We start from the raw sequence: 57671 nt of genomic DNA, 5'->3' as shown, positions 1-57671 counted from the left end.
TAAAACTGTTTTAAAACTCAAAATTATGCCCTTAAAAAGTTTTTTATCCGTAAATGTACGGTATAAAAGTTTAAGTGAGAGCTTGATTGCTGGGTAAAAATAGATAAAAACCGATGATGACAATTGAAGCGGCACAATGTGGGCGATAACTCAGGACAAAATCTTGGATCGTATTCGGTGCGTCGATTCTCGCTTTCGGATTCAGCAACAAGCGCTATTTAGACTTATATGTTGCACCATTACCAAGAACTGGCTCAGGGGCGCGTTCCACAAAGAATGAGTTTTCTTGGGGGGAGTAGGGGTTGGGCAGGAGCTCCCGCCCAAAACAGGTTTATTGATGAGGGTGCAACATTTCAGTTTGGAGAGGAATGGTTTCGGTGCTCGTTCTTATCTGTGACGCCGGAACTTTACCCGACTAAAGGGACGACTCGACTTTCTGGGACCTAGTTTTGGGAACAGGTCTACCGTCAGGGCTGTTTCATTCTCAGAAAAAGGAGCCTTTTGTACGGGTCGTGCCAAGAATGCCGACCCGACCCATCCACGATTTGTTAGGCGTTTCATGGATTGGGGCAGCCACGGGGGGACGCCCCTGCAAGAGAATGAAACAGCCCTGCGTCTACCGTAGAAGGGGCGGTGGTCGTTATCTAAAAATGTTGGGACTAATAATTCTATTTCTGGGTCTGCTTTCGCTAAAAATTTGTTAATATTATTTGGCCGAAAAAGCTCTATTCCAAGATTTAACGGGTGATAAGCAAGTAGAAATAGTTGATACAGTAAAGGTTTGAGTAGCTTGCGATCAAAAAAAGGTGTAGGTGCGATCGCTACTTTTGAGACTTTCTACACGATCTAATGAGGATCGTTGGCGATCGCTACCATCAAAATTGTCAATAGACTTCTGATAATTGCTACTCTCTTGAGGGAGGTTCAAGAGCCTAAACTCTATAAATATCAAGGTTTCAGTGGCGTTGTCACCCTGTCAATTCCCAAATGCAATTTGGCACTGTTTGAGGGAAGCAGAAGGAACCGCCGCAGTCAGCAAAAATTTTCCCAGCCGTTGATTGAAGGTTCTCCGAGACGATAGACTCATTTGACATCTAAATTATCAGTGATCATCTGAAAACAGGATTATCAGCAACAACTCAGCTAAAACATCTCGCGCTAAGCTGCTAGAGAACTGACAAGCTTACCCAGAAAAAGTTCAAGTGGATTTGATTATGGTCAACCGTTTTGCTCAATCCCAAAGCCTTTTTCTGCGAAAACACCCTGAAAATCCGATCGACTGGTGGGCCTGGTGCGACGAAGCCTGAGAAAGGGCCTGGAGGGAAAATAAACCGATTTTTCTGTCAATTCGCTACTCTAGCTGCCACTGGTGTAGGGTGATGGAAGGTGAAGCATTTTGCGATCGGGCGATCGCAAGCTGTAAAATACCTTAAGCATCCTCTGAACCGTAAACTTGACTTATTTGAGTTTCATGAGGTGCCATAACGAGTTTCCGATAATTTCCGAAATTATTTCTCTCATACATATAACCGCAGTTAAACCGCAGGTAGGAATAGGTCGCGGATTTCAACACCCTTTTAAGAACAGGCAAGATGCCTGTTCCACAACAGAGTCTACTTATTGTGGAACAGGCATCTTGCCTGTTCCCGATCCAGGTACAAAATACCAATAACTAACCCAAAGTATACATCCAGCCATCCCTCGCGCAAATCCTCACAATTCCGTCCCAAACTACAGGCGTCGCCTCAAATGACAAACCCGGCTTAAATCTCCCCGATTCTATTACTTTCAGACGGTAAAACTCCCCTTTAGCATTTTTCAAAGCATTCTGATCCCCCGACTTCGCTCGTTCCCAATTCAAATTGAACAAATAAACACCGTTGTATCCCGCACTGATCAGTTTATTGCCATCGGTAAAAATCGGAGTTGAAATTGAAGAACCAATCGCTTTTTTAAAGACTATTACCGGAGTATCGTAAGACTGGTTACGCCAAGGAACAGCAATTTTTTTACCTGTAATCATATCTTGGGAACCGATGTACAAATTGCCGTCGAGCGCATTTGTGGCAAACAGCGCCGGAAACTCCCCTGAATTGTACTCGTCATTCAACGCCACAGAGCCAATTATCCCGCCTTCCCAGCTAGAAACTCGGCGATTTCCGGTAGGCAAAAACCATTCGACGCTGGCATTCGGTTCCTTGTTGGGATTCAGCTTCAGCACTCCGCCGTTGCCCTGAATGTATTGTTTTTCAATCGCACAGAACAGTTTACCTGATTTAGAAATTACAGCACTTCCATCCAAATCTGAACCAGTATAAAAATCCCAAACTATCTTTTTAGTTTCAATGCTAATACCGTAAATATGACCGGAACCAGCAGCTATAAAAATTCTATCTTTGAGCCTAGATGGCGATGACTCCGCTACCAAGTTTCCGCCGTGTTTGCTGATATCTCCGGCTGCATAAAGCTGTACTTCCGACAAGATACTTGGCTGCTTGATGCCTTGTTTGATTTTTGCATTGCTTGTGGAACTATCGAGAAAATAGCCGATCGCATTTTCCCCCGCATTGAACAAAACTCCACCGCCGATGTCCAAGGCGCTGCTGTCATTATCCCGGCTGTAGCTGGGCGTTTTCCTGATGTCCAATTTCCAGAGTTCCTTGCCAGTTCTAAAAGATATTGCCCTAAAACTCGGCACTACTTTTTTGCCACCCCCGCCACTGCGGCTACCTTGCAAAATCACAATTCTGTTTTCAGCGCTCGCTTTTGCATCGATATAAATCGTTGACGATCCTTTGATCACATCATCAAATTTATAGCGCCAAACTTCTTTATTGGTAGCAATATCTATTTTTCGCAAATTGTGGTCATAAGCACCTATAATTAAATAAGTTTTTTCCCCGTCTCTAGTAATTGTCGGCTGTCCTGTCCAACCGGCACCGCTCCAAACTACAGACCGCCTTCCCAGAAAAGTCCTGCCGCCGCCTAGTTGAAATTTGTCGATTAAATTCAAGCTTTTCGGAACACCTCTGCCGTAAAAGCGGCGCTTGTCATTACCTAAAAATGTTGGGACTAATAATTCTATTTCTGGGTCTGCTTTAGCCAGAAAATTGTTAAGATTAGTTTCTAATAAAGCTTGCTCCGAGGATTCAGTTTGGATCAGTTTGATAACAGCAGGAGGAACAGCAGCACTCAGCAAAAATTGTCCGAGCTGTTGATTGAAGGTTCTCCGAGATGATAAGCTCATATTAGATCGAGATAATCAGCCTTAATATTAAAACATAATTATCAGCGACAACTCAACTAAAACATCTCGCGCTAAACTGCTAGAGAACTGACAAGCTTACTCAGCACGAGTTAAAGTGGATTTGATTATGGTCAACCGTCTTGCTCAATCCCAAAGCCTTTACCTGCGGAAACACGCCGAAAATCCGATCGACTGGTGGCCTTGGTGCGACGAAGCCCTAGAAACAGCCCGAAGCGAAAATAAACCGATTTTCCTGTCAATTGGCTACTCTAGCTGCCACTGGTGTACGGTGATGGAAGGAGAAGCATTTTCCGATGGCGCGATCGCCGAATACATGAATTCGCATTTTATACCGATAAAAGTCGATCGTGAAGAACGCCCGGATATCGACAGCATTTATATGCAAACCTTGCAAATGATGACCGGTCAAGGCGGTTGGCCGCTCAACGTTTTTCTCACTCCAGACGAGCGAGTTCCCTTCTACGGAGGCACTTATTTCCCTGTAGAACCGCGCTATGGACGGCCGGGATTTTTAGAAGTTTTGCAAGCAATTCGCCGCTTTTACGACACAGAAAAAGGCAAAGTAGAAGCCTTCAAAGCAGAGATTTTAGGCAACCTCCAACAGTCAGCAGCGCTGTCAGGAGTAACCGCCGAATTAAATCGCGAACTCTTCCAAAAAGGCTTAGAACTCAACACCGGAATTATTGCGGGCAGCAACCCCGGCCCCAGTTTTCCGATGATACCTTATGCTGAGCTAGCACTGCGGGGAACGCGATTTAATTTTGAATCAAAATACGACAGCAAACAAGTCTGCACTCAGCGCGGATTAGACTTAACGTTGGGCGGCATTTACGACCACGTAGGAGGCGGATTTCACCGCTACACGGTTGATGCGACTTGGACTGTGCCGCACTTTGAAAAAATGCTCTACGACAACGGCCAAATTGTTGAGTATTTAGCAAATTTGTGGAGCGCGGGAATACAAGAACCGGCTTTTGAAACTGCGATCGCGGGCACAGTAGAATGGTTGAAGCGAGAAATGACCGCGCCAACAGGTTATTTTTATGCCGCACAGGATGCTGACAGCTTTAACACTTCTGAAGAACTTGAACCGGAAGAAGGAGCATTTTATGTCTGGACTTATGCCGAACTGGAACAACTGTTAACTGCTGAGGAATTAACAGAAATTAAAGCACAGTTTACTGTTAGTCGCAGCGGCAATTTTGAAGGTCAAAATGTATTGCAGCGCCGCCATCCAGGAAAACTGAGCGATACGGTAGAATCGGCTTTGGCTAAACTCTTTGCTGTTCGCTACGGTGGCAATCCCGATACTGTAAAAACCTTTCCGCCAGCCCGCAACAATCAAGAAGCTAAAAACGACAGTTGGCCGGGTAGAATTCCCGCCGTTACTGACACGAAAATGATTGCTGCTTGGAATAGCTTAATGATTTCGGGTTTAGCCCGCGCTGCAGCGGTTTTTGGAAATTGGGAATATCTAGAATTAGCTGTGACAACTGCTAATTTTATTTTAGATAATCAGTGGACGGATGGGCGGTTTCAGCGGTTGAATTATGACGGACAATCTGCTGTAACCGCGCAGTCGGAAGATTATGCTTTGTTTGTGAAAGCTTTGTTAGATTTGCACCAAGCGAGTTTGACTTTAGGCAACGGGGAAGAGGCAAAACAGTTGCCGAATTCTCAGTTTTGGTGGGAGAAAGCTGTGCAGGTGCAAGAAGAGTTTGATGAGTTTTTGTGGAGCGTGGAATTGGGAGGATATTACAATACTGCTAAGGATGCTAGCGGAGATTTGTTGGTGCGGGAACGCAGCTATATAGACAATGCAACTCCGGCGGCGAATGGAATTGCGATCGCCTCTTTGGTTCGCCTCGCGCTGTTGGGCCCGAATTTAGAATATCTCGATCGCGCGGAGCAAGGTTTGCAAGCTTTCAGCAGTATTGTGCAAGATGCTCCGCAAGCTTGTCCGAGTCTACTTTCGGCGATCGATTGGTATCAGCATTCTACCCTGATTCGCACGACTCCCGATCGAATTTCTAGCTTAATTTCGCAATATTATCCGACTGCTGTCTGTCAGATTGAGGCTGATTTGCCTGAAGGTGTTATCGGGTTAGTTTGCGAGTGTTTGACTTGCAAGGAACCGGCGAAAAGTCAAGAGAGGCTGTTGGAGGAAATTTTGCAAAGTCAAACGCGGGTTTAGTACCAATACTGTCTATATTATTGAACCGCGAAGACGCGAAGGACGCGAAGGAAGAAGGAGGAAGCTGGAGGAAGAAGTAGATTATCTTCTAGCAGGAAGGAAGTACATCTTCAATCGGCTCCTCAATCTTCTAAAATCTCAACTAAGTTTTCCATTGTTACGTCGCTTGGACTTAGCTTTACTGGTTAGACGGCGCTTGACGACGGTAGCGATAGTTAGATGTCAAAAAATGCAAATACTTTCCGGCGGCACGGCAACTCGAACGCTGTCGCCGACTTGATATCGCTGCAAGTCATCTCTGTGCAAGTTTTGTCGGCGAAGGGCGATCGAACTTTTAGCAGTCAACCGCACCGTATAGCGCGTGTCAGTGCCAATATAAATAGCCTCTTCTACTATTCCCGGCCAGCTATTTTCAGCGTCATAATTAGCCGGATAAATAGCAGCTTTTTCCGGCCGCAGCACCAGGGTAACAACTTTCCCAGCGGGCATATCTTCTGCTGTCGCCACTAACACGGGCAACTGCTGGTCAACCAAGACAATTATTTGATTGTTTTGCTTTTCTACTACTTGCCCGCTTAAAAAATTGCTGTCGCCAATAAAATCAGCAACAAACCGCGTTTTAGGATATTCATAAATATCCACAGGTGTCCCTACTTGTTGCAGTTTTCCTCCATCCATCACTGCAATTCTGTCCGACATTGTTAGTGCTTCTTCCTGATCGTGAGTCACATAAATAAACGTAATTCCCAATTTGCGCTGCATTTTTTTTAATTCTAACTGCATCTCTTTACGCAATTTTAAATCCAGCGCTCCTAGGGGTTCATCCAACAGCAAAACAGACGGCTGTTTGACTAATGCTCTGGCTAGTGCTACTCGCTGCTGCTGTCCCCCGGACAGTTGGCGGGGATAGCGTTTTCCTACCTCGGTTAACTGTACTAATGCTAAGGCTTCAGCAACGCGATCGCGAATTGTTTTCTGAGGCAAATTCTCCATTTCCAACCCAAAAGCGACATTTTGTGCTAGTGTCATGTGCGGAAATAAAGCATAATTTTGAAATACCGTATTTACTGGGCGGTGAAACGGTGGGCGATTTTGCATCGGTTGGCCGTGAATGTAAATTTCGCCCGCTGTGGGAATTTCAAAACCGGCAATCATTCGCAAAGTTGTAGTTTTGCCGCAGCCCGAAGGGCCGAGTAAAGAAAAGAATTCTCGGTCGTAAATTTGCAGGTTGATGTTATCTACAGCTAAGAAATCTTGACTGCGGACACTTTTAAACACTTTGGAAACTTCTAAAACTTCGACAGCGTGCATTGTGTTAGTATGTCTTAGTTATGACTAATAAAAATTTGAACTCAATTCCGGTTAAATAAACATAAATTATCTAGGGGCTGGTTCATCCAAATCTCTAATACAAACTAAAAATTTAAGTAAACCCGCCCCGGCGGAAACCTGTGTGATAGCGTTTCTCAAGCGTGGTGAGATATGCCCTATGCCCTATGCCCTATGCCTTATGCGAGATAGTACCTCATGTTACTGAGAAAGGTTATATATCTACTTTCCAGCCCCGGCTTTAACTTCCGTCCAAGCTCGATCGTACAATGCAGTTGCTTTCCCGACATCCTGCAATAATTTCATTTTGCCAAATACCTCAGCCGGCGGGTAAATTTGAGGGTTTTTCAAATCTTTCGGGTCGATTAAACCTTGATCGATTGCTGCTTTGTTGGGCGATCCGAAGTGGGTAAAATTGGAAATTTTGGCGCCTACTTCTGGCTGCAAAATAAAGTTAATAAATTTCTCCGCTAACTCTTTCTGGGGCGCACCTTTGGGAATGGCCATGTTGTCAGAAAAAATGATGGTTCCTTCTTTGGGAATAGCGTAACGGAGATTAGGATTTTCTGTCATCACTTGGAAAATATCACCGCTCCATTCCATTGCCAAATTTACTTCTCCTTGATCTAGCATATTTTGCCCGGTGTCGGGGACAAAAGCTGCAATGATATTTTTACTTTTAATCAGCAAATCGCGGGCTTTGTTAATCTCTTCGGGATTTGTTGTATTTGGGTCAAATCCTAAATACATTAAAACTCCTGCTAATGTGTATCTGGCATCGTCTTGCCACGCAACTTTTCCGGTATATTTCGGGTCGAACATCACCCCCCAACTGTTAATTTCTCCCTGGATTGTTTTCACGTTGTAGCCAATCCCCATGGTTCCCCACTGGTAGGGCAGCGAATATTTATTTCCTGGGTCAAAAGCTTGATTTATAAACTTAGGTTCTAGGTTCTTTTGGTTGGGAATATTGTTTAAGTTCAGCGGCTCAATTATATTTTCTGCGATCATGATTTTCACCATGTAATCGGCGGGAAATATTAAGTCGTAACCGGGGTTACCCTGTTTGAGTTTGGCATAGAGTGCGTCGCTGTTCTCGAAAGTGTCGTATTGAATTTTAACATTGTTCTCTTTCTCGAATTGGGCGATCGCTTCTGGGGCGATATAACTTGCATAATTGTAAATGCTGAGCACTTGCTGTTGGTTGCCACCTGTGGGGCTACAGCCGAAAGCCACCGTTGCACTCATCACGAACAAAAGTAGGAAAGTCAGGAGGCGTTTCATAGGTTTTGTTAGTTGCAGACAAAAATAATTATGACACAGAAAGCAATTCTTTTAACTTTTCTGAACTTTTAACGATGATACAACCAACAACAAGGAAGCCAACAACATCAAAGTTGAAATGGCATTAATCGCTGGCGTCACTGAGAATTTTATCATGCCGTAAACAAATAATGGTAGCGTCATGGAACCGACGCCAGTGGTAAAAAATGTCACCACAAAATCGTCCAGCGACAGAGTAAAAGCCAGGAGTACTGCGCTGAAAATAGCGGGCCAAATTAGAGGGAGAGTGATGTGCCAAAAAGCCCGCCATTCGTTAGCGCCTAAGTCAAAGGCTGCTTGTTCTAATTGAGGATCGAGTTCCGCCAAACGCGCCCTGACAGTAATAGTCACAAAGGAAATATTAAAGACAACATGACCGATAATTACAGTAGATAAGCCGAGATTGAGGCGAATTCCCGTAAGATTCTCTACGATCCGAAATACTAGGGTAAAGAAAACTAGCAACGAAATGCCGATCGTAATTTCGGGCATAATAATCGGCAAAAACAGTAAAGCTTCTACAGCTTTGCGCCCCGGAAAATGAAAGCGTTCCAGTGCTAGGGCGAGCATTGTACCAAAAACGGTTGCTAGCACAGTCGAAATAGCTGCAATTAGCAAGCTGTTGTTGAGTGCTGTCCAGATTCCGGCACTGCTACTCGTAGCAATCGTCGCGCCTGCATTGCTAAACAAACTGCGATACCAATCGAGGGTAAAGCCGCGCCAAACGGCATTGAATCTGGAGGCGTTAAAGGAGTAAATAATTAAGATGAGAATTGGCAAGTAAAGAAAGGCAAATGCTAGTGCAGCTTGTACCCAAAGCCACTTTTTGCCGATCGCCCGCACGAGCAAGTCTAGTTTTGTTTTAGTCATTAGTCATTAGTCAATAGTCAGTAGTCATTAGTGATTAATCATTAGCGCATCTTAACCTAAACGCAGGGTACAACGATTCGTGTATACCTTACCTTATTGAGTTTCGTCAGAGACGCGGAAGTAAATTAACACAGGAATCAATATGATTACCGTCAACAGCATAGAAAGCGCCGAGCCAAAAGGCCAATCGCGGGCTTTCATAAATTGATTTTGAATCACATTTCCCACCATAACTGTTTTAGAACCGCCCAATATATCCGGTGTAATGAAAGCGCCAACAGCGGGAACAAAAACTAAAATAGAGCCTGCAACAATACCGCGAGTTGTTAATGGTAAAAATACGCGCCAGAAAGTGCGAATATCATTTGCCCCTAAATCGTGAGCTGCTTCTACCAGTGAAAAATTGAATCGTTCTATGCTAGAATATAAAGGCAAAACCATGAAAGGTAAATAGCCGTAAATAAGACCGATCGCCACAGCGAAAGGCGTAAAAAGCAAGTTTAACGGTTCGCTAATAATTTGCAGGCTTTGCAAGGCTGTGTTAACTACTCCTTCGCTACGCAGCAGTATGATCCAGGCGTAGGTTCTCACTAAAAAATTAGTCCAGAATGGAATAATTACCAGCAAAAGCAAAGCATTTCGCCAGCGAGGAGAACGGGTGGCGATGAAGAATGCTAGGGGATAGCCAACTAACAAGCAAGTGGCTGTTGTTAGAAAAGCCAGCCAGAGCGATCGCCCAATTACTCCTAAGAAAAGTCCACTGAACAAACGCTGGTAGTTGCTGAGAGTAAATATCCAAGTAACGCCCCCGTAAGTACCGCGTTCTAAAAAACTATACAACAGTACAATTAGCACGGGCAAAATGAAGAAAATCATCAGCCATGCCGTAGCGGGAAATAATAGCAGCAACAGGTTAGTTTGCTGGCGGTTTTTGACACTCATTATTCACTCAAGCGAAATTTAGCACATAATTCAACACATTTTATATCAAATCCGGATTTTATGAATTATGTCATCATTAATAAATTATCAAGAGGTACGCAATGTCAGCAGAATCGTCAACCCCAAAAATAGTCGTCGTCGGTGCAGGATGGGCCGGTTTAGGCGCTACCTATCACCTAGCCCAGCAAGGCTATGATGTCACCCTGCTAGAAGCAGGCCCTTATCCGGGTGGGTTAGTTGCGGGGTGGAAAACCGCCGGCGGCCGTTCCGTAGAAGCAGGTATTCATGGCTTCTGGTATCCCTACAAAAATATCTTTTCCTTAGTCAAAGAATTAGGACTCGATCCCTTCACGCCTTGGACTCGTTCTTGTCAGTATTCACCCGCCGGATTGGAAGTAGAATCGCCGATTTTTCAGGACGAACCGCGGCTTCCCACACCGTTAGGAACCTTTCTTTACACGCGATTTAAAAGGCTGCCATTAGTCGATCGGCTTTCAGCCTTACCCTTACTCTACGCCGTCCTAGATTTCGACAATTCCGACGAAGCTTGGCGCAGGTACGATCGCGTCACAGCCCGCGAATTGTTCAAACAGTTTGGTGTTTCTGCAAGGCTGTACCGCGATGCTTTTGAACCGATGTTATTAGTAGGTTTATTTGCACCAGGAGAACAGTGTTCGGCTGCCGCCGCTTTGGGAATGCTCTATTATTTCATATTAGCACACCAACCAGATTTTGATGTAGTTTGGTGTCGCGGAACTGTCGGAGAAAAAATCTTTCGTCCCTGGGTCGAACGCTTGGAAAAACTAGGCGCTAAAGTATTGACACAGCAGCGAGTTACTGACTTAATAGTTGACAGCCACAACCGAGCAACAGGCGTTGTTTGCGGCGAACAAACCTTCGATGCAGATGCAGTTATTTTTGCAGTTGGCGTCACGGGAATGCAAAAAATTATCAGCAGCAGCCCAGCTTTGCAAAGTCGCCCAGAGTTTCGGGATGCGATGAATTTGGGTGCAGTGGACGTGTTAGCTGTTCGCTTGTGGTTTGACCGAAAAATTGACATTCCACTGCCTTCTAATGCCTGTTTTGGATTTAGTTCAACTACAGGTTGGACGTTTTTTGATTTGAATGCTTTGCATGACGAATTCCGATCCGAACCGGGAACAGTTATCGAAGCAGATTTTTATCACGCAAATCAATTAATTCCCCTGAAAGATGAGGAAATTGTTTCCCTAGTTCAGCGGGATTTAGCGACTTGCATTCCGGCTTTTCGGGAGGCAAAAGTAATTGACAGCAGCGCGATTCGGCTGTCGCGGGCGGTGACGCATTTTGCCCCTGGCAGCTATCAGTATTTGTTGCCTGCGGTAACAAGTTATGATAATGTATTGATGAGCGGCGATTGGGTTGTGACCCGTCACGGTTCTTGGTCGCAGGAAAAAGCTTATGTTACTGGTTTGGAAGCGGCAAATTTGGTAATTTCGCGTTTCGGCATCGGAAACAAAGCTGCCATTATTCCTGTGGAAGCTGACGAACCGCACATTCAAATCGGGAGAAAGATTAATCAGTTTACTCGCAGTTTGACTAAAACATTCATTCCCGATTTTTGGCTGCCATAAGAATAAGCAAGTTCAGCAAAGGATTCGGTAACGGATTTAACGGATGTCAGAAAGAAGGAAGAAGGAATTTCTTGCTTGAAGCGGTAAGGTGCGCACTGCGCACCCTACATATAGACTAATAACCAATGACCGCTGACTGATGATACTATTTTCAAAAAAGAATACAACTGTAGACAAGCTCAAAACCACGAGCTTCGTCAGTCATAGCCAATCTAAAATCTAAAATCTAAAATCTAAAATGGCATGACTATCGCCAATAAGGTCGGCCCTTCCAAAAAACTCCCACCGTAATTCCTATTAGTGCAGTTTCTGATAAACTTGCTAAAGAAGCAGGTATGGGTAGGAATGATTTTAAAACCAAACCCAAGAGCAGGCACAAAACTAAAACCCACAAACTAATTCGGTTGAGCAAAAATTGTTGTTGCCAATACTCTAAAAAGTACACTGCTAAAGCTCCCATTCCCACTGCTGCTGCAAAAGGTATCAATATACCGAGGGAGGAACCGTAGAGAAGCGTCAACCCGTTGCGGATTGCCCGCGATTGCGTGAAACCCCAGGCTAAAAATAGCTCTAGTCCAATCACGATTGAGTTGACGAGGGCGGCAATTTGCAGCATTTCTCGCCAAGGTAAAAGTTTTAAGCGCCACAGAAAATTACTCACGATCGGCAGATTACGTAGGTTGCTTTGATTTTATAACAGTTTTGCTCTGGCGATCGACCTTTGATGACAATTTGTGAAGTAAAATAAAGATATAGAGCGGTCTCTTGACAAATTCACCCAGAGTACGTGCCTATTAGTTGTTGGAAGCGTGAAAGGAAAAAAGTTATGGTGGAGAACACTGTCGATTGTGCTGTAGCTTGCGTCAATGGCTGCGTTCTGGGCGACAAGTGCCCGAAGCGGGAATACGCACAAGCAACGTCCAACTTTATTGAAAATACTTCTCTGGATAAAATGCTAGAAATAGCAGAGGAAGCAGTGAGAAGGAAACGGACGGAACCCCCCAAATGGGTAATTCCTGACTTTCCCGAATAGAATTAGCCTCCCTATTAAAAAGCGATCGCCCTTTTCAAACGGGCGATCGCTTTTTGTATTCCCAATGAAATAGCTGAGCCGAATCAATATATTTCCTGGGATAGAAGCTACAAGCTTAAATAGCAACTACGATACCGAGTAATTATAGCCATCGACAATTACTAAAAACAATTCAGTTAAAGCCAAATTCGGACATTTTAAATTTAATTGAATAAAAAAAATAGGAGCAAGTATCGTGGCACAACCAAAGAAAAGCAACGCAAAAAAAACAAAAGAACGCAATAATTTGGGCGACTTACCTCAAGAAATTACCGAATCTTACGGTACCGGCGTCATCGATCAACCGGGGGTGAGCCAAGACGACATAACAACCCTGCAGGACAGCAGTTCGGACTACTCTTCCACCAGTTCCCAAATCGGCGGCGAGGATGGCGATCCGGCTGCGGAACAAGAAAGTGCCACTGGCGAGCAATCGGTGGGCGGAACCGCGCCTACTCCCGACCTGGATATTGTTGACGAACTCGGAGCCTCTGCGGGCATAGAGATGGCCGATGGCGCTATTTTGAACACAACAAATATGCTTGAACATCGAGATGAAAGTCGCTGGGAATTAGACCCTAGTTCTGCAGAAGATTATCAGGAACGACCGGATTTCTAGGTCTATTTGGTACAAAAAAATAGGGACTATAATAGGAGCGGGTTCACCAGTATTTATACTTCATACGCCAAGTATTTGTAAATTCGCTCCTCATCACTTTTGCTCTTGCCACACATATCCAAATCCCCGAACAGTATGCAGTAGGCGTTTTGAGTTACTTACTTATAAATTAATTTGTAAATAACGAATATCTAGTTAAATAATGTTTGGCTCGCCATAAAATCGTAAACCTAGACTTTTTATACAATCCAGTCGCGGGTAAGGAATTGAGGGCAATTTGGCAGCATAAATTATAAGAAATCAAACTCTTTTGCAGTGTATTCAATTAGTTAATCACCTCGCTAAATTTTAGTGGTTAAAACCTTCAAGATTATATATTCAAATTATAACTTATCCGGGTTGTTTGTTTGAGTTAGGCGCAGATGTGCTTTCACACTCGCTAGGAGTTTTTCAATACTGAAAAACTAGTAACATATAGGCTCAAAGTGATGCAGGGAATTAGTGGCTAAGCGGCACTGACATTACCGCCAGCAGTTTTCATTTCCCTGAGAACAAGGTAATTGTAATTCTTCCATTGCGTAATTGAGAAAGTTGTACCTCGCGCAATAGACAACTGCTATAGCAATCCTTGCAGGAGCCGTAATTTTTTGACCCCACCCCAACCCTCCCCTTATCAAGGGGAGGGAGTAAGAAATTCACAAATGATGCGAGGATGGCTATATATCTTCTGTTTATCAACATTTCTGGTGAGTTACCCTTCATAAAGCGTGTTTGTAGTTAGGGCTTCTATCCTCTCTATAGGGACGAATAATCGCTATTAGTCCTGGCTACAAACTTACTGTGCTTAGATCGCCGGGTATGATATTATGTATCGCAAAAACCGGGTTGATGAAGCCAACCCTCTTCAACAAAAAGGTGCTGTATGGAATTTAAAGATTTTCTGGCTTTGCTGCATCCTATTTTAGCTGTAGCGATTGTTTTTCCTATGCTTGGTATTGTTATCAATATGGGGTGGCAAACCATGCAGCGTCGGAAGCAAATAGCGATCGACACCAAGAGCAAAATTCCACCTGTAGTCGGTTCAGAGCACGTCAAAGCAGGTCGAATTCTGTCAGGTTCAGTGGTAGGAGTGACTTTGTTGGGTCTAGCCTACCCGATTTTTGAGCATATTTTGAGCAAGGATGTTTGGAGCAAAAACTCGTTTCAGGTCATTTTCATTGTGCTGATGTTTGTTGCAACTATTGCCTCTTTGGTGATGCTATATCGAGCAACACCCGCTTTATGGCGCGGCATATTTGCAACGCTAACAGGTACTGGTTTGGTGATTCTTGGCACTCAAGATGGCGTTTATCGGCGAACCAATGAATGGTATTGGTCTCACTACTACATTGGGATCGCCGCTGCGCTAATTATGGTTTTCTCCCTTGCCATCATTCAAGACATTTACAAAGACCGCTCAAATCGCTGGCGCACTATCCATGTGATCTTGAACTCGATCGCCGTGCTGCTCTTTCTGGGACAGGGAATGACCGGAACCAGGGATTTATTAGAAATTCCTCTGAACTGGCAGAAACCCTATATTTATAGCTGTGATTTCGCCAATAAGACCTGCCCAAAGCCGTGAGCGATTGCATTACTTCGAGATTCAAGTCTAAAATTAGTCTAAATTAGAGCAGTAAACCTGGTTTCTGAATGTAACAAAGCCCTGGTAATCACAGGAATGAGAACGAGAAACCTAGTTTATGATGCCCGGATTGCGTCAGCCCTAATCAGCCACCAATCTTAATCATTGCGAGTCAAACCCTGAAGGCTAACTTGCAAAATCGACAAACCCAAAATTAGCAAAAACAAAACCAGCCCGATCGTACAAGCATAGCCAATTTCCAAGTCCTTAAAAGCCCGTTCGTAAAGATAATAAACAACCGTCTTAGAACTATTGCGGGGCCCGCCCTGAGTCATAATATAAACTTCTTCAAAAACCTTAGTAGCAGAAATCGCCGAAATTACCGCTACCAAAACTAGATACGGCTTCATCAGCGGCACAGTAATATCCCAGTGCTTTCCCAAACCATCAGAACCATCAATAGCAGCCGCCTCATAAAGTTCTGCCGGAATAGCTTGCAGCCCTGCCAAATAAATCACCATGTAATAGCCCAATCCTTTCCAGATAGTAACCGCCATGACGCTAAAGATTGCTAACTTCGGATTAGCCAGCCAAGAAACAGGAGGCAAACCCAACAATTCCCCCAACTGATTCAGCAGTCCAGTCTCAGCAAACAGCCACTTCCAAGCAATCCCGGCGACAACCATGGAAATCACCGCCGGCGTGTAGTATGCTGCTCGAAACCAGTTCATCCCCTTAAGTTTTTGGTTGCACAAAATCGCCATTCCCAACGGCACAACAACCAATACAGGCACAACGCAGGTGAGATACAGCAGCGTATTCGTCAAAGTTTGCCAGAATGTGCGATCGCCCCACAACCTGTTAAAATTCTTCAAACCCACCCACTGCGGCATTTGAGTTAAATCATATTCGTAATTAGTAAAACTCAAATAAAAAGCTTGCACCGCCGGCCACAAAACAGTCAAACTCAAAATAAATAAAGCCGGAAGCAAAAACAAATAAGGCGTCAAGGAGCGTCGGGAAAAAGTCACAGACATAGTAATTGGTAATTGGTAACTTTACTCGTTAACAGGCTCTGCCTGGTAACGCATATCCGGAGGCTCTGCCTCCAATTTTCCTACTAACAAGCGAGGCAGAGCCTCTGGACATTAATTCCCAGGCTATGCCTGGGAACCACTTATAAAACTCGCATTTGTAGGGTACTATTCGGCGCACCGGCACTGAGTCCTTGAAACGATTTCTTGTCCCCCCCTTATTAAGGGGGGTTAGGGGGGATCTAGACTTCGACCCTACAAATAATAATTATTTAACTCCCGCAAACAAAGCCTGCCAGTCTCCGGGAGAACTACCATTTTCCCCCTCTTTCACCTCAAAAGTAACGTTGCAAGCTTGCGGTTGTTCCAAAGCCTGCACACACAATTCTGCAATATCTTCCCGACTGACTTTGCCCCTAATATTGTCTCCTTGCTCAAATATTAAAGCTTTGCCTCCCGGTTCTTCAGTCAAAGCGCAAGGTCTGACAATAGTATAAGGTATGCCGCTCGATCGCACACAATCTTCCCCTTTCAACTTCCAAGTCAAAATCCCCCCCAACATATCATTCATCCTGACTGCAGGCGGTTCTTCTTCCAAGTTAATTCCCGGGCGACCGGGGCGGGTAACTCCTGCCGAACTCACCATCACAAATCGCGGCAAAGTCTGTCCCCCATAAGCTTTAATAGATTCTAACTCGATTTGAAAAATACCCGGTGTAAATTTCGGGTTTAACGCGCCATCATATTCAAATTTGCTCAACATTAACTGAAAAGAAAAAATACTGCTGGCATCAAATTTGGAGCCATCTTTGACAGTTTTGGCGCGAAATACTGGAATTAACTCATCAAAGGGAATGGTGATAGTAATCCAGATATTGTAAACAGTATCAAACGAATAGCAATAGCCAATTCCATCCCATTTAGATTCGCTGCGAACAATTAATTTGTAGCGCTTACCGTCCCCTTTGACGCGCAGGTAGAGGCCACTAAATCCTGCGAGATTAAGCGGAGGATCAAAGTTGCGGGTACGCACCGAAGCAAAGCCGCCCGAGTTGGCAGTAGAAACATTGCCTGTGAATATAGCAGTATTGTCTGTCAGCCGGATCGAACTTTCGCTAGTTCCACCCATCACGATGTCGTCCAAGGCACCCCAAGTTTCTTTTAAATCTTGGCTGGGTTTTGTGAAGTCAAAAATTATTTTTTCGCCTGCTTGAATTAGCTGGCGGCGAACAGCTTGGACTAAATTATTGATGCCTTTGTATTCGACTATTTCGGGAACATCCACCACTTCCGGCATATAAAATTTGATGCCTTGATAGTATTTTTCCCTGGTTGGGGTGTCTCCTTCTATAGGTTGAACTTTAGTGCCGGTACAGCAGATAACTGCTTCCACGCCCTCGGTTACTAACGGTGTTAGCGTCTCTGGCAGAGTAATATCTCCTTCAACTAATTCGAGATTATTGCCGAGAATTTCTGTTGCTCTTTTAGCATCTCTGACGAGGCAGCGTACTTTATATCCCCGCTGTTGCAGCCGCTTGACAACTCGCTTCCCGACGCCGCCGGTGGCACCGGCTACCAGTATCAGTTTGGGTTGGTCTTTTTTACTGTTGCTGCTGCTTCCAAAGAATTGTTGTAGCCAGCTAATGCTGCCAATGAAGGGAATGACGCCGAAATAAGCCAAGGTTTTGAGAAACCGGCCGGCATCCCATTGGGCGGTTTTTTTTTCAGTCATATTAGCTTCCTCTGAATTGGCTCAAATCTACTTAGCTGCTTTTGTATTTTAATCGAATTTTCGATTTGTGAATTGGGTCGATTTCCTAATTTCGGGATAGCTTCGCTAGCGCGGACTTTTTTTCACTTGACAATGGGTGTGGGATGAGTTTGGCTCAAGGGAATCTCAATAATCAACTCCGTTCCCTCTCCGGGGGCTGAAATGCAAGTCAATTTGCCGCCGTGTTGTTCTACCACAATTTCATGGCTAATCGCCAAACCTATCCCCGCACCTTTGCCCACAGGTTTTGTGGTAAAAAACGGCTCAAAAATTTTCTGGCGAACTTTTTCTTCCATGCCCCAACCGTTGTCCTCGATCCGAACTGCTACGGCTTTTTCTCCGGGACAAAGTTCAGTCACAATCCGAATTTGTCCGCACTTAACTGGCTCTTCGCCGCCGCCCTGCGGCGATAAATTATTGTTGACAAAGGCTTCTTCGAGAGCATCAATTGCATTTGCCAGTACATTCATAAATACTTGGTTGATTTGAACTGCGTAACACTCAACCAAAGGCAGAGAGCCATATTTTTTGATGAGATGAATTGCTGGGCGATCGGGCTTCGGTTTGAGTCTGTTGCTCAAAATCAGCAAAGCACTGTCTAATCCGTCGTGAATGTCAACTGGTTTAATCTCTGCTTCGTCAATTCTAGAGAAATTTCGCAGCGACTGAACTATCTCGCGGATGCGGTTAGCTCCTACTTTCATTGAACCCAGCAACTTGGGTAAGTCTTCAACTATAAACTCTAATTCTACTGCTTCTATTTGTGCTTGAATTTCTGGCGAAGGCGAAGGATAGTGGTGCTCGTAAAGCTGCAATAAATTCAGCATTTTGTGACTGTATTCGTTGGCATAACTAAGATTTCCGTAGATAAAGTTAATCGGGTTAGTGACTTCATAAGCTACCGCCGCCACTAACTGTCCCAAACTTGACATTCTTTCACTTTGCACCAATTGAGTTTGCGCCCGCTTAAGCTCGGACATTGCTGTTTTTAAATGAGCTGTTTTTTCGCGTTCTCTGGCGACTGATTCTTCTAATGCTGTATTTAATTTTTCGAGTTTGGCTACTTGGCGTAGCACTATATTAATCATTGCTTTTTTCAGTTCCAATGCAGCCTCAATTTCGCATTGTTTCCAAGGCAACGATTTGTACCTCACATTTTCTTTCCACAGCTCGAAGGATTTCCGAGGAGACAGTCGAGGGTTGCCATCTTCATCGGTTTCAACTGGTTTGTTAGGGTTGCCCGCCCAATTTACGGTCTTAATTACTTCGGGGCGAAACCACAAAATGTATATTTTCTGAGTCGGCGATATTGCTATAGCCAAACACCCGCTAGCCGTGTCTTTAAATTCCTCAGCTTCAGGATAGCATTTGGTCAGCGAGTCTGTATAAAAAATTTCTTTATTTAAATGCTTTTGCACCCACTGAGTTAAGTATTTGAGGGATTCTCCTTGAGGTGTTTGCCCGACTCGATAGCAATTGTCCCCAAATACTATTGCTGCTCCTTGGGCGTTGACTGCTTCTAGCAAATTATGCTGACATTTAACTAACACTTGTGACAAGTTTTCGGACGTGGATATGTCTTCAAAAATCTTGGTCTGAATCGATTTCAAATGTAATTTGTAGTCGTAGTCTTCGTTTCCTTCTTTTGATTGCAGTTCTAAGGACATTACTTGCCCGATAAATTCGCAAGCTGCGCGCAATTCATAGTTGAGGTGTCTTGGTGTATAGTTGTGGCAAGCAATCAATCCCCACAGTTTTTTGTCTTTGATTAATGAGATTGACATCGAAGCTGCAACGCCCATATTTTGCAGGTATTCTATGTGAATGGGAGAAACGCTTCTCAACACGCTGAAACTGAGGTCCCGAGACTGGGTGGTAACAGCATTGTTTCCTGAAACAAGGGGGACGGGTTGATAATTGACATCGGGGATCAACCTCAGCCAATTTAACGTATACAGTTGTCGGGCTTGTTTGGGAATATCTGAGCTGGGGTAGTTTAATCCCAAGAAAGGACTTAGGTTTTCTGCTTTAGCTTCAGCGATCACAGCGCCGTTGCCTTCGCAGTCAAATTGATAGAGCATAACTCGATCAAAACCCGAAATTTTTCTGACTTCTTCTACAGTTACTTGAGATAATTCTTTGAGATTTGGGGCGCTTTGAATTTTACTGACAGTGGCTCTCACGGAATGATAAAAACTAAAAACAGAAATATTTTCTGGGTTTCTGGCTAATTCCAACTCGACAATCAATACTTCTTGTACTCGGTGGAGAATGCAATCAAATTCTAAATATTTACCTTTGTTTGTGACAGAGAGTTTAATGGGATTAACGGTTTTTAAGTTTTCATTACGCAAACAAAGATTGAGTTTTTTTAGTTGAACTCGATTGAATAATACGCTCAAATTTTTACCGATCGCACTTTGTGCATCAATTCCCAACAAATCTTGCGTATTTTCGCTGACTTGCAGTATTTCTAGTTCAGGTTCTTGTACCACAAGTAGCACCCCGTGTGGCTGAATGTGCCCCGATATATGAATGGGTTCTCTGTCGCAGTTTGTCAAGTCAACTTCTTCGAGTGCGGGAATTGTGATTTGTTGATCCATTTGCTTTGTCTTCCGCTGTGAAATTTGGAGAGGGTTCTATTGATTTGAGATTTGAGAGCAAATTGGCTTTTCCATAATAATCTCATATTGTTCGATCGCATAACGGCTCGATCCCTTGACGGACACGGAGAATCAATCACCCGATACTCAGCGAATCAAAAATGATTTAGTCGAAAACCAGCCTGCAGTATGTGTTGCTGTTATACCAGCCTCAGCCTTCTAGAAATTTTACCGACTTGGCTCTTCTATACTATCGCTTCCCGATGTTAATTATCATAGCAATTGTTGCCATTCTTCAAGTATGTTTAATAATTTCCCCAAACTTTAATATTTGTGGTAAAATTTTGCCTGCTGGAAAAGGGGGAGAGAAATGCGTCTCCAGAGCGGCCTATTTACTGAAATATTAAGTTAAGGTAAGGGTGACAAGATCTGAAAGTCAAGTCACGCTAAGCTCTTTAAGTATACCCAACAGGCCCGACAATTAGACTGATGATCGACTTCAATACAGTTAATGAATTTTCTCATACCTACTGCATAGCTATCTGTGCCTTTTTAGTTCCGGCAAACTTGCTGACTACTTTGCATACAGCGATTTTGATAGGACTAAACCGACCTCGAATGCAAATTTGGGCGTCTGTGGTTGTGGCCAGCGTTTGGGCTACAGCAATGATATTTCACGTTTTCACCTGGTTCGCGATCGGGGTAGTCATGCCTCCGACATACATCTTGCTAGTTATGGGAATCACTTGTCTGACAATCAATGTCTGGGCGATCGCTCATCCTGCAAGCATGATGCAATTAATTCGAGTTGGGGTATCAGCGGTTAGGGGAGGTTTCAGAAGGAAGAAGGATTTAGTTATCTAAAAGAGCAAGCTCTAATTATTTAGGAACTCAAAAAGAATTGGGCACGGGGGTATTCTGAAATGTTCCAGGGGAAATATTGGTTTCAGAAGAAAGTTTTTCGGGTGGCAAATCGTGCTTCCGAGGGCTGAGTTTTCAGCCGTTATTCCGGTTCGCGATCGCGACAATCTTCTGTTTCCGGGCCGCGGGGATGGATCGTGCAGTTGAGCAGGTAGCCGCCGTCGCTTCTGCCGTAATAGTAGCGGCATCCGATGCAAATTGCGGGAGGTTCGATCGCACTTTGGTAAACCGGATAATCCGCAGTCGCCAGCAGCGAAAAGTCGCGCTGCGTCTGGACATTCCCGATAATAGCGCCGGAGAGTTCGACAGCTTCGCGGATGTTTTCGATCCTGGTGTAAGGCGGCAGGTAAATGTCAATACAAAGGCGTATGCCCTGGCTATCCTGATCGTGGCGGGTAAAAGTGCCTCCGAGCAAACCGACGCGCGAAGCAATAGCCGAGGAAAATTCGCTCAGGGAGGTGCAGTAACCGGAGAAAACATGAATATGTTCGTCCGTAGTAGCTCTCACAGTCAGCCGAGTGGGAATTCGCAATCTCAGGTAAGCGTCGAGTTCGTCAAAAACCGGTTCGGCGAGGGAGAGCATTTGGTTTGCGTCTTCGTGGTTGAGCCCAAAACCCTTAGAAACCTTTGACACGAGGGCTACTAAAATATCAAAAACTTCGGTTAAGAGCGATTGTAGCCTGCTATCAATGGCGATCGGACATTCTCTGAGCAGTTTTAAATAATCCTCCAACCTATGAGCAATGCGCTGAATGCTGCTAAATCCGAGCATAGCTGCTCCCCCTTTAATCGAGTGCGAGGCTCGGATGAGCTGGTGTATTCTTTGGGGAGCTGGCACGGTATTTTGCAGATCTTGCAAGCCTTGTTCGATAATTTGGATCTGTTCTGTGGCTTCTTCGATAAAGTAGCCGATGATGCGCTGTAGTTGTTCTGGCAACATAATTTTATTCTCCTAAAGGCAGCCGAGTATCATTAGTCCATTAGTCATTAGTGATTAGTCTGAAATTTGATAGTTTGGAACCAATATTTAAGCGACGAGTTATTTTTGTTTTTAAGCCCTAATCTGTTTTATTCTGACTCACGGCAACGGTAGTGGCAATGTTGAAAAATGTTAACTCTTAACTGTTGACAGTGATTTTTTTTGCTCCGACGGTAGCGGTTGCTACCCCCAACAGCAGCACCGCAGCACCTGCGAGTACCGCCGGCGCGGGTACTTCCCCAAACAGCAAATAACCCAACCAACTCGCCCCAACCGGTTCAAACAAGATGGCAAGAGTTACCAGAGTTGGGGAAATCTGCACTACGGCCCAGTTCAAAATGGTGTGGCCGACTAACTGAGGCAAAGCGGCCGTTAGCAAAATATAAAAATATACAATGTCGGGGTAGTTAGTATAAGTAGTGCCAAAGGCGAAGGGGAGAGGCAGCAGGACGATCGCAGCTACAGTATAAGCGATCGCGATATAGCCACCAATTCCCAGTCCCCGCCGCTGAGCTTCCCGGCCCAGCAGCAAATACAAGCTGACAGCCCAGGAACCGGCCAGAGCCAGGAAATCGCCAAGCAGTTGGCTGCTGCCAGCAGGGGCTGCGCCCGTGCTTCCGAGGGCGATCGCCATTCCCCCAGTCAGGGCTATAGTAATGCCAGCGATCGACATTTTGCTGAGTTTTTCCCCGAACCAGAAGCGCGACAAAAGCGCTACCCAGACAGGATTAGTGGTGACAAGGGCCGTCGAGGCGGCGATCGAAGTATAAGAAAGTGAGGTAATCCACAGCGCAAAGTGCAGGGCGAGACACAAACCCGCAGCAGCAGCATAGCGCCGAGCTCCCGGTTGCAAGGCGTTCCACTGAATTTTCCGCCAAGCAGGAAGCAGAATTACAGCAGATAAAGTCAGACGAGAAGCCGCAAGTACCATACTGAAACCAAAGCCGCCCGCCCCTGCTTTCAAGTTAGCCAGCCGAATTAAGATTGAGGAAGTTGAGACGGCTAAAACGCCGATAATTAACACTAGGGCGATCGACCAATTAGGTGCTTGTTTCGGAAGATTCATTTTTTAGCCATTGGGCATTGGGGATTGGGCATTGGGAAAATTTACAAAGCAATTTTCGCACAAATTATGGATAATTTCTATTCTCTTCCTTCGTGACAAGAGCCATAACTCGGCGTTTTGCTAACGGGCATTCGCGGTTTGTAAAAAAAAACAGACCGCTCATCATGAAAACTTACGACACTCAAAAAAACTCAATGTAGAGCGTACCTAAAATTACCTGACCTCTGTTATAGTTTCAATATCGCAAAAAACAAATTACCCACTTACAATTTATAACTATCTATGGCTCCTACAGTTTTGATTACAGGCGCTTCTCAAGGAAGCGGCAAAGCAACAGCAATTTTATTTGCAAGTAAAGGTTACGATGTAGTTATGGTAGCTCGCCAGCCAGAGAGATTGGCAGCAGCAGCGGCTCAAGTGCAGCGAGAAGGCACTGCGGCTGTAGCTATTCCAGGGGATGTTGGCGACATTCAACAAGTGCGCGCGATCGTCCAAAAAGCCCTAGATGCCTGTGGCAACATCGATGTTGTGGTTAACAATGCTGGCATTTGTCTGACGGGGGCGATCGAGCACACTACCTCCGAAGACTGGCAGCAATTAATGAATACCAATTTTTGGGGCTGCGTTAACACAATTCAAGAAATTTTGCCACATTTTCTGCAACGAAAAACAGGGACAATAGTCAATGTTGGTTCTATTGGTGGCAAAATGCCTTTGCCTCAAATGACTGCTTATTGTGCCAGCAAATATGCAGTAACCGGTTTAACAGAAAGTTTGCGATTGGAATTAGCGCCTCAAGGTATTCACGTTTGCGCCGTGCATCCGGGCCTGATTAATAGCGATTTTTTAGAAAGAGCTCAATTTCGCGATCGAGACGAACCCGCAGTCGAATTGCGCCGCCAGCAAATGAGCAAAATGCTGAAATCTGAGTGGGCAACTCAGCCAGAAGATATTGCTAAAGCTATCTGGGATGCTGTGAAAAATCAGCGTGCAGAAGTTACCGTCGGTCCTGCTTTTTTGGCATCGGAAGCTTATCGCTTGTTCCCAGGTTTGATGCAGTGGGCAATGGAAAAGGGCAAGTTGTGAGACTAATTGGTAATGGATAATTGGTAATTGGTAAGGTACCCAGGGCGCACCCGACAAATTATTAGTAACGCGCCTGAGTCCTAGTGGCAGATTCCCTTGAATATATACAACTAAAGAAAGAGACTGCTAAACCCGCCCCGAACACTATAATGGCAAACAAACCAGGAAACACCACCATGCAAATCAAAGCACTGGCAGTTCAAAAAACCGGGGGATTGCTTGAAGAATACAAATTCGATGTCGAACCTCCCAAAGTACATGAATGTCTGATAAAAGTGTTAACTTGCGGCATTTGTCACTCTGACTTGCACATGATTGACAACGATTGGGGTCAATCAAAATATCCCCTCGTTCCCGGCCACGAAGTTATCGGAGAAGTGGCAGAAATAGGGCCGCAAGTGACTCATTTAAAAGTCGGCGATCGCGTTGGTGTCGGCTGGCAAAGGTCGTCTTGTTTGCAGTGCCGCGACTGCTTGCGCGGTAACGAAAATCTCTGCGATGAAAACCAGGGATTAATTGTTACAGGCCCGGGCGGTTTTGCCGATTATTTGATGGTAGATTCCCGCTTTGCTTTTCCTATTCCCAAAGGCATCGATTCCAAAATAGCTGGGCCGCTGTTGTGCGGCGGAATTACGGTTTACGCCGGTTTGCGGAATGCGGGGATGAGTTCCGGGCAAGAAATTGGCATTCTCGGCATCGGCGGTTTGGGACACATGGCGGTGCAATTTGCGAAAAAATTAGGCAACCGCGTTACAGTTTTTACTACTTCCCAAGATAAGGCAGAATTTGCACAGAAAATGGGGGCGGACGAAGCTATTGTAGTAGGAAAAGGCGAAATTCCTCAAGCACCCAGCAGCAAATTAGATATTTTGTTGAGCACTGTTCCTGCTGCTTTAGATTGGGTTCCTTACATTGATTTTCTCGATTCTGATGGGGCGCTTGCTTTTGTGGGAGTTCCCGACGCACCGTTGAGCATTCCCTTGTTTCCGTTGCTGACAAAGCGGCGCCGAATTATGGCTTCGCCGATCGGCGGTCGCGCTATGATTAATGAAATGCTGTCAATTGCAGAGAAGTTTGGGATTGAGCCGATTATCGAAGTTTTTGCGATCGCACAAGCGAATGAAGCAATGCAGAAGGTCCGGGACAATCAAGTGCGCTATCGAGCAGTTTTGACGGTGAGTTAGATAATGCGTAATGGGTAAGGTGCGCCTAGCGCACCCTACTAAAAATATATAAGCAACGAATTAAAGCAAAGCATTAGCATTAATCAAACGACCGTTTAAATCGGCTGGGGTCACATTCAAAACAGTACCCAACAAAGCATTAGTAAAACCGAATCTAATATTAGTAGCTTCCACACGGCCGTTGCCATCGGGATCGAGACTTTGCCGCGAGATGCCACCCTTGGCTAACAAACTCGTTCCCCCCGTTATAGTTGCAGGATCGATCAGCAGCAGTCTCGGATCGTTCAAGCTATAACTTACCTCTTCCAAGGAGATATTGCTGCTGGTAAATTCCACACTAATTCCAATCGAATCGCTAGACTTATCAAAATCCACAATTACCGCGTCAGCAACTTCAATTCCAGCTACTCTGCTTCCCGCTTGATCGACTCTCAAAATAAATACATCGCTACCTGCACCACCTTGGTAAATATCCACCTCTCTGTCGCCAATTAAAGTATCATTACCGTCTCCGCCCACTAACAAATCAACACCTTGTCCTCCACGCAGGAAATCATTTCCCGCACCCCCATCAAGGAAATCGCTATTTCTATCTCCTGTCAAGAAATCCTCGCCAATTTCTCCCAAAACATCGTCATCATCTTTGCCACCGTAAATAGAATCACTGCCGACACCACCTAACAGACTGTCTTTACCATCGTTACCGAAAATCCGTTCTGCATCTGACGAGCCCCTGACAGTATCATTCCCGCCCACCATCCAAAGTCCCCCAGGAAAACTAGCAAGTTGTCCTGGTGCAAGTGTAATATTTTCAGGAGAATTGTCTCCTACCAAACGAGGGATGTCTGAATTATCTGGGGTGAGTACCATAATTGTAAACTTTGTGCGATGTGAGGATAGATATTGTGCAATATTCTACAGCTTATTAGGGTGCGCCAGAACACAGTTATTTCCTGACTCGCGATCGAGCAATCGCTGGCGCACCCTACTAGACAGCTCGATCGCTCCATCTTGGCACAAGCCTGATGGAAATACCCTAGATTAAAATAAAAGTTAAAATTTGAACCGATGCCAATTATCTTAGTTGAAGACTTGAGCAAAGTTTATCCGGTAGCGATTAAAGAACCGGGGCTTAAAGGAACAGTGCGACACTTTTTTAGTCGCACTTACCGCAATATCAAAGCAGTTGAGGGCGTTTCTTTCAGTATTGAACCGGGGGAAGTGGTGGGGTTTCTCGGTGCTAACGGTGCGGGCAAAACTACTACGCTGAAAATGCTGACTGGTTTGATTTATCCCTCGGCTGGTACTGTGAGAGTGTGCGATCGTACTCCTTTCCGTCGCGAAGCAGATTTTCTGCAAAGAATTACCTTAGTCATGGGACAGAAACAGCAGTTAATTTGGGATTTACCTGTGCTTGACTCTCTGCGAATCAATGCCGCTGTCTACGGCATTCCCGATACAGATTATCGGCGGCGAGTCGGAGAATTGACAGAAATGCTGTCATTAGAAGGCAAGTTAAATCAGGCAGTACGAAAGCTTTCTTTAGGCGAACGCATGAAAGCTGAATTAATGGCGGCGCTGCTGCACCAGCCGGAAGTATTATTTTTAGATGAACCGACTTTAGGTTTGGATATAAACGCACAGTTTAGCGTCAGGCAATTTCTGCGAGAATATAACGAGCGCTATCAAGCAACGGTGCTGTTGACGAGCCATTACATGGCGGACATTACTGCTTTATGCAAGCGCGTTTTGTTAATCCATGAAGGTCAATTAGTTTATGATGGCAGTTTAGACGGATTGCTCGACAGGTTTGCACCTTATCGGGAAGTTCAGGTAAAATTAGCTAAGCCGCTGGTAAAAGATAGTGCTTTTGCTTACGGGGAGGTAGAATCTATTGAGGGACAATCGGTGCGTTTTTTAGTGAAAAGGGAAGAACTGACGGTGAGCGTGGCGAAGATTTTGGCGGAGTTAGAAGTGATAGATTTGACTGTTACTGACCCGCCAATTGAAGAGGTAATTGGTCGCGTCTTCCGCACTGGAAAAGTGTAATGTTTTTGGCTGGGTTCATTCTCCATAACAGGCAAGATATCTGTTCGGCTAAAGCTTCTATGTTTTGTGGAACGGGCATATTGCCCGTTGCTAACACGGAAAAAGTGAACAGGCAAGATGCCTGTTCCACGAGAGTTTTAATGTTTTGTGGAACGGGCATCTAACACGGAAAAATTAAATTTAAAAGTAATATGACAAAATTAATCAAAATTGCTAAAACTTTGTTATTTACCTACTACGCTTATATGCTCGAATACCGGGCAGAATTGTTTTTGTGGGCGCTGTCGGGAGCTTTGCCATTTATCTTGATGGGTGTTTGGACGCAGGCCGCCAAGACTGGTCAATTTGGGCTGAATTCCCTCGACTTTGCCCGTTATTTTTTAGCCACTTTCATTGTCAGGCAAGTAAATGTAGTTTGGGTAATTTGGGAGTTTGAAAAGGAAGTAGTGCAAGGCAAGCTATCTAATAGATTGTTGCAGCCTCTCGATCCCGTATGGCACCACTTCATATCTCACGTTTCCGAAAGGTTTGCAAGGCTGCCCTTTGTATTCGGATTAGTGCTGCTATTTTTTGCAATTTACCCGCAGTCTTTTTGGCTGCCGAGTTTGGGCAGGTTTTTGCTATTTTTGTTGGTTATCGTCTTGACTTTTTGTTTGCGGTTTCTGATACAGTATACTTTTGCGCTGTTTGCTTTTTGGCTGGAAAGGGCAAGTGCGATCGAGCAATTCTGGTCTTTAATTTACCTATTTTTATCGGGAATTACCGCGCCGTTAGAAGTCTTTCCCGCACCCGTGCGCGAAGTAGTTTTGTGGACGCCTTTTCCTTATTTGATTCATTTTCCCGCTTCAATCTTGATCGGATTGCCCGTAGATGTAGGCCGCAGTTTGTTGGTAATGTTGGGTTGGGCTGCGGTGTTTTTTGTATGGAATCGCTGGCTTTGGCGACAGGGCTTGAAGCAGTATTCGAGCATGGGAGCTTAAATAATAATTAAAAATTAGAAAACTGTAAGGTGCGTCACAGTAAAAATGTTAATCGTTTTATCAAAAACACTTAGCTGACGCACCATTCTTAACTGTGAAGTAAATCTAAAATCTAAAATCTAAAATCTAAAATCGACTGACGCACCTACTTAAGTCGATCGCACACATCATGCAAAAATGCAATCGGGAGTATTCGACAATTGCATAAACACCGATTTTTTGTATATATAAGTACAAAAGTTTACAAGAAAGTCTTATATTAATAAACCCAACGACTGATAAACGGGATAAAAAAGATTCTAATGACAGCCAAAAAAAACCTCATTGTAATCGGCAATGGCATGGTAGGTCACAAGTTCCTAGAGTTAATGGTCAGCTCGGATGCTGCCAAACACTGGAATTTAATTACTTTTTGTGAAGAACCGCGCGTTGCTTACGATCGCGTAAACCTCAGCGGATTTTTCTCTGGCAAAACAGCGGGAGATTTATCTTTAGTTGCACCGGGATTTTACCAAGAAAACGGCATCCAAATTTACATCGGCGACAAAGCAGTCGCCATTAACCGGGAACAAAAAACAGTCTCTTCAGCCAACGGTTTAGAAGTTCCCTACGACAAAATTGTTCTCGCAACCGGTTCCTATCCATTTGTGCCATCAATTAAAGGCAAAGACGCTACAGGGACTTTTGTTTACCGGACAATTGACGACCTAGAAGCGATGTCAGATTACGCTAAAAATTGCAAAACTGGTGTAGTAATTGGCGGCGGTTTGTTAGGTCTAGAGTGTGCTAATGCTCTGCAAAATATGGGATTAAAAACTCATGTTGTTGAGTTTGCATCGCGGCTGATGCCCGTGCAAGTTGACGAGATGGGCGGTGCAATTCTCCGCAGCAAAATAGAAGAGTTGGGGGTTTCGGTTCACACCAGCAAATCTACCACAGAAATTGTTAGCAAAGATGGCAAAGTTACTAAAATGCTGTTTGCTGACGGTTCGGAATTGGCAACAGATATGATTGTGTTTTCTGCTGGCATTCGCCCCCGCGACGAAATTGCCAGAAGTTGCGGTATAGAAGTAGGAGAACGCGGTGGCATAATCATAAATGATAGCTGCCAAACCTCCGATCCTGACATTTATGCGATCGGAGAATGTGCGCTTTATCAAAATCGCATCTACGGCTTAGTTGCGCCTGGGTATACAATGGCAAGCGTAGCAGCAGATATTTTGAGGCGTGCAGCCGATGGCCTGCAGGATGCCCCCGCTACAAGCACTTTTACAGGTGCGGATATGTCTACTAAACTCAAATTATTGGGGGTGGATGTCGCTAGTTTTGGAGATCCTTTTCCCAAGTTTGCCGATACTAAAGAGATTGTTGTCACTGACACCTTCCAAGGCATTTACAAAAAATTAGTTTTAAATCAAGACGGCAGTCGAATTTTAGGCGGAATTCTCGTGGGAGATGCTTCGGCTTACGGCACGTTGTTGCAATTCATGCAAAATGAAATTGCTCTGCCGCCGCATCCCGAAGATTTGTTAATGCCACCGCGAGAAGGGGGAGTACCGGCGGGTTTTGGAGTAGACAGTTTGCCTGATTCGGCTCAAATTTGTTCTTGCAATAATGTTACCAAAGGGCAGATTTGTGAAGCGATTCGCGATCGCAATTTAACCGATGTTGCCAGCGTCAAGAAATGCACTCAAGCTGGTACGGGCTGCGGCGGCTGCGTGCCTTTGGTGACGGATATCTTCAAGTCGGAGATGAAGAAAGCTGGGTTTGCAGTCAAAAATAATCTCTGCGAACATTTTGAATATTCTCGTCAAGAATTGTACCATTTAGTGCGCTCTCAAGAGATTAAAACCTTTGAGGAGTTGATTGAAAGACACGGCAAAGGTAAGGGTTGCGAAATTTGCAAGCCTGCTGTTGGTTCGATGCTGGCTTCTACTTGGAACGACCATATTTTAGAGAAGTCTCACGTCGGTTTGCAAGATACGAACGATTACTTTTTGGCAAACATTCAGCGCGACGGTACTTATTCGGTGGTGCCGCGAATACCGGGGGGAGAAATCACTCCCGATAAGTTGATTGTTTTGGGTGAAGTTGCTAGGGATTTTGGGCTTTATACTAAGATTACTGGCGGGCAACGGATTGATTTGTTTGGAGCTCGCGTGGATCAATTGCCGCATATTTGGCGTCGGTTGATTGATGCGGGATTTGAGTCGGGACACGCTTACGGTAAGGCTCTGCGTACTGTAAAATCTTGTGTTGGCAGCACTTGGTGCCGCTTTGGGGTGCAGGATTCAACGAGTTTGGCGATCGAGGTTGAATTGCGGTATCGCGGTTTGCGATCGCCCCACAAGCTCAAATCTGCTGTCTCTGGTTGCACTCGCGAATGCGCGGAAGCTCAAAGTAAGGATTTTGGGATAATTGCGACAGAGAATGGTTGGAATTTGTACGTGTGCGGCAATGGCGGCATTAAGCCACAGCACGCGGTTTTGCTGGCGACGGATATCGATAAGGAAACGCTGATTAAGTATATCGATCGATTCTTGGTTTTCTACATCCGCACCGCCGACAGATTGGAACGCACTGCTACTTGGTTGAATAAGCTTGAGGGCGGGATTGAATACTTGAAACAGGTGATAATTGAGGATTCTCTGGGCATTTGTGCTGAATTAGAAGCGCAGATGGAACATTTAGTGAATACTTATCAATGTGAGTGGAAAACGACCATTGAAGACCCACAAAAGGTGCAGCGGTTCCAGCATTTTGTGAATTCCGATTTGCCAGATCCGAGTATTGTTCGTGTTGCGGAACGGGGACAAACGCGGCCTGCTAACGAACATGAAAAGGCTCTGGTTGGAGTTTCGGAATAACCCCTCCCCAGCCCTCCCCTTGCTAAGGGGAGCGAGCAAGATTTAATCTCGTTTAATCTCGTTCCGAGGCTCTGCCTGGGAATGAAGTCCCGGAGGCTATGCCTCCTCGAACCGTAAGCCAGAGCCTCCTTCGGCGAGGCAGAGTCTCGAAACCTACGTTCCCAGCCGGAGACTGGGAATGAAATTAAAGTAAATTAACAGGAAAAGAAGATGGTTCAATCATTACAAGTTTCCGATACAGTAACAACTTGGGTAGATGTGTGTTCTCTCGATGCGATCGCCCCTTATACTGGAGTTTGCGCTTTAGTTAAAGGCGAACAAGTGGCGATTTTCCGAGTGGGAAACGGAGATGAAGTTTATGCGCTTAGCAATTACGACCCGTTTAGCAAAGCTTTTGTTTTGTCGCGGGGAATTGTGGGCGATCGCAACGGCACTCTCAAAGTTGCTTCTCCCATTTACAAACAAAACTTTAGTCTGACTACCGGGCAATGTCTCGATGATGAAACGGTAAAAATTCCGACTTTTGCGGTTCGGGTTGCAGCCGAGCGCGTCCAAGTAGCTATTAGCTAGATTCAGCGGCTTAATTGTTCGAGCGCCATCCGCCAACACCTAACATTTCTCTGGGTGGTGGCGGATTTTGCATTGGGACGCGACCCCGTAGTTGTGGTATAAAATGGAGTTAATCAGCGACCTACTCCAGGAAGGCTCACCAAACTCTAAACTAATACTGGATATGGTTTCGGATTTTGAATGCAAACAAACTTCACGGGCAGGGTATCGGTATGTTGTTAAAAAAACTTGTTTCCGAAAATAATCCCCAGACTGTAGCAGAGTTAATCCATGCCCAACTCAAAATCGGTCAACTGACTTGGGGCGAACTCAAGGCACAAGTTTTCGGCCAGCACTGGCGGGACGAATCTTTGCACGAAGTCCTCAGAGAAATTTCAGCCAAGCTCGACAAAGAAACAGCAAGCGAAATTATAGAATATCTCACCGAGCAAAACGGTCAACAAGAAAAATTTATTAATTTATTTTTAGCAGCGCAATGCCTGTTAAAAAATAAAAATGATGTTAATAAAAAAACTGAAAAAAAACTGTTAAACGCTTTAAAAAAGTTATCGCAATACGGCACGGGTTTCCTGATTCTTTATCAAAGCGCTCAAGAATTGCAGGAAATTTATCAAATTCGCAATCGATCGATCGCGGCGATCGCCCAAACTTGGAAAAACGACCCGCAAACCCTGCCCTGGCTGAAAATACTCGCTCACTCCAGTGACTGTGGCGAAGTCCGAGCCACAGCAGTCGAAGCAATAGCCCGCGGTTGGCCAGAGCAGCCAGAAATTTACCTGATGCTCAAAAACCTCGCCAAATCCGATCAAAGCTGGGCAGTGCGATCGACCTGTGTCCGAGAAATCGCTTGTGGTTGGCCCGACACGAACCATACCTTGCCGCTGCTGGCTGCCCTGGCTCAGTTCGATCAAAGTCCCGCAGTCCGCACCACAGCACTCGAACAGTTAGCCTCTAATTGGCCCGATCGCACAGATACCTTGCTGCTGCTGAGAACCGCCGCCGAATCCGACGAAAACTTGGGAGTGCGAGTCGCAGCGTGGCAAGAAATAGCCCGAGGTTGGCACAGCCTTTTAGGCACCGCCTCCCTGCTCAAAAACCTTGCCCAGACAGGAAGTTCTATCCTGCGAACAGTAGCGGTGCGGGAGTTGGCAGCGGGCTGGCCTGCTGCAGCCGACGTTTGCCTGCTGCTGAAAACCCTAGCCGAATCCGACAGCAGCAAAGAAGTACGGACAGCAGCTTTAGAAGAATTGGCTTCGCACTGGCCCGGCGATCCCGACATTTACCCGCTGCTGAAAACTAAAGCCGAGTCCGACGCGAGTTCGAGCGTCCGGCGGGCTGCTGTGCAAGCAATTGCCTCTGGCTGGCCCGGGAACCCCGAAACTCTGACTTTTTTGAAAAATATAGCATTGGGCGATCGCGACGCCGACCTGCGCGAAATAGCCCTAAAACAGATAGCAGCAGGTTGGCCCGACCACCCAGAAACCCTGCCCCTGCTGCAAAAAATAGCTGATTCCGAAGATTACTGGACTGTGCGACAAGTAGTAGTGGAAGCTGTCGCCACACTGCCGTCACCCCGTCTCGAAGTCTTTACTTGGTTGCAAAATCTCGCCGAGTCAGACAGACACCTGAACGTCCGAGAAACTGCCGTGGAAGAGATCGCAAAACGCTGGTCTCACCGGGGCGAGACGCTGCCTTTCCTCAAAAGCCTGGTCGAGTCAGAGCAAGATTCTCACCTGCTGAGCGTGCTGGTGCGGGCGATCGTGCGGGGGTGGCTCGACGACCAGGAAACCTTGCCTTGGCTGAAAATTCAGCTTGATTCTAGCGATGCCCTGGTGCGCCCAGCGGCGGTGCTTGAACTCGCTTACAACTGGCCGGACAACCCTGAAACTTGGATGCTGCTGGAGGCAAAAGCAGAGGGCGATGAGAGTCCGGCTGTCAGGCAAATGGCTTTGCAAAAGTTAGCCCGGGCGCGGACAAATCAGTCTCAAACTTTCGAGTGGCTCAAAAGTAGAGCTCAAAAGGATGAAGATTCGCAGGTGCGGGCGATCGCCCTGGTAGAGTTAATGCGGGGATGGAAAGACGAGCCGGGAATGTTTGAGTTTTTGCGCGATCGGGCTTTGAGCGATGTTGACAATCAAAACGGTTCTTTTCCTTACAATCCCAGATTTACAGCGCTCGAAGCGATTATCGAACATTATCCCGAAAATCCGGGAGTTGTGCCGTTGTTGCGATCGCTTGCCGTTTCCGACGCCGACGAGCAAATTCGCGCCTTAGCCTGTCGCCGGCTACGCAGTCAAGATTGGTAAGATCAAATCTGTTAGCATCAGCATTATTCCTATCTCTCTTCTCGATCTCTGCGTGAATCAGCATCAATCCCTTGTCATCTGCGGTTCATAAATTATCTTTTTTGACCGCAGATACAGGCAGATAAACACAGATTAACGCAGAGGAATTAGATGGATTCCGGTTTCACCATCTGTGATTGTTGCCTGTTGACTGGACTTTACTATTCCGATGCTACCGGAATTGATATAACTGGAAACAATCCTTTAGGCACTTCAGAAAATTAATCATACCTGCTCTTCCACCCTTGCTAAAGAGTCACCGTGCGATGCTCGCTTTTTAGCGCGGATTAATAAGACTCTGGCGACTTACGAACTGGTGGCAGTTGAGAAACAAAAGGGGCATATTGCTCAGGCTGTGAATTCTCGCCCGTCGTCAGAGTGAATTGAGCAGGGTGGCGACATCTCGGCGTTGTTTGATATCTGCTGCGGTTATCCGGATGATATCAATTCCGGCTGTGCCGGAATGATCTAGCTATGGTTTTTGGCCACCCGTGAAAACAAGTGAGCTCTTTAATCAAAGAAGGTTGCTTAAGAAGAACTTGGCAGCACTGAAATAATATCAATTGTCACAAGGAACTTTCGCGATATATCGAGTTACGACATTAGCTCGTGGTTGAAGCAAAATCTTCTGTAACTCGTCCGGTTGCCAATAGTCAAATTATTTGGTAGCGCATCCGTTCAATTGGAGGCGATGCTTGACGATAAAGTTTAGACAACTCTTCTTTATGAAGTTTGAGGAGACTCCAACTTTAGAAGTTTAGGCATAACTTGTCCTCGTTGCACTCTTAAGATTCTTTCAGAATATCATTCCGGCGCAGCCGGAAGAGAAATTAACAGTTAACACTGGGACTAACTCAAACGAGTGACACTCAAATGAGTGACACTCCAAAAAGTGACTGTGCATTCACAAATCCCACCAGTTATACCTGAAATATCAAAGACTAAAACTTAAATGTTGACAGGAACCACATTATGTACACCGAAGAAAGAAGCTTGAACAATGAAACTATGGCTCTCGTCGCCGATACTACTGCTCAATCAAATCTGGCATTTGCTGAAACCACTGGAGTAAACAAACCCACTTTACAAATGGGTTCAACAGGTCAAGCTGTCAAGGAACTACAACAGCTTCTATATCATTGGGCTTATTATTTCGGGCCGATTGACGGTATTTTCGGCGTCCAAGTTCAAAACGCGGTCAAAGGCTACCAACACCGCGTCTTTTTAAAAGAAGATGGGATTGTCGGCCCTATCACTTGGGAAGCACTATACTCTGGTGCACCTGTGAATATGCCGGTAGTAATGAAGGGCAGTTCTGGTAATGCTGTTAAAATTGTTCAGAATGTCTTGAAAATCAATGGATACTATTTCGGCTTCATTGACGGATTCTTCGGGACGATGACAGATGTAGCAGTGCGACAATTGCAACTCAGCAAGGCTTTACCGCAAGATGGAATTGTCGGCTACAGAACTTGGCACGCCCTCAGCAAGTTACCGCACTAATTAGGGGTTGGATTCATATAAATTCCGGTTGCACGAGCGAAATAATTGTTGACTGTTGACTGTTGACTGGCGGCTCGAAAAAATGAATAGTTGACTGTTAACTGTTGACTCGATTTTATTATTCCGATGCAACCGGAAACCATATGATGACCTTGGCTGTTGGTATTTTGATGCTGTATGAGTTTGTTTCATTTCACTTGATAATTGAAGCAATATCTAAAGGAGTAAATGTGATGGGTACTAAATTTAAGAGAAGAATTTTATCAATTGATGGTGGTGGTATTCGGGGTATTATTCCTGCGATCCTTCTCAACTACATTGAAGAGCGCACAGGAAAACGCATAGCAACAATGTTTGATTTTATTGCAGGCACTTCAACAGGAGGAATTTTAGCACTGGGTTTAACTAGAAAGAACTCAGACTCTAGCATCAATCGTGAGCCAGAGTATACCGCTGCCGAACTTGTAAATTTCTATCGCAAATATGGACAAAAGATTTTTAATGAGTATGTTCCACTGGATTTTGATGATTTGTTACAACCCAAGCACAACCCAAAAGGTAGGCAACAAGTTTTAAAGGATCTTTTAGGTGAAGCTAAGGTTGAAGAGGCATTACGAGAAATTTTCATCCCGAGCTACGATATCGAACTCAGAGCACCAATTTTTTTTACAAGCAATCGGGACGCAGAGGAAATCAAGAGTTTTGATAGCCGGAAAGTATGTACGGGATTCAAAATGTGGGAAGCAGCAATGGCAACTTCTGCTGCACCGACATTCTTTCCACCCTACCAACTCGAAACGGGACATCATACCGATGAGGGATATTACGCTTTGGTAGATGGCGGAATTATTGCAAATAATCCTTCCTCACTTGCAATGATGGAGGCGATGATTTCTTACAAGAAAAAAACTGGTGAAGAACTACAACGTACTGAGACCCTTGTTGTTTCTTTAGGTACGGGCTCACTAACTAAGAAATATAAGTATAAAGAAGCAAAAAATTGGGGTCAACTAAAATGGGCTATTCCCTTAATTAACGTTGTTCTAGATGGCCAAAGCGAATCGGTTGCGTATGAACTCGATCAGCTAATGGTGACTAAAGGAGATAAAGAAAATAACCGAAACTACTATCGTTTTCAACTTCAATTGAGTAGCGATAATGGTCACGATCAAATCGACAACTCAAGTCCCGGCAATATTGAGTACCTAGAGAAGCGAGGTGAAAAACTGATTGAACACAGTAAGAAAGATTTGGATGAGTTGTGTAAGCTTTTGAAGGAGGACGCTGAACTATATTCTAATTAACCGCACCGTTAAATCGAACTCTGGTTGGAGGATTTTTAATGGGGGTAAGATTTTGTGTGTATTCATTCCCACAAAAGGGCATCCCAAACCCCACCGCTTCCCCCATCATCGAACAACGATCGCACTCCGAAGCCGTTTTCTCCCACCTGAGCAACTGTTCCCGAAAATTCGGGAGTTGTGCCACTGTTGCGATCGCTTGCAGTTTCCGACGCCGACGAGCAAGTGCGGGCCTTAGCGGGCGCCGGCTCAGGAGCCAAAATTGATAAACAAAACTAATTTATTAGACATAGAAGTTAAAATTAATTGCGATGAGAATAAAGGATGATACAGTCAGTCATTTGAACCTAACAGCTAATAGTGGCCAAATAACTCAATGCTATGTCTGATAACCATCTGCCCAAGAACCATCCAGTTGTTCAAGAATACTCGCGTTTAGCTTCTGATTATGATGTCAAATGGTCGTTCTACATTCAAGCGACGACCCAAGAAACCCTCAACCGATTTAAACTACAACCGACTGATCGGTTGCTAGATGTCGGTTGCGGTACAGGTATACTTCTTCAGCAGCTTGGATTAACTTACCCACAATCTCGATTGTTTGGTGTCGATCCAGTGCCAGAGATGTTGCAAGTTGCTCGACAGAGACTTCCGGCAACCATTGAATTGTCTCAGGGATGGGCCCAAAAGCTCCCTTTCGAGGATGAACAGTTTGATGTCGTGATTTCATGCAATATGTTTCACTACATTCATCAGCCTATGACTGCACTTCAAGAAATGCGCCGAGTTCTTCGTTCAGGTGGGCAGTTGGTCATTACAGATTGGTGTGACGACTATTGGACGTGCCGTATTTGCGATATATTTCTCCGTCGATTCGATCGCGCTCACTTCAAGACTTATGGCGAACAAGAGTGCAGGCGAATCCTAGAAGATGCGGGGTACAATGATGTGTATATAGAACGCTATAAAATAAATTGGTTTTGGGGATTAATGACAGCCAAAACAGTAAAGCAGGCAGCCTAACAACCATGTTGCAGCGAACGGTATGGAGATATTGGTGATGATGCAAAAGCTACATTTAAGCTACGGTAAAAGATCTATTTAATGTAGAGAGCATCAATTTCGGAATCCTAACTAATCTTCATAAACTTTTACCTCAAAAATAAAAAGTATACACTGTGATACTGGCTTTTCAATTCTAGGTCAATTTATTCCCACAAAAGGGCGATCGCAAATCGCACCGCTTCCCCAATTACCGAACAATGAACCCGATGGGACGGCGTTTTCTCGCACGTAAGCAACTGTTCCCGAAACATCGGGTCTTGGTTGGCAATAATGCAGGATCGCTTGCAGTTTCCGAAGCAGAAGAGCAAGGGCCAGTATTAGTTGATTTTCGGCTTCAAGTGTTCACAATTAACTGTTAATAATCGCTCAAAAGGGTAATTGCATACCGCACTGCTTCCCCCATCATCGAACCGCGAACCCGATCGGAGGCTGTTTTCTCCCACGTGAGCAACTGCTCGCGAAAAGACGGGTCTTGCTTCGCCCGCTGCACGATCGCCTGACTGATGACTTTCTTTTGAATCTGCTCTGTCGGGATACCTTGCTGCTTCAAATAATCCAACAGCCGCTGCACACTTTCTGAGAATTTATCCGGCGTCTGAGACATCAAAATAAACGAAATTTGGCGCACCATTCGCTGGTAGATTTCCTGTCTTCTGAGCAATGCTTCCTTTTGGCTCGGCTCCGCATTGTTACTAGGAACAGCCAAGTCCAGCAAACTCAAAATTTCAGCGTCCTTGGCTAAAACCTTTTCCAACATATCTGGATAAAGCTCCAAAATGCGCTCTCCCAAAATCTTGCCGTTCACCAAACGGTTCGCGCTCAGCCGCAGTAAATTTTGTTCTCCCGCAGAGTCAAAAAATTGAACGTTAAATTTGAGTTCGTGGCTTTCCAACTCCACCCGACGCAGCGTAAAAACCAAAGCCTCCCAATTAGGAGATTCATCAAAACACACCTTCACAATAGAACTGTCCTCTTGATGCTGCCGCCCCAATTCCCCCGACTCAAAATCGCGATCGACCGGAAAGCGAGTTGCCGCAACTTTCGCAGTATAATCAAACTGAGTAAAAACATAGCTGCAGTCAACTCTCGACAGATCGACATCTTGAACTTGCCAATTTTGAATGCAGCAACCCGTAAGCTGCGCCCCCTCCAAATTCGTCCGAATCAAACGGCACTCAATCAAACAAGCTTCTCTTAAATCCGCCTCACCCAACATCGCATCCATCAAATAAGCGCCACTCAAATCAGCTTTCCGCAAATCAGCACTTCGCAAATTAGCTTCGCTCAAATCTGCCCGCAGCAAATACACTCCTTGCAGGTTAGCTCGCAGCAAAAGTGCCTTCTTAAAACTCGCTTTCAATAAATAAGAACCTGCGAGATTAGCTCGACTCAAATCAGCGTTATCCAGCACCGCCTCAGTCAAATCTGCCCCCGCCAGCACAGCTCGGTGCAAGTCAGCGCCCGTCAGATTTGCAGATCGCATTTGAGCGCCATTCAAGTCAGATTCAATCAAATTTACACCGATTAAAATTGCCGATCGCAAATTCGCTTCCACCAAATGCGCTTCCCGCAAATTAGCACCAGTTAAATTAGCACCAACAAGACTGGCGCGGTTGAGATTTGCCTCCATCAATTCCGCCGCCATCAACTTCGCGCCGTCGAGTTTAGCCCCGGCAAAATTAATCTGGTCAGATTTAACTCCTTGAAGATTAGCACCGCCCAAATCCGCTTCGGGGAACGCGGCCCAATTGAGTTCTGCTGCTTCCAAACAAGCAAGGCGCAAATCCGCTTTAGCAAGATTTGCCCCGCTCAAATTTGCCCCGCTCAGATTAGCCCCAGCCAGCCCCGCACTGCGGAGATCCGCGCGCCGCAAACAAGCCCCTATCAACTTGGCATTGCTCAAAAAAGACCAGCTTAAATTAGCACCGGTCAAGTTAGCACCAGTGAGGTCTATTTCTCGCAGGTTAACACCGCTTAAACTAGCGCCGCTGAGGTCAATGTGACCAAAGTTGCGCTCTCCTTGTTGATAGCGCTGTAAAAATTCTTGTGTTTGCATTCCGCTGATTGGGGGGCTGGCAATTTAGCTGTTTTAGGACGCGCTGGTCAATAACTTTAACTCTAAGGTGTGCACGGAACACGATCGGGCTAGGCACGGGGACACTACTCCTACTACTTACTGCAAGAACTCATGTCCTCCGGGTGATCCGTGGGTACTTTACCCCTATAGATAGCAGCTCAAAGGATTTGTTGCGTAAGTTCTATTTCTAGTACCAGCTTTACAGACTTTTGTAACTTAAAGCAGCAAAGTTCACATCTTATACGCTGCCCCACCGGAGAGTGTTTTTACCTAAAGCGCTGCAATTCTTGCTGCAAGTGTTTTCCCCATTTAGTCGCTAGAGGAATTTCTGTAAAAGGAACCTGCACAGCAGCAGCATCTTTCAACAAAAATTCGAGGGCGATTGGACTTCCCGAACTCGGCGGCGACTCTAAATCAACTGCCTGAGAGTTGACTAACAACCGCAGCGACTGCACGTCTTTTAAAGAAAAAGTTTGCAAATTCACAGGCCCGCTGCGAGTAGGTTTTCCCCAAGTTAAACTGTCTTCTTGCTGACCGAGTACAGCATAAATATCGTACTTGGCTTTAGCGAATTGTTCGGCCCAGACGCGATACGCTTCCAGCTTTTGATACTCGTTCCATCCAGCCCAAGCTAGAGAAATAAAAATTGCCAGCAGCGGCACCCACATTAAACCTCTTTCCATGCAATACCCTTTTTGAAAATACTCGCTTGTTCAGTTTCTCATCTTCTCTAATGATACAATTAATTGAACTCCTCAAACTTGCTCTGCAATTTAAACTAGAAATTAGAGCAATTTTTGAGCGAGCAACAGCCACTGCCGAAAACTACCAAACGCTCGCGTGGGAGATATCCACAAGTCGCAGCAAGGAAAACTGGCGCTGGCGGTGAAAATTGGGTTATTGTGGTGAACACGCCTTCCCTAAACGGACGATCGGCCATGAAAAAGTTTTTCCTTCTGTGCTTATTTTTAATCGGGCTCGGCTGGGCGATTTCTAATTTCCCAGGACTTGCTACTCAAGGCACTTACGACTCGATTGTGCTGGATTTCCGCGAAGATTTGGGTGCTGCTGAGATTGCGAAAGAAGTAAATGCGATCGCCCAACAGTACCAAGTCGCACCGCAACTCAACAGCGAATTCTCAGCGGCCGACAATGTATATGTAGTTAAGGGCGATCGCACTTTGCTAAACGCCCTGAGAAAATCAAATTTGGCTAAAGATACCGAATACATTGAACCGAACTTTGTCTACAGCGCTTTCGAGATTCCCAACGACCCCATGTATACCAAGCAGTGGAATCTCCGCAGCATCAACGTAGAATCTGCCTGGAACGAAACCAAAGGCAGCGGCACAACAGTAGCGATAATTGACACGGGTATTACTCCAGTCGCTGACTTAAAAGAAACCAAATTTGTACCGGGCTACGACTTTGTAAACGATCGCGCCGAAGCCTACGATGACAACGGCCACGGTACTCACGTCGCCGGTACAGTCGCCCAATCAACTAACAACAATTACGGCGTTGCGGGCATCGCCTACGAAGCAGCTTTAATGCCCCTAAAAGTGTTAGGCGGCAGCGGTGGCGGCACGGTTTCCGACATCGCCGAAGCGATTAAATTTGCTGCTGACAACGGCGCCGACGTGATTAACATGAGTCTCGGCGGCGGCGGTGAAAGTCAGTTAATGGAAGAGGCGATCGACTACGCCCACTCTAAAGGCGTTGTCATCATTGCAGCCGCCGGCAACTCCGGCGACAGTTCCGCTTCCTATCCCGCCCGCTATCCCCACGTCATCGGCGTTTCCGCCCTCGGCCCCGACGACGAAAAAGCCTCTTACTCGAATTTCGGCGCAGGGGTTGATATTGCAGCCCCCGGCGGTTCTGAAATGGGCAAGATCCTGCAAAGTACGATCGACCCGGAAACAGGGGCCGAAGTCTTTGAAGGCTATCAAGGCACTAGCATGGCTTCTCCGCACGTTGCCGCCGTTGCAGCCCTTGTCAAGGCTTCCGGCATCACAGAACCAGACGAAATTCGCAGCGTACTCTTGCAGTCCTCCCGAACTGTGACTGAAGATCCGTTAAACCATTTTGGTTCAGGACACCTAGACGCAGCCGCAGCAGTTCAGCTAGCTCAGCGCGGACAAATCAACTTCCGCGATTTCTTCCGCTGGCTGCGCGATAACGGCTATCTCAACCCCCGCTTTTGGATTGACGGCGGTGCAGTCGCCCTGTTGCCTAAAATTGCAATGGTGCTCGGTTCTTACCTGCTGGCTTTCTTTTTGCGGAATTATTTTCCGTTCCAGTGGACTTGGGGCTTTTCCGGCGGCTTGATGGCTGGTAGTTCTGGGTTCTTTTTCCTGCGGAACTTGTTTGTATTTGACTTGCCGCAGTGGCCGCTGCGGGTGATGGGCAGTTCTATTCCCGAACTCGGCGGTGCAATTAATGGCAGCAGTATGCTGAATCCCTTTTTTGCTAGCGTTTTGATTCCTGGGATTTTGATTGCTTTGCTGTTGGGACATCAACAGTGGAAGTGGATCGCGATCGCAATTTCGATCGGTTTTGCCAGCAGTTTAGCGGTCAATGCTTTTGTGTCTCCCACAGTCTGGGGATTGGGCACAGGTTTGGTATCACAAACATTCTTGATTGTCAATGCTTTACTGTGTTTCGGACTGGCGCGTTTAGCAATTAAAACAGAGGTGCGATCGGCATGAGTATTACTGTCAAAGGTGTAATTGAACGCAAAGGATTGGGTCCCGGTACTTGGGCTTTGGTCGGCGAAGATGGGGAAACTTACGAACTTAAGGATGCTCCTTCTGACTTGAAAAAAGCTGGTTTGAAAGTCAGTGTTAAAGGTGAAGTCCGCAAGGATGTGATGACTTTTGCTATGATCGGCCCGGTTCTTGAGGTGCAGTCTTTTGAGGCGATTTAGCCTAATTGGTTAATGCAGCTTTTGAGCTAAAAAAAACCCCGGCCAAAATTGGCTGGGGTTTATTAATCAGGGTGCATCTACTAATTTAATCTCCCGCCTCAAAACACCTCTTTCAGGACACTTTGGCAGAATTTGCGGAAATTTGTGGCGAGGGCGTGCGATCGGCAAAAAAAAACCCCAAACCAAAATTGGTCGGGAGTTAATTAATCAGGGTGCATCTACTAATTTAGTCTCCGGCTTTACACCACCTCTGTCAGGACACTTTGGTAGACTTTGCGGAAATTTGTGGCGAGGGCGTGCGATCGGCAAAAAAAACCCGGCCAAAATTGGTCGGGAGTTAATTAATCAGGGTGCATCTACTAATTTAGTCTCCGGTTCGAGGTGCACCTGTTCCGGACAGTTTGGGAAAATTTGCTAAAATTCTTGGTTTAGGGTGCGATCGCAAAAAAAAACCCCAAACCAAAATTGGTCGGGAGTTAATTAATCAGGGTGCATCTACCAATTAAGCTTCCTGAGAATTCGAGCGCAATCCGGATAACCTCAAACTTTTTCAGCATCACCGTCGATACCGCAAAAAAAAACCCCAAACCAAAATTGGTCGGGAGTTATTTAATCAGGGTGCATCTACCAATTAAGGTTCCTGAGAATTGGAGGCCCAATCCGGACAAACTCAAACTTTCTTCAGCATCACCTTGGATACCGCAAAAAAAAACCCCAAACCAAAATTGGTCGGGAGTTAATTAATCAGGGTGCATCTACTAATTTAGTCTCCCGTCTCACAGCACCTCTTTCAGGACACTTTGGCAGAATGTGGGATAATTTTTTGCTCAGCGTGCGATCGCCAAAAAAAACCCGGCCAAAATTGGTCGGGAGTTATTTAATCAGGGTGCATCTACTAATTTAATCTCCCGCCTCACAGCACCTCTTTCAGGACACTTTGGCAGAATGTGGGATAATTTTTTGCTCGACGTGCGATCGGCAAAAAAAACCCGGCCAAAATTGGTCGGGAGTTAATTAATCAGGGTGCATCTACCAATTAAGCTTCCTGAGAATTCGAGCGCAATCCGGACAATTACCACTAAAAACTCAAAACTCTTTTCGGTGCACCAGAGTAGCACTAGCTTGGTCTGTCGGAACTAGCAAGACTTCGCTAATATTGACGTGGGGCGATCGCGTCGCGCAAAAATACACGACATCGGCTACATCGTCAGCAGTCAGCGGTGTCAATCCTTGATAGACATTTTTGGCTTTTTCTGCATCGCCGTGAAACCGGACATTGCTAAATTCTGTTTCCACCAAACCCGGCTCTATTTCCGTCACCCGTACTGGTGTTCCCAAAAGGTCTTGTTTCAACCCTTCGGAAATAGCTCTCACTGCTGCTTTGGAAGCGCAATAAACATTGCCTTTCGGATAAGCTTGGCGGCCTGCTATGGAGCCGATATTCACTACGTGGCCGAGGCCTCGGTTTACCATTCCCGGCACGATCGCGCGAGTCATGTAAAGCAAGCCTTTAACATTGGTATCAATCATTTCTTCCCAATCTTGAAAGTTGCCTTCGTGCAGTTTGTCTAAACCACGGCTCAATCCCGCATTGTTAATCAGAATATCGATGCTTTTCCAGGCATCGGGAAGCGCAGTTATCGCCGATTCCACTTGCAGGCGATCGCGCACGTCCAATTCTAGCAAATAAATCTCGTTCGCCGACGCAATCAATTTTGTTTCTACAAGTTCGTTTGCCAGTCGATCGAGCTTTTCAAGGCGGCGGGCTGCTAAAATTAGTTTGGCTCCTCCTTTGGCGAATATCTTGGCACAGGCTGCTCCGATACCGCTACTCGCACCTGTAATGAAAACAATTTGGTTTTGGATAGAAATCATTTTTAATAATCAGAAGGAAGAGGGAAGAGGGAAAAAATTTTAGTTGGTATAAGATTAAGTCTGGTCAATCAACCATCATTATTGTAGAGGCAGGTTTAACTTGTTCTCTCATTGGTGTTAGAAATTTTACTTAAACCGCCACTACAGAAATTACCCAAATAACCCATAACACCTATTTTATTATTTGACAACCCGCAATCGCACACTAACTGTTGCAATCCCGCCTTGTCGCATCAAAACTGCTGAAACCCACCGATTCTCGGGCGTAGCCGGAGCTTTACCTACTTTAAAAATTCCCCCGGAATTTAGCAACTCCAGCTCGACTTCTGAGGGATTAAAAAAGGTTTTTTCGCTAATGGGTTCCTCCAAAACAGTCCCTATTAAAATATCATCGCCGATCGGCTCTCGCACAATGGCATCAAAATGGTACTCTTCGCCCACCTTAACTTGATCCGGAAAATTCACTTGAACTGTGGGAGGATTTTGCCCCGAACTAAGCTGAGTTTGTTCTGCTAAAATCTCTTGACTAACTATTTTTTCACCTTCAAAGCGCTGCTGGGAACGGATGGTAGCTTTGAGAGTTAATTCTCTGCCATCCTTTTTTTGAGTGCCGGCAATTGTAGTTATGGTTTCTGCGAGAATCGCGCTACCTTCGGTTTTCCAAGATTTGATCTCGGTGCGGTAATTTAAACTCGGATATCGATCCCAGAGTTGGATGAGGGCTTTTTCCATGCTTTGGCTGTTTAAGCCGTCAGAATGAGTGAAACTCGGGCTGTAAAATGCCATAACTGCTTTGACATCGCGCCGGTTGGCCGCTGCGTCAATTTCTGTTAGCACTTTTGTGAGTGGGGCAGGCGCATTTGCAGGGGTTTGGGCGATCGTTCGGGGAGTCGCCGCGATCGCACCGATCGCTCTTGCCGCACTAGGATGCAGCACGCCAGCACTTACCACTGTTAAACATAACAACATTGGAGCGATCGACTGCCTGCAGTTAAAGCCAAAAACGATCGCACGATCGGTTTTTTTGTCCCGACGGCTGGAAAAATACTGAGATGCACTTGGCACTAAATTCAAAAAATTACGCATTAGATGATAATTTGGTTATTTGTCAGGGGTCGTAGCTTGGGCAACTGTTCGCCTGCAACGAAAACTGACAACGGAAGCAGGGACACGGCACAATCTAATTTTAGATGGCTGATTCAAAATTGGCTGAAACTGCCGGAATAATAAGCATAATAATCTAAAACCTCAAATATAAAATTGATCGACCTGTGGAACTTGTACTTGTAAAAAAAGAAACAAATACCTTGACAAAAGCCCCCCTCCGGTTGTTGGTTGCAGCTAGCGGCACTGGTGGACATTTATTTCCCGCGATCGCCACCGCTAGTCAGTTGAACGACTGTCAGATCGAATGGCTAGGAGTCCCAGACCGCATGGAAACCCAGTTAGTTTCATCCCTTTACCCCCTCCACACGATCGCCGTTGAAGGCTTTCAGCAGCGATTTGGACTCGGTACACTGCGAATTTTGGGCGGACTCGCCGGCTCGGTCCTTCAGGTGCGGAAGTTGCTCAAAGCGGGAAATTTTCAGGGAGTGTTTACTACTGGCGGTTACATCGCAGCACCGGCAATTCTAGCGGCCCGTTCTTTGGGTTTGCCGGTAATTCTCCACGAATCTAATGCAATTCCGGGGAAGGTGACGCGCTGGTTTAGTCCTTTGTGCACTGCTGTGGCGATCGGATTTGAAGCAGCAGCCCAGCATTTACCCCGCGCCAAAACGGTGGTTGCTGGTACACCGGTGCGATCGCAATTCCTGACTCGCCAACCTCTAAATTTGCCAATTCCTGACAATGTACCTGTAATTTTAGTTATGGGCGGCTCTCAAGGTGCTGTCGCAGTCAATAAGTTAGTGCGCGAGTGTGCTCCGGCTTGGTTTGATGCCGGTGCTTGGGTAGTTCACCTCACCGGAAATAATGACCCCGATGCTGAGAGTTTGAAACACGAGCAATATTTGTCAATGCCATTTTACGACAATGTGGCGAGTTTGTTGCAGCGAGCAAATTTAGCAATTAGTCGATCGGGCGCGAGTGCTCTGACAGAATTAGCAGTGACGGGAGTACCTTCTATTTTAATTCCTTTTCCTCACGCCGCTGACGACCACCAAAGATTTAATGCGGAAGTATTTGCTAAAGCCGGCGCCGCCGTGGTATTCCGTCAAAGCGAACTAACCCCAGAGGTATTGCAAAGCAAAGTTTTGTATTTGTTAAGAGATTCCGACTATTTGGAAAAAATGTCTCAAGCAGCTTCTGAATTAGCGGTGACAGACAGTACAGAACGTTTGGCTAATTTGGTCAGGGAATTGGTAGTGCGGTAGCGAAAATTGGACACCGCCACTAATTTAACGAGTTCTTTTTAATGAGGGTAAAGCGTAAAATCCCTGTCCAACCAAATAACATAAAACACAGCCCCATCCCGATAACCAACCATCGGAGCCATCCCGCAAAACCGAAAAGCAATAAAATTTACATCATCCTTAAGATGGCTGGGAATAGGCGATCTAATGGCACTTCGGGCTATCTTCTCGTAGCCCGATCCGTGACGGCTAGAAGCATTAATCTGACTCCAGGTAAGCTGACTTAATTTGTACAGCGTATCTGCAAAAGCTGCCTTTTCATCTTTTGTACATTGAGCAAGAGAGTAATCTTTATTCATGTACCGCAAAGAAAATAGAGGTGACTGCTGCTCTGGCGGTAAATCAACAATTTCTCTAGGTGAAATCCTTTTCCCTTTTTCTTGGCGTTGATTTGCCTTAAGATGCTTCTTCACAATTGAGTTGAGTCTTGAAGTATTTTTTCAGGGATTGATGAGTAATTTTTCCGCTATTTTGAGCAGCAAGTTTCCAGGGATATTCTTCGTGTGTCATGTTGCTTAACTTCCATGCAGCAAACTGCCCAAACACAGAGTAAACTTCATCAAGCAGGCTCTTAGTTTTTTCGTCGTAAATCGAAAAGTCTATATATTCTGGACATGGAATTGCACCAGTACCATACTTTTTATAGTAGTGATGGTACAACTCAGGAACAACGGGTCCGTGAGTCCATGCTTCTATGGCTTCAAGAAATAGCGGTTTATCGTACAAAGCTAAATGAAAGCCTTGAGCATAGTAAACCAATTTCTGAAGCTTGAGATTAGATATCAGATCGCCAGCATCTTCACTTGCCTGAGCCAAAAAGTATTCGGCTGCATCATAACAACTCAGCATAACTTACTTGGTCATCATTAAACGGCTTATTTCCATGATACTAGATTTGATAGCCCTAAGCGACATTCATCTTCACAAAATCAACCACCGACGCTAAGCCATCCTTTGTCTTCAAGTTAGTAAAAACAAAAGGTTTATCGCCGCGCATTTTTTTAGCGTCTCGTTCCATCACGCCTAAATCTGCTCCCACAAAAGAGGCGAGGTCTGTTTTATTAATCACTAACAAATCTGATTTAGTAATTCCTGGCCCGCCTTTGCGCGGAATTTTATCGCCCGCAGCGACATCGATCACGTAAATTGTTAAATCTACTAACTCCGGGCTAAAAGTTGCCGCCAAGTTATCGCCGCCGCTTTCTACAAAGACTAAATCTAAATCAGTGAATTTGTGCTCTAACTCTTCTATAGCTACTAAGTTAATGGAAGCATCTTCGCGGATGGCTGTGTGGGGACAGCCTCCCGTTTCTACGCCCAAAATTCGATCGCTCTCCAAAGCTTGACTCCGAACCAAAAACTGTGCATCTTCCTGAGTATAGATATCATTAGTAACAACCGCAATCTGGTATTGCTGTCGCAGCGCTTTGCACAAAGCATCCAGTAAAGCTGTTTTCCCGGAACCAACTGGCCCAGCAATTCCTACACGAAAAGCACCCATAGCGATTTTAGATTTTCTGATTTTTAACTGCGAAACAACCGAGTGTACTGAGTTTCGTGCGCCATGCTAGCCAGTCCTAATCCCCAACTGCAACTACCAAGCTCATCATCTTTTAATTTTAAAACTTCTTGCGCCGTACAGCTAATTTGAGACTGCAAATCTAACAGTAACTGTTGACCGGCTGTTTGACCGAGGGGAATCAGTTTCACGCCCGCACTCGCCAAATTTGCAGCCCAACTGTACAAATATCCTAACACGGCGGCTTCCTCTTCAATCTGCCAGTTGGCGGCGGCAATGCCAAAGCCGATCGCAAAATTGCACGGATTGCCGCCAAATTCCACCAAATCTTTTACACTTGTTGTTAACCCAGAAGCAACGGGCGATTCCCTGCGGGATAGCTTCGCTTCACGCAAATCCAGCAGCAACCTGACCAAAGTCCGCCCCATTTGCCAACTTTGCAAGCGCAACTCTTCTGTTTCCTTAGTAGCAGTCGCCCAAGCATTCCAGTAATTCAAAGCCGTCAAATCGCGTATCTTTGCCGCCCTCAAAGCCCTTACCGCCACAGCGGCTTCTACCCGAACAGCCCCGAATTGCAGCGAATTTTCTAACCAATTTCTCAAAGTAATCTCGCTGTCGATCGCACCGGTTTCTACCAGACTTTCGATTCCCTCAGAATAACTATAAGCTCCCACAGGTGCAAAAGCTAGTTGTAACAAACATAAAAGTTGATTGTTCACTGTTGATTGTTGACTGTTGACTTCTTCCTTCTTGAATGACCGAAACTAATTTGGTTATAAGCCCTCGGATTCCTTGGTGGGAGTAAATCTAAAATCTAAAATCTACAATCTAAAATCTAATGGCTGTGCCCGTAAGCGCCAATTTCTGGTTGAAACGGCACAATTTCCTCTGTTACTTCCAAACCCATTTTTTCCAGCATTCCCTGCAATACAGAGTCGGGAGAAAGTCTTAAATAATTGTCGGCAATTTCTAAAGCTACGTGACGGTTTCCTAAATGATAAGCCGCCCGCATCAGTAGCAGCGGACTTGATGCGCGGGCTGTCAGCACCAGTTCGGGTTTTGCACTTACCAGTACCAAACAGCTACCGTCTTCCGACTGCAATAAATCTCGATCGCGCAGTACCGTACCTCTGGGCAAACTCAGGTGCAACCTTTCCCCCGTTTCCGTCTCGAATCGGTGGCGGCTGCGAGTGCGATCGTCCGATGTCATTTGTAAAGTAAAGCTGACAATAGCATCGGGATTTGCAGGCAAATGTTTTGTGAATGTTAGCATTTTTATATTCTATTCCTCAGAGCAATTCACTTGACCTCTAGTTTTTGAGGAATTTTTGAGGAATATGTTTTTTATAGCCGAAGGAATAAGGAAGACTGAAGTTCCAATCTTCAGCTTATGTTTGAGAAATTAAAAACGTCTTAATCGTGTTGGCGATCGCAATATCTCATTCCAATTTACAGCAATTTGAAAAATATTCATCTCTCTGGCCGCTCCCGTTCTGGCTTTATTACCAAATTTATGTTATTTTGTCAAGCACTTAATCGCAGACGATCGCTCTTTTTTCAAAAAATTTAGCCTACCGTCTAGGAACTCGAACAATTTAAACCTCCAATATTATATTGTTGGGGGGAGGTAGCGGTTAGGCATCATGCCTGCCCTGAACAAGCTTTTATGGAGAAGTCTAATAGAACGGGAGAGGAAGAAAGACTCAAACCCTCAAGCTTATTGATTGCCAGCTTGTTGCAGTCGCAGGAGCTCGGCTTGAATTCGCTGTTTGACTGCCGGATTCGCTTGCTGGAGTAAAGTGAGCTGGTTGAAGCGACTAACTGTCAAACCATTGGTTTCGATAACTTTTTTAGCTTGTTGGCAGTAATTCACCGCGATGCCGCGAACACTTCCAGACAACCTATTAATTTCCTGAGTTTCGTTGCACACTACTCTGGGAACCGAGCCCCCAGCCATTCCTTTAATTTCGTTAAAAGCTTCCACCCGTCTGGGTTCTATTGCCAACACAGCGCGAGCGTAGCTAGTAATTTCCTCGCTGCTAATCTCTTGAGCTTGGGCTGCAGCTCCGAAAACGAGGTTTGGGGATTGTGCGTACAAACCGGGCGCCCATCCGCTAGCTAAAGCTGCTGCGGAAAAGATGCCAAGCAACAGCGATTGTCGCAGCATCCGGTTTATGCCAAATTTAGAGGTGTTTATTGAGGTGTTCATGGTCGTCGGTGATTGATTGCGTGTAAATAAAAATGACACAGCGCTGGGAGGCTCAATCTTTTTGAATAATGTGGTTGCTAAAAAGTTCCTGCCATTGGTGACTATTTTGAATTCCACCAGGATGGTTGGGGAGTTGCTACGAGGATCGACTTTTTAGCAAATTCAATAATTTCATTCATTATAACATCTGTCGGAAGTTGACAAAATTCAAACTTTAGATAGTAAGTTTAATTACAGAGCGTTCCTAAATTGCCTCTTCCAATAATTCTCAAAGCGCAAATATTAAATAATTCTAAAAGTTATTGACAAATTACTCGCCTTAATTAGTCTCATCAAGGTACGGGCTAGCAAAGAGATCTTCCCACAGGGGTTCCCGTTCCCCGTAGGGGTTCCCGCAGGGTAGGGAAGCACCTGGAAGGCTAGGTCGAATTTAGCAGCAATCGCACTCATCAATTTGGGCGAAGATTTATTTAATCTTAAGCGCTGGTGCATTTGTCGATCGAGAAAATCTTCGGCTGGTTTGGCTGCTGACGGAGCCAGAGGCGAAACAAAAATCATGTTTTACTACCCGAAGATAGAGACTGCAGCAGGGCCCTAGATATTAAAATCTTGTTATCAAAATGCGCGCTATCTGTTTTTGGCAGTCAACGGGCATACCTTCAATTCCACTTCTGGCTTCCTCCAGTTTGGGGCTGTGAAAATTTGTCTGAGACTTACCCAGAAACCTGGTTTTTCTACCAAATAAAATCGTTACAGCCACCAGCAAGAGTAGACAAACACGGAAAGCTGGAATTTTTGGCTCTCAGTTCTATGGCCCTCTAGATCGCAGATAGCGAATTTTGGCAAGCATTATCGCAGCAATTTAACAATTATTAATTACCGATTACCCATGAAAAGTCAAAAAGAAATTTGGCGAGTTATTCTCGCAGTAGCTATCAGTATTGTAGGCGTGCTGCACTTTGCAGTACCCGCACCTTTTATCCGAATCGTGCCACCCCAGCTTCCTTACCCAGAAGCCTTGGTTTATATCAGCGGTTTTTTCGAGATTTTGGGCGGCATTGGGCTGTTAGTTCCTCCTGTCAGCAGGGCAGCGGCATGGGGATTAATTGCCTTGTTTATTGCCGTGTTTCCAGCTAATATCAATCAAGCCGTCAACAACATTCCGATAGAAGGGATTCCCCATAACCAATTACTGTATTGGTTCAGGCTGCCTTTTCAAGCTGTCCTCATTGCTTGGGCTTGGGTTTATACCAAACCAGACGAAGGTAAACCCCGGGCTTCTATAGTTCCAGATAGAACAGAAAATGCCCAATGAAGCAGTTCGACTACTCTTTGGATTTTAAGAACATCGACTTTCGACAGCACCCGGAACTTTATCGCGTAGGGAAAGGAGAACAGGGAGTGCTGTTGGTGGAACCCTACAAAGGAGAAATTCTGCCTTTCTGGAGATTTAAGACTCCTGAAATTGCCAGGGAATCCAGCAGCAAAATTTACTCTTTGTTTTTAGAGTATCTCGATCGCGAAGATTTTGTGGGAGCCGACATGGCCCGCAAGTTCTTACAGATGGGGTATACTCGATCGCGTCGCTACGCCAACCACAAAAGCGGTCGAAAATACCAGGAAAACCCTCAGAAGCTGAAGTCTGCAGCAGAGCAAACCGCAGCTCGAAAAGATATTTTGCCCCTACAAGCAGATCCGGTGAAAGCAGAATCCGCCGCCATTTTTCAAGAAAAATGGATGCTGGCCAAAATCAACGAGAAATATCTCGAGCTTTTAGCCAGACACCGGCAGATGTACGAATCTTATTTAGTCAACGCTGAGGATTGACATACATTTACAAAAACTCAGAACTTACACTTTAGCCCCATCGGCAGCAGTGTAGTTGTGCTTGCCTATCTGGGCCGCACCTCTTGGCGTGGCCCTACTATTTACTCGTCATCTTCTTCTGTTTGCCACTGTCGCCAAATTTCAAAGGCATTAAAGCCCCTGTATTGCAGGTAATTCAAGACTTTGCCCTTGGTTTTCGGATCTGCTTTACCCCAAGTATCGATCTTGTATTTCCGCATGACTTTGGCTTTTAATTCGGCCAGTTTTTCTGCTTCGGAGTCCTGATTTTCGGCAATTTCTTCTTCCCAGACTTGCTCGAACAAATCGTTGGTAATTCCTTTTTGCAGGCACTTGCGCTTGATGGCCGACTTCCCGTATTTACCTGCTGCAGAGGCGATCGAGTTTGCCACCAAGCGAGTGTCGGACTGATAGCCGCGGTCTTGAATTTGCGCGATCGCCTCCAATATTTCCTCATTGCCAAAACCTTTCTCTTGCCCCTTTTTGCGAAGTTCAGAGGCACTGTAGTCTTTGCGGGACAAGAGAAAATAGAAATAGTCAAGACAGCTCATCAGTTCAATCGAAGGGTGGCGCGCAAATACTCGTGTAGCGAATGCCAAATCCAGTCGCCTTGCTATCGGCTGACTGCATCACCATCGCCTCTATTCTTCTGTATCCTCCTCTTCATCATCCACATCCACATCCGGTCTGTCCACATCGATCTGAATCAAGCGAATATGCTTATATCCGAGCTTAATTTCAAACTCGTCTCCCGGCTTTAATCCCATTTCTTGGGTATAATTTGCCCCGATCACGATCGAACCATTCTTGTGAACGCTAGCTCGATAACTCGCTTCTCGTCCGCGTCCGTCTGCTTTCGACTTCTCTAGCTCAATGCCCTTAGCAGCTAACACTGCATCGTAAAACTCAGCCAGATTAATCCGGGTTTCTCCACTTTTGCTGACAGTGAAGTAGCCGCAAAGCTTTGCAAGTTCTCTGCGTGGCAAATCACTGCCTTTGATTTTTTGAAGCAGACCTTTTCCTGTTAAGGGTGCTGTAGCTGTTTCTGCCATTGACCGTACCTCGCTTATTGGACTTTACTTATATCAATTACAACACATTAGATTAACTTTGTTTCACTGTCAATACTAATAATTCTCAATATTTAAGATTCTGGATAAATTTCTGCGGTTTCAAGACGGGGGGTAGAAGTAAGGATGCTCGAAGGGCGATCAATTTGCTGCTTGTGGCCCAAATGCTTGCGTAAGCCTCGGAGCGATCGCGCGGGGAATTATTGTCGCAAATTAAATGCTTTACTTTTTTACAGTAAAGTCTGTTCCCTGCATTCACCAATCCCCGATCGAGTCTGTGGTCAAGGTAAAAACAAGACAGCCATGAATCGAAATACCTAGAGCGCGTCCGCTGCAAATCTGGCGAAAGCATTTACCTGCCGGGGTTAACTTTTACCTCAACAAGGGGAGGCAGCACTTGTTCTCGATGCCGCTGCCAGCTACTTGCAAAACCAGTTTACAAAAAGAATCCAACTGTAGGCAAGCTCCAAACCCTTATGGAATAAGTCATTCCCAATTCTTCAATCTAAAATCTAAAATCTAAAATCTAAAATGGTATAAACCCTACTTTTTGGGCTGGAAATCCCCTCAAAACCCCAAATACCAACGAGCAATCTTCTATTAAGGTGTTGGGCATATAACTTCCACAGAACGCAGTCTGGGGAAGGCAATCCGGTAAAAATTGAAGGAAATTTCACATCTTCGTTGAACGGGTTTAAGCTAAAATCAGACTCAATGGGCGCGGCGGCAGAAACATCGGGCAGCCACTAAGAGGGGAATAGTTTTGAGCGGGCGAAATTGCTTCGCGGCTCTTAACACTTCGCCACGAATCAGTAGATATCTAGGGGGAACTCGGAAAAATCTTCCTCCTCCGGCCACAAGCCAGAGAATTTGAGGTTATTTCCACAGGGGAATTGAAAAAGACCGAGTTAAATGCACAACTGCTTAAATGTTTGATGCACTACAAATTAGCAGCGGTTCCCGACATGGACTTTCGATGGAAATGTCTTGGTTTCCACTGGTGGCCTGTAAACTGCCAGACTCTCAAAATTTATGCACCAACTGGAGGGGCGCGTCAAACTCACAGCCGCTTCCATAATTAATAATTGTGAAATATAGCAAGCGCGCTGACGGTGAGGACGTTCTTAATGGTTGCAACTCTGGCTTTTGTCTTGTGCCGAATGACGAATGCTCCTGCTGCCGAATCAGCCCGCTCAAAAACGCATACAAGCCACCGACTCCTGTCGGGGAGAGATCAAAATTTTATAGTTTTGTTCCAGTTTCCAGATTTATCTGTGGAGTAAATTTAAAATCTCAAGTCCTTCGACTCAGGGCTCAAGCCCAAGTCGAAAATCTACAATCGACTGACGAATTCTATATCAAACAGTCCCGGAGTTCCTCTCACGACGAGAAACCCGGTTTCTTCCTCGATGCTGGGTTGCGCTGCTCCTTATTTTCGGTAAAAACCGGCTTAATGAAGGTAAGTCCGAGATTCGATCGAGCAACATACTTTCGCTCGCTTTTCCACCGGCAGCCGATCGCGAATGGTCAGCAAAAACCTCACCCAGTTTGGAGCTAGGCCAAAAGGGTCTAAATTCGGCATTGCAGTGGGCGACCGCTTTTAGTGGCGTTGTTGCAGGTAATTTTGCGACAGGGGAGTCCGTACCGCCGGCAGTAACTCTTCAGGTTTCGTATCTCGCTGGTGCGAGTACCTCCACCCAAAAAAGCCAGCACTCAAAGCAACGGGCAACAAGCAAAGCATCAGGGCGACAGATTTTTTCAACCCCGGTTTTTTTAACGGTTTTTGAGTTGGTTCAGCCGCGCGAGTTGCTTGGATCGCCGAACACTCAGAATTAGGAATAGAGGACTGCGAAGCCGTCGCTGAGTTCGGTGAATTAGTAGCATCGGCTCGATCGTTCTGGTGAACCCAATCCTTGCGCTCTTTTAATTGGTCAGGAAAATATTCCCAGACTTCGCCGTCAGAACTGTCTGACTCATGCGATCGATTGGCTGGCATTGGCGGGTATTGGGCGATCGCCGAGAGTGAAGGTGGCGCACTCCATTCTGTACCCGCCAGAGCCGGCTGGGTTCCCGACGCGATTATTTGCACCCGAGACCCGGATGTCGCGCTGTGGGCTGGGCCACCGATCAGATAGCCGTCAAAATCCGGGTGCTGGTAGAGAATGGGCAAAGCCCAGTATAGCTGGTGAGAACCGTAGGCAGAAATTAGCCCAGCTCTGGCCCGGCTCAGGCTCAGATCGACTGGATAGCCTTGATTGAGGTTGCGGTAAAACAACCGCGTCAAAGTTAGGGCTACATCGTCGGGGATGCTTTCTGCCATTGCTAGCACCGCCGGAATGCCCCGCTTCACTAGAGCTTCGGTTAAGTTCCGTTCCGGGCTGTCGTCCGCCAGGTCTGAAGGGTCGCCGTAGGCGCCGCGGCAGGAGTTGAACACGGCCATCTGAATACCGTTGTTAACCAGCAATCCAGCTAAGTCGTCGCCACTCAAGGTTTCGGTTAAGCCGGTGCGGCTGCTGACTAGGTAGAGTTCCCCACCTCTGGAACCTAAGTTGCTGTGGCCTGCGTAGTGCAGGACTTGGTAGTGTCCTTGTTCTAGGGCTTGGGTAAGTTGTTCTCGATCGGGCTGTTCGAGAATAGTCAGTTGAATTTCCGGGGAATGGGGGCTGTTTTTGAGAGGATTAGCGGTGCGGTTTTGCAGTTCTTGTTGCAGGTGGAGCACTTCTCGCTTGAGCTGCAAGCTGTCTCGATCGCTCGGAGAGGCGATCGCCATTAAAATTTTTAGTGGCCCGCTACTAGGCACTATCCGGGTTTGTTTGAACAAACTTGTACCTGGTTGGTAGCGAGAAAACACGACATCGGTGCCGGTTGCCAAAGGGCGATCGCCGGCGTGCAGAACTTCCCACGGCAGTCGTGGCAAGCGCCGGCCTTTGAGTCCGAGTCGCAGTTGCAGCACTTCTCGGCGGTGCTGGGCGATGCCTTGAGCGCAAGTCCAGCTATCGCGCAAATTTCCTTGAAACAGCCCGCTGTATAATTGTTGCCCCAGTGCTACTAAATTCGGCGCTGAGTTGTTTCCCGAACGGGAGAGGCCGCGACCAGCAAAATTGGTTCCTTGTACTGCTTTTCCCTGGAGCAAGCCCACCAGCGGGTCGTTCATCAGTTGAGCAGACAGTGCAAGCCATTCGTCGATCGGCCACCGGACTTGTTGTTCGGCTAAGGGTACACCGGGTGCAACCCTTTCTGTCCGCACTAGATATTCGTCGTCCCCAACAGGGGTGACTGAGAGTTGAAATTCTTGGCTCACCGATTTAGCGCCCTCCCGCCTTAATTCTGAATTTGCCTGTGTTTTTGTGGCTAGCAATAGCGACCGGCAAAATAATTTTTACTCTTCCAATCAAAGTTTCTGAATGCGCTTCCCCCGATCGGGCGATCGCTGGGGTCATATATATTTGTTCAAACACTTTGAGGATATAAAAGTTGTACTTTAATAACAGTTTATTAGTTTTGATTGCCCTGTGGCTCGGTGAAAGCCGAATTTTCTCCAATCTTGCTATCTTTAACATT

The 57671-nt window shown here is 45.7% G+C and carries 50 protein-coding genes and 1 pseudogene; 23 read left to right on the top strand and 28 right to left on the bottom strand.

The window, feature by feature from the left end; translation table 11 throughout:
• Positions 1–1214: 1214 nt before the first annotated feature.
• Positions 1215–1415: pseudogene (locus QUA23_RS30970) on the top strand (DUF255 domain-containing protein); the annotation flags it as partial.
• Positions 1416–1672: 257 nt separating this feature from the next.
• Here the strand turns inward: QUA23_RS30970 and QUA23_RS01765 are convergent.
• Complete coding sequence (locus tag QUA23_RS01765; RefSeq protein WP_333075672.1) at positions 1673–3247, bottom strand: outer membrane protein assembly factor BamB family protein; 1575 nt, start codon at positions 3245–3247, stop codon at positions 1673–1675.
• 127 nt (positions 3248–3374) lie between these two features.
• On the opposite strand from QUA23_RS01765, the gene QUA23_RS01760 reads away from it, so the two are divergent.
• A complete protein-coding gene (locus tag QUA23_RS01760) occupies positions 3375–5462 on the top strand; it encodes a thioredoxin domain-containing protein (RefSeq protein WP_333075671.1) in 2088 nt (695 codons plus the stop codon).
• Between the two features lie 222 nt (positions 5463–5684).
• Here QUA23_RS01760 and QUA23_RS01755 read toward each other — a convergent pair whose 3' ends face one another.
• The 4 genes from QUA23_RS01755 to QUA23_RS01740 all read right to left on the bottom strand — a co-directional run bounded on the left by QUA23_RS01755 (position 5685) and on the right by QUA23_RS01740 (position 9926).
• Positions 5685–6773: an ABC transporter ATP-binding protein gene (locus QUA23_RS01755; RefSeq protein ID WP_333075670.1), complete on the bottom strand. Its 1089-nt coding sequence runs from the start codon at positions 6771–6773 to the stop codon at positions 5685–5687.
• A gap of 240 nt (positions 6774–7013) precedes the next feature.
• Positions 7014–8075, bottom strand: coding sequence for a spermidine/putrescine ABC transporter substrate-binding protein (locus tag QUA23_RS01750; protein ID WP_333075668.1), 1062 nt, complete (start codon positions 8073–8075; stop codon positions 7014–7016).
• A gap of 51 nt (positions 8076–8126) precedes the next feature.
• Positions 8127–8984, bottom strand: coding sequence for an ABC transporter permease (locus tag QUA23_RS01745; protein ID WP_333075666.1), 858 nt, complete (start codon positions 8982–8984; stop codon positions 8127–8129).
• Between the two features lie 93 nt (positions 8985–9077).
• Positions 9078–9926: an ABC transporter permease gene (locus tag QUA23_RS01740; RefSeq protein ID WP_333075664.1), complete on the bottom strand. Its 849-nt coding sequence runs from the start codon at positions 9924–9926 to the stop codon at positions 9078–9080.
• Positions 9927–10027: 101 nt separating this feature from the next.
• Between QUA23_RS01740 and QUA23_RS01735 the strand changes: the two genes are divergently transcribed.
• Entirely contained in the window at positions 10028–11539 is a 1512-nt protein-coding gene (locus tag QUA23_RS01735) for an FAD-dependent oxidoreductase (RefSeq protein ID WP_333075662.1), read from the top strand.
• Between the two features lie 247 nt (positions 11540–11786).
• Here the strand turns inward: QUA23_RS01735 and QUA23_RS01730 are convergent, their stop codons facing one another.
• Positions 11787–12200, bottom strand: coding sequence for a peptide chain release factor 1 (locus tag QUA23_RS01730; RefSeq protein WP_333075661.1), 414 nt, complete (start codon positions 12198–12200; stop codon positions 11787–11789).
• Between the two features lie 165 nt (positions 12201–12365).
• Between QUA23_RS01730 and QUA23_RS01725 the strand changes: the two genes are divergently transcribed.
• The 3 genes from QUA23_RS01725 to QUA23_RS01715 all read left to right on the top strand — a co-directional run bounded on the left by QUA23_RS01725 (position 12366) and on the right by QUA23_RS01715 (position 14854).
• Positions 12366–12572 (top strand): hypothetical protein, encoded by a 207-nt coding sequence (locus tag QUA23_RS01725; protein WP_333075660.1) that lies wholly within the window; start codon positions 12366–12368, stop codon positions 12570–12572.
• 235 nt (positions 12573–12807) lie between these two features.
• Positions 12808–13230 (top strand): DUF6335 family protein, encoded by a 423-nt coding sequence (locus tag QUA23_RS01720; RefSeq protein ID WP_333075658.1) that lies wholly within the window; start codon positions 12808–12810, stop codon positions 13228–13230.
• 922 nt (positions 13231–14152) lie between these two features.
• Complete coding sequence (locus QUA23_RS01715; protein WP_333075657.1) at positions 14153–14854, top strand: DUF4079 domain-containing protein; 702 nt, start codon at positions 14153–14155, stop codon at positions 14852–14854.
• 158 nt (positions 14855–15012) lie between these two features.
• On the opposite strand, the gene QUA23_RS01710 is transcribed toward QUA23_RS01715, so the two are convergent.
• From QUA23_RS01710 to QUA23_RS01700, 3 genes are all read right to left on the bottom strand, one after another.
• Positions 15013–15891: a sugar ABC transporter permease gene (locus QUA23_RS01710; RefSeq protein ID WP_333075655.1), complete on the bottom strand. Its 879-nt coding sequence runs from the start codon at positions 15889–15891 to the stop codon at positions 15013–15015.
• Between the two features lie 265 nt (positions 15892–16156).
• Positions 16157–17620 carry a CIA30 family protein gene (locus tag QUA23_RS01705; RefSeq protein ID WP_333075653.1) on the bottom strand — a complete coding sequence of 488 codons (1464 nt, stop codon included), beginning with the start codon at positions 17618–17620 and terminating at the stop codon, positions 16157–16159.
• Positions 17621–17742: 122 nt separating this feature from the next.
• Entirely contained in the window at positions 17743–20262 is a 2520-nt protein-coding gene (locus QUA23_RS01700; RefSeq protein WP_333075652.1) for an ATP-binding protein, read from the bottom strand.
• A 489-nt stretch (positions 20263–20751) separates the two neighbouring features.
• On the opposite strand from QUA23_RS01700, the gene QUA23_RS01695 reads away from it, so the two are divergent.
• Positions 20752–21126, top strand: a complete 375-nt coding sequence (locus QUA23_RS01695) for a hypothetical protein (protein ID WP_333075651.1) — start codon at positions 20752–20754, stop codon at positions 21124–21126.
• A 139-nt stretch (positions 21127–21265) separates the two neighbouring features.
• Here the strand turns inward: QUA23_RS01695 and QUA23_RS01690 are convergent, their stop codons facing one another.
• Both QUA23_RS01690 and QUA23_RS01685 read right to left on the bottom strand, forming a co-directional pair.
• On the bottom strand, positions 21266–22123 hold the full coding sequence (locus tag QUA23_RS01690) for an Hpt domain-containing protein (protein ID WP_333075650.1): 858 nt from the start codon (positions 22121–22123) through the stop codon (positions 21266–21268).
• Between the two features lie 178 nt (positions 22124–22301).
• Positions 22302–23228, bottom strand: coding sequence for a DMT family transporter (locus tag QUA23_RS01685; protein ID WP_333075649.1), 927 nt, complete (start codon positions 23226–23228; stop codon positions 22302–22304).
• Between the two features lie 282 nt (positions 23229–23510).
• Here QUA23_RS01685 and QUA23_RS01680 point away from each other — a divergent pair, with 282 nt between their 5' ends.
• Together QUA23_RS01680 and QUA23_RS01675 are read left to right on the top strand one after the other, a co-directional pair.
• On the top strand, positions 23511–24314 hold the full coding sequence (locus tag QUA23_RS01680) for an SDR family oxidoreductase (protein WP_333075648.1): 804 nt from the start codon (positions 23511–23513) through the stop codon (positions 24312–24314).
• 149 nt (positions 24315–24463) lie between these two features.
• Entirely contained in the window at positions 24464–25498 is a 1035-nt protein-coding gene (locus QUA23_RS01675; protein ID WP_333075646.1) for an NAD(P)-dependent alcohol dehydrogenase, read from the top strand.
• 60 nt (positions 25499–25558) lie between these two features.
• Here the strand turns inward: QUA23_RS01675 and QUA23_RS01670 are convergent, their stop codons facing one another.
• A complete protein-coding gene (locus tag QUA23_RS01670) occupies positions 25559–26368 on the bottom strand; it encodes a calcium-binding protein (RefSeq protein ID WP_333075645.1) in 810 nt (269 codons plus the stop codon).
• 198 nt (positions 26369–26566) lie between these two features.
• Here QUA23_RS01670 and QUA23_RS01665 point away from each other — a divergent pair, with 198 nt between their 5' ends.
• From QUA23_RS01665 to QUA23_RS01635, 7 genes are all read left to right on the top strand, one after another.
• Complete coding sequence (locus tag QUA23_RS01665) at positions 26567–27547, top strand: ATP-binding cassette domain-containing protein (RefSeq protein ID WP_333075644.1); 981 nt, start codon at positions 26567–26569, stop codon at positions 27545–27547.
• A gap of 191 nt (positions 27548–27738) precedes the next feature.
• Complete coding sequence (locus QUA23_RS01660) at positions 27739–28527, top strand: ABC-2 family transporter protein (RefSeq protein WP_333075643.1); 789 nt, start codon at positions 27739–27741, stop codon at positions 28525–28527.
• A gap of 302 nt (positions 28528–28829) precedes the next feature.
• Positions 28830–31394: a nitrite reductase large subunit NirB gene (gene nirB, locus QUA23_RS01655; protein WP_333075641.1), complete on the top strand. Its 2565-nt coding sequence runs from the start codon at positions 28830–28832 to the stop codon at positions 31392–31394.
• A 210-nt stretch (positions 31395–31604) separates the two neighbouring features.
• Positions 31605–31964, top strand: coding sequence for a nitrite reductase small subunit NirD (nirD, locus tag QUA23_RS01650; protein ID WP_333075639.1), 360 nt, complete (start codon positions 31605–31607; stop codon positions 31962–31964).
• 212 nt (positions 31965–32176) lie between these two features.
• Entirely contained in the window at positions 32177–34270 is a 2094-nt protein-coding gene (locus QUA23_RS01645; RefSeq protein WP_333075638.1) for a HEAT repeat domain-containing protein, read from the top strand.
• Positions 34271–35281: 1011 nt separating this feature from the next.
• Positions 35282–35812, top strand: a complete 531-nt coding sequence (locus QUA23_RS01640) for a peptidoglycan-binding protein (protein ID WP_333075637.1) — start codon at positions 35282–35284, stop codon at positions 35810–35812.
• 143 nt (positions 35813–35955) lie between these two features.
• Positions 35956–37116 carry a patatin-like phospholipase family protein gene (locus QUA23_RS01635; protein ID WP_333075635.1) on the top strand — a complete coding sequence of 387 codons (1161 nt, stop codon included), beginning with the start codon at positions 35956–35958 and terminating at the stop codon, positions 37114–37116.
• Between the two features lie 62 nt (positions 37117–37178).
• On the opposite strand, the gene QUA23_RS01630 is transcribed toward QUA23_RS01635, so the two are convergent.
• Positions 37179–37373, bottom strand: coding sequence for a hypothetical protein (locus tag QUA23_RS01630; RefSeq protein WP_333075634.1), 195 nt, complete (start codon positions 37371–37373; stop codon positions 37179–37181).
• 121 nt (positions 37374–37494) lie between these two features.
• Between QUA23_RS01630 and QUA23_RS01625 the strand changes: the two genes are divergently transcribed.
• A complete protein-coding gene (locus QUA23_RS01625) occupies positions 37495–38136 on the top strand; it encodes a methyltransferase domain-containing protein (RefSeq protein WP_333075632.1) in 642 nt (213 codons plus the stop codon).
• A gap of 397 nt (positions 38137–38533) precedes the next feature.
• Here the strand turns inward: QUA23_RS01625 and QUA23_RS01620 are convergent, their stop codons facing one another.
• Together QUA23_RS01620 and QUA23_RS01615 are read right to left on the bottom strand one after the other, a co-directional pair.
• Positions 38534–40234: a pentapeptide repeat-containing protein gene (locus tag QUA23_RS01620; RefSeq protein WP_333075631.1), complete on the bottom strand. Its 1701-nt coding sequence runs from the start codon at positions 40232–40234 to the stop codon at positions 38534–38536.
• 287 nt (positions 40235–40521) lie between these two features.
• Positions 40522–40938 (bottom strand): hypothetical protein, encoded by a 417-nt coding sequence (locus QUA23_RS01615; protein WP_333075629.1) that lies wholly within the window; start codon positions 40936–40938, stop codon positions 40522–40524.
• Between the two features lie 50 nt (positions 40939–40988).
• Here QUA23_RS01615 and QUA23_RS01610 point away from each other — a divergent pair, with 50 nt between their 5' ends.
• From QUA23_RS01610 to QUA23_RS01600, 3 genes are read left to right on the top strand one after another with little or no spacing between them, the layout of a single operon-like run.
• Entirely contained in the window at positions 40989–41144 is a 156-nt protein-coding gene (locus QUA23_RS01610; protein ID WP_333075628.1) for a hypothetical protein, read from the top strand.
• Positions 41145–41193: 49 nt separating this feature from the next.
• The gene (locus QUA23_RS01605; RefSeq protein ID WP_333075627.1) at positions 41194–42963 is read left to right on the top strand and encodes a S8 family peptidase; all 1770 of its coding nucleotides are present in this window, start codon (positions 41194–41196) and stop codon (positions 42961–42963) included.
• Positions 42960–43181 carry a hypothetical protein gene (locus tag QUA23_RS01600; protein WP_333035640.1) on the top strand — a complete coding sequence of 74 codons (222 nt, stop codon included), beginning with the start codon at positions 42960–42962 and terminating at the stop codon, positions 43179–43181. The genes QUA23_RS01605 and QUA23_RS01600 overlap by 4 nt, the downstream gene beginning before the upstream one ends.
• Before the next feature lie 1086 nt (positions 43182–44267).
• Here QUA23_RS01600 and QUA23_RS01595 read toward each other — a convergent pair.
• Both QUA23_RS01595 and QUA23_RS01590 read right to left on the bottom strand, forming a co-directional pair.
• Positions 44268–45056, bottom strand: a complete 789-nt coding sequence (locus QUA23_RS01595; RefSeq protein ID WP_333075626.1) for an SDR family oxidoreductase — start codon at positions 45054–45056, stop codon at positions 44268–44270.
• 180 nt (positions 45057–45236) lie between these two features.
• A complete protein-coding gene (locus tag QUA23_RS01590; protein WP_333075625.1) occupies positions 45237–46142 on the bottom strand; it encodes a nuclear transport factor 2 family protein in 906 nt (301 codons plus the stop codon).
• 221 nt (positions 46143–46363) lie between these two features.
• Here QUA23_RS01590 and murG point away from each other — a divergent pair, with 221 nt between their 5' ends.
• On the top strand, positions 46364–47428 hold the full coding sequence (gene murG, locus QUA23_RS01585) for an undecaprenyldiphospho-muramoylpentapeptide beta-N-acetylglucosaminyltransferase (protein ID WP_333075624.1): 1065 nt from the start codon (positions 46364–46366) through the stop codon (positions 47426–47428).
• Between the two features lie 38 nt (positions 47429–47466).
• On the opposite strand, the gene QUA23_RS01580 is transcribed toward murG, so the two are convergent.
• From QUA23_RS01580 to QUA23_RS01550, 7 genes are all read right to left on the bottom strand, one after another.
• Positions 47467–47880, bottom strand: coding sequence for a hypothetical protein (locus QUA23_RS01580; RefSeq protein ID WP_333075623.1), 414 nt, complete (start codon positions 47878–47880; stop codon positions 47467–47469).
• The gene (locus QUA23_RS01575) at positions 47864–48316 is read right to left on the bottom strand and encodes a type II toxin-antitoxin system antitoxin SocA domain-containing protein (protein ID WP_333075622.1); all 453 of its coding nucleotides are present in this window, start codon (positions 48314–48316) and stop codon (positions 47864–47866) included. Before QUA23_RS01575 ends, QUA23_RS01580 begins: the two co-directional genes overlap by 17 nt.
• 55 nt (positions 48317–48371) lie before the next feature.
• Positions 48372–48968: an urease accessory protein UreG gene (ureG, locus tag QUA23_RS01570; RefSeq protein ID WP_333075621.1), complete on the bottom strand. Its 597-nt coding sequence runs from the start codon at positions 48966–48968 to the stop codon at positions 48372–48374.
• A 23-nt stretch (positions 48969–48991) separates the two neighbouring features.
• A complete protein-coding gene (locus QUA23_RS01565) occupies positions 48992–49705 on the bottom strand; it encodes an urease accessory protein UreF (RefSeq protein WP_333075620.1) in 714 nt (237 codons plus the stop codon).
• Positions 49706–49821: 116 nt separating this feature from the next.
• Positions 49822–50259, bottom strand: a complete 438-nt coding sequence (gene ureE / locus QUA23_RS01560; RefSeq protein WP_333075619.1) for an urease accessory protein UreE — start codon at positions 50257–50259, stop codon at positions 49822–49824.
• Between the two features lie 444 nt (positions 50260–50703).
• On the bottom strand, positions 50704–51195 hold the full coding sequence (locus tag QUA23_RS01555; protein WP_333075618.1) for a DUF4168 domain-containing protein: 492 nt from the start codon (positions 51193–51195) through the stop codon (positions 50704–50706).
• 282 nt (positions 51196–51477) lie between these two features.
• Positions 51478–51753, bottom strand: a complete 276-nt coding sequence (locus tag QUA23_RS01550) for a hypothetical protein (protein WP_333075616.1) — start codon at positions 51751–51753, stop codon at positions 51478–51480.
• Positions 51754–52084: 331 nt separating this feature from the next.
• On the opposite strand from QUA23_RS01550, the gene QUA23_RS01545 reads away from it, so the two are divergent.
• Positions 52085–52510: a DoxX family protein gene (locus QUA23_RS01545; RefSeq protein WP_333075615.1), complete on the top strand. Its 426-nt coding sequence runs from the start codon at positions 52085–52087 to the stop codon at positions 52508–52510.
• A complete protein-coding gene (locus QUA23_RS01540; protein ID WP_333075614.1) occupies positions 52507–53022 on the top strand; it encodes a DUF4385 domain-containing protein in 516 nt (171 codons plus the stop codon). The genes QUA23_RS01545 and QUA23_RS01540 overlap by 4 nt, the downstream gene beginning before the upstream one ends.
• Positions 53023–53123: 101 nt before the next feature.
• Here the strand turns inward: QUA23_RS01540 and QUA23_RS01535 are convergent, their stop codons facing one another.
• The 4 genes from QUA23_RS01535 to QUA23_RS01520 all read right to left on the bottom strand — a co-directional run bounded on the left by QUA23_RS01535 (position 53124) and on the right by QUA23_RS01520 (position 57670).
• Positions 53124–53591, bottom strand: coding sequence for a regulatory protein RecX (locus QUA23_RS01535; RefSeq protein ID WP_006634375.1), 468 nt, complete (start codon positions 53589–53591; stop codon positions 53124–53126).
• A gap of 90 nt (positions 53592–53681) precedes the next feature.
• Complete coding sequence (locus QUA23_RS01530) at positions 53682–54092, bottom strand: AbrB family transcriptional regulator (RefSeq protein WP_172184952.1); 411 nt, start codon at positions 54090–54092, stop codon at positions 53682–53684.
• A 1618-nt stretch (positions 54093–55710) separates the two neighbouring features.
• Positions 55711–57411 (bottom strand): CHAT domain-containing protein, encoded by a 1701-nt coding sequence (locus QUA23_RS01525; RefSeq protein WP_333075612.1) that lies wholly within the window; start codon positions 57409–57411, stop codon positions 55711–55713.
• Positions 57412–57415: 4 nt separating this feature from the next.
• Positions 57416–57670 (bottom strand): hypothetical protein, encoded by a 255-nt coding sequence (locus QUA23_RS01520; RefSeq protein ID WP_333075610.1) that lies wholly within the window; start codon positions 57668–57670, stop codon positions 57416–57418.
• Between the last annotated feature and the right edge of the window lies 1 nt (position 57671).

Source organism: Microcoleus sp. Pol1C5, from assembly GCF_036701115.1.
Lineage (GTDB): Bacteria > Cyanobacteriota > Cyanobacteriia > Cyanobacteriales > Microcoleaceae > Microcoleus.
Note: the sequence above shows the minus strand (reverse complement) of the source record. Positions and strands in the feature narration are given on the sequence as shown.

What these genes read in the sequence shown, in the direction of transcription:
- QUA23_RS01765 (WP_333075672.1), bottom strand. Translation starts at nt 3,247, where the DNA reads ATGAGCTTATCATCTCGGAGAACCTTCAATCAACAGCTCGGACAATTT.
- QUA23_RS01760 (WP_333075671.1), top strand. Translation starts at nt 3,375, where the DNA reads ATGGTCAACCGTCTTGCTCAATCCCAAAGCCTTTACCTGCGGAAACAC.
- QUA23_RS01755 (WP_333075670.1), bottom strand. Translation starts at nt 6,773, where the DNA reads ATGCACGCTGTCGAAGTTTTAGAAGTTTCCAAAGTGTTTAAAAGTGTC.
- QUA23_RS01750 (WP_333075668.1), bottom strand. Translation starts at nt 8,075, where the DNA reads ATGAAACGCCTCCTGACTTTCCTACTTTTGTTCGTGATGAGTGCAACG.
- QUA23_RS01745 (WP_333075666.1), bottom strand. Translation starts at nt 8,984, where the DNA reads ATGACTAAAACAAAACTAGACTTGCTCGTGCGGGCGATCGGCAAAAAG.
- QUA23_RS01740 (WP_333075664.1), bottom strand. Translation starts at nt 9,926, where the DNA reads ATGAGTGTCAAAAACCGCCAGCAAACTAACCTGTTGCTGCTATTATTT.
- QUA23_RS01735 (WP_333075662.1), top strand. Translation starts at nt 10,028, where the DNA reads ATGTCAGCAGAATCGTCAACCCCAAAAATAGTCGTCGTCGGTGCAGGA.
- QUA23_RS01725 (WP_333075660.1), top strand. Translation starts at nt 12,366, where the DNA reads ATGGTGGAGAACACTGTCGATTGTGCTGTAGCTTGCGTCAATGGCTGC.
- QUA23_RS01715 (WP_333075657.1), top strand. Translation starts at nt 14,153, where the DNA reads ATGGAATTTAAAGATTTTCTGGCTTTGCTGCATCCTATTTTAGCTGTA.
- QUA23_RS01710 (WP_333075655.1), bottom strand. Translation starts at nt 15,891, where the DNA reads ATGTCTGTGACTTTTTCCCGACGCTCCTTGACGCCTTATTTGTTTTTG.
- QUA23_RS01705 (WP_333075653.1), bottom strand. Translation starts at nt 17,620, where the DNA reads ATGACTGAAAAAAAAACCGCCCAATGGGATGCCGGCCGGTTTCTCAAA.
- QUA23_RS01700 (WP_333075652.1), bottom strand. Translation starts at nt 20,262, where the DNA reads ATGGATCAACAAATCACAATTCCCGCACTCGAAGAAGTTGACTTGACA.
- QUA23_RS01695 (WP_333075651.1), top strand. Translation starts at nt 20,752, where the DNA reads ATGATCGACTTCAATACAGTTAATGAATTTTCTCATACCTACTGCATA.
- QUA23_RS01690 (WP_333075650.1), bottom strand. Translation starts at nt 22,123, where the DNA reads ATGTTGCCAGAACAACTACAGCGCATCATCGGCTACTTTATCGAAGAA.
- QUA23_RS01685 (WP_333075649.1), bottom strand. Translation starts at nt 23,228, where the DNA reads ATGAATCTTCCGAAACAAGCACCTAATTGGTCGATCGCCCTAGTGTTA.
- QUA23_RS01680 (WP_333075648.1), top strand. Translation starts at nt 23,511, where the DNA reads ATGGCTCCTACAGTTTTGATTACAGGCGCTTCTCAAGGAAGCGGCAAA.
- QUA23_RS01675 (WP_333075646.1), top strand. Translation starts at nt 24,464, where the DNA reads ATGGCAAACAAACCAGGAAACACCACCATGCAAATCAAAGCACTGGCA.
- QUA23_RS01670 (WP_333075645.1), bottom strand. Translation starts at nt 26,368, where the DNA reads ATGGTACTCACCCCAGATAATTCAGACATCCCTCGTTTGGTAGGAGAC.
- QUA23_RS01665 (WP_333075644.1), top strand. Translation starts at nt 26,567, where the DNA reads ATGCCAATTATCTTAGTTGAAGACTTGAGCAAAGTTTATCCGGTAGCG.
- QUA23_RS01660 (WP_333075643.1), top strand. Translation starts at nt 27,739, where the DNA reads ATGACAAAATTAATCAAAATTGCTAAAACTTTGTTATTTACCTACTAC.
- nirB (WP_333075641.1), top strand. Translation starts at nt 28,830, where the DNA reads ATGACAGCCAAAAAAAACCTCATTGTAATCGGCAATGGCATGGTAGGT.
- nirD (WP_333075639.1), top strand. Translation starts at nt 31,605, where the DNA reads ATGGTTCAATCATTACAAGTTTCCGATACAGTAACAACTTGGGTAGAT.
- QUA23_RS01645 (WP_333075638.1), top strand. Translation starts at nt 32,177, where the DNA reads ATGTTGTTAAAAAAACTTGTTTCCGAAAATAATCCCCAGACTGTAGCA.
- QUA23_RS01640 (WP_333075637.1), top strand. Translation starts at nt 35,282, where the DNA reads ATGTACACCGAAGAAAGAAGCTTGAACAATGAAACTATGGCTCTCGTC.
- QUA23_RS01635 (WP_333075635.1), top strand. Translation starts at nt 35,956, where the DNA reads ATGATGACCTTGGCTGTTGGTATTTTGATGCTGTATGAGTTTGTTTCA.
- QUA23_RS01625 (WP_333075632.1), top strand. Translation starts at nt 37,495, where the DNA reads ATGTCTGATAACCATCTGCCCAAGAACCATCCAGTTGTTCAAGAATAC.
- QUA23_RS01620 (WP_333075631.1), bottom strand. Translation starts at nt 40,234, where the DNA reads ATGCAAACACAAGAATTTTTACAGCGCTATCAACAAGGAGAGCGCAAC.
- QUA23_RS01615 (WP_333075629.1), bottom strand. Translation starts at nt 40,938, where the DNA reads ATGGAAAGAGGTTTAATGTGGGTGCCGCTGCTGGCAATTTTTATTTCT.
- QUA23_RS01610 (WP_333075628.1), top strand. Translation starts at nt 40,989, where the DNA reads ATGATACAATTAATTGAACTCCTCAAACTTGCTCTGCAATTTAAACTA.
- QUA23_RS01605 (WP_333075627.1), top strand. Translation starts at nt 41,194, where the DNA reads ATGAAAAAGTTTTTCCTTCTGTGCTTATTTTTAATCGGGCTCGGCTGG.
- QUA23_RS01600 (WP_333035640.1), top strand. Translation starts at nt 42,960, where the DNA reads ATGAGTATTACTGTCAAAGGTGTAATTGAACGCAAAGGATTGGGTCCC.
- QUA23_RS01595 (WP_333075626.1), bottom strand. Translation starts at nt 45,056, where the DNA reads ATGATTTCTATCCAAAACCAAATTGTTTTCATTACAGGTGCGAGTAGC.
- QUA23_RS01590 (WP_333075625.1), bottom strand. Translation starts at nt 46,142, where the DNA reads ATGCGTAATTTTTTGAATTTAGTGCCAAGTGCATCTCAGTATTTTTCC.
- QUA23_RS01575 (WP_333075622.1), bottom strand. Translation starts at nt 48,316, where the DNA reads ATGCTGAGTTGTTATGATGCAGCCGAATACTTTTTGGCTCAGGCAAGT.
- ureG (WP_333075621.1), bottom strand. Translation starts at nt 48,968, where the DNA reads ATGGGTGCTTTTCGTGTAGGAATTGCTGGGCCAGTTGGTTCCGGGAAA.
- ureE (WP_333075619.1), bottom strand. Translation starts at nt 50,259, where the DNA reads ATGCTAACATTCACAAAACATTTGCCTGCAAATCCCGATGCTATTGTC.
- QUA23_RS01555 (WP_333075618.1), bottom strand. Translation starts at nt 51,195, where the DNA reads ATGAACACCTCAATAAACACCTCTAAATTTGGCATAAACCGGATGCTG.
- QUA23_RS01550 (WP_333075616.1), bottom strand. Translation starts at nt 51,753, where the DNA reads ATGATTTTTGTTTCGCCTCTGGCTCCGTCAGCAGCCAAACCAGCCGAA.
- QUA23_RS01545 (WP_333075615.1), top strand. Translation starts at nt 52,085, where the DNA reads ATGAAAAGTCAAAAAGAAATTTGGCGAGTTATTCTCGCAGTAGCTATC.
- QUA23_RS01540 (WP_333075614.1), top strand. Translation starts at nt 52,507, where the DNA reads ATGAAGCAGTTCGACTACTCTTTGGATTTTAAGAACATCGACTTTCGA.
- QUA23_RS01535 (WP_006634375.1), bottom strand. Translation starts at nt 53,591, where the DNA reads ATGAGCTGTCTTGACTATTTCTATTTTCTCTTGTCCCGCAAAGACTAC.
- QUA23_RS01530 (WP_172184952.1), bottom strand. Translation starts at nt 54,092, where the DNA reads ATGGCAGAAACAGCTACAGCACCCTTAACAGGAAAAGGTCTGCTTCAA.
- QUA23_RS01520 (WP_333075610.1), bottom strand. Translation starts at nt 57,670, where the DNA reads ATGTTAAAGATAGCAAGATTGGAGAAAATTCGGCTTTCACCGAGCCAC.